At 47.8% G+C, this 57,671-nt stretch carries 50 protein-coding genes and 1 tRNA gene (1 of these 51 running past the window's edge); 25 read left to right on the top strand and 26 right to left on the bottom strand.

What is annotated here, in order from left to right:
- Positions 1-1,505: cadherin domain-containing protein (locus Q1B11_RS09330; RefSeq protein ID WP_299731144.1), on the bottom strand; the 1,505-nt coding region annotated here is incomplete at its 3' end.
- Between the two features lie 190 nt (positions 1,506-1,695).
- Positions 1,696-2,658: a type I secretion C-terminal target domain-containing protein gene (locus tag Q1B11_RS09335; protein ID WP_299731147.1), complete on the bottom strand. Its 963-nt coding sequence runs from the start codon at positions 2,656-2,658 to the stop codon at positions 1,696-1,698.
- Positions 2,659-3,342: 684 nt separating this feature from the next.
- Between Q1B11_RS09335 and Q1B11_RS09340 the strand changes: the two genes are divergently transcribed.
- The 8 genes from Q1B11_RS09340 to pnp all read left to right on the top strand — a co-directional run bounded on the left by Q1B11_RS09340 (position 3,343) and on the right by pnp (position 12,946).
- Positions 3,343-3,419, top strand: a tRNA-Met gene (locus Q1B11_RS09340).
- 131 nt (positions 3,420-3,550) lie between these two features.
- Complete coding sequence (gene rimP / locus Q1B11_RS09345; protein ID WP_299731150.1) at positions 3,551-4,009, top strand: ribosome maturation factor RimP; 459 nt, start codon at positions 3,551-3,553, stop codon at positions 4,007-4,009.
- A gap of 374 nt (positions 4,010-4,383) precedes the next feature.
- Positions 4,384-5,877, top strand: a complete 1,494-nt coding sequence (nusA, locus tag Q1B11_RS09350) for a transcription termination factor NusA (protein WP_299731152.1) — start codon at positions 4,384-4,386, stop codon at positions 5,875-5,877.
- Between the two features lie 26 nt (positions 5,878-5,903).
- Positions 5,904-8,459, top strand: coding sequence for a translation initiation factor IF-2 (gene infB, locus Q1B11_RS09355; RefSeq protein ID WP_299731155.1), 2,556 nt, complete (start codon positions 5,904-5,906; stop codon positions 8,457-8,459).
- Between the two features lie 74 nt (positions 8,460-8,533).
- On the top strand, positions 8,534-8,932 hold the full coding sequence (gene rbfA / locus Q1B11_RS09360; protein WP_299731158.1) for a 30S ribosome-binding factor RbfA: 399 nt from the start codon (positions 8,534-8,536) through the stop codon (positions 8,930-8,932).
- Positions 8,933-8,935: 3 nt separating this feature from the next.
- The gene (truB, locus tag Q1B11_RS09365) at positions 8,936-10,012 is read left to right on the top strand and encodes a tRNA pseudouridine(55) synthase TruB (protein ID WP_299731161.1); all 1,077 of its coding nucleotides are present in this window, start codon (positions 8,936-8,938) and stop codon (positions 10,010-10,012) included.
- Positions 10,013-10,148: 136 nt separating this feature from the next.
- Entirely contained in the window at positions 10,149-10,418 is a 270-nt protein-coding gene (gene rpsO / locus Q1B11_RS09370; protein WP_299731164.1) for a 30S ribosomal protein S15, read from the top strand.
- A gap of 392 nt (positions 10,419-10,810) precedes the next feature.
- Positions 10,811-12,946 carry a polyribonucleotide nucleotidyltransferase gene (pnp, locus tag Q1B11_RS09375; RefSeq protein ID WP_299731167.1) on the top strand — a complete coding sequence of 712 codons (2,136 nt, stop codon included), beginning with the start codon at positions 10,811-10,813 and terminating at the stop codon, positions 12,944-12,946.
- A 51-nt stretch (positions 12,947-12,997) separates the two neighbouring features.
- Here pnp and Q1B11_RS09380 read toward each other — a convergent pair whose 3' ends face one another.
- The 5 genes from Q1B11_RS09380 to rpsU all read right to left on the bottom strand — a co-directional run bounded on the left by Q1B11_RS09380 (position 12,998) and on the right by rpsU (position 18,924).
- Positions 12,998-13,879, bottom strand: coding sequence for a hypothetical protein (locus Q1B11_RS09380; RefSeq protein ID WP_299731170.1), 882 nt, complete (start codon positions 13,877-13,879; stop codon positions 12,998-13,000).
- A 114-nt stretch (positions 13,880-13,993) separates the two neighbouring features.
- Entirely contained in the window at positions 13,994-15,808 is a 1,815-nt protein-coding gene (gene rpoD, locus Q1B11_RS09385; protein WP_299731173.1) for an RNA polymerase sigma factor RpoD, read from the bottom strand.
- A gap of 297 nt (positions 15,809-16,105) precedes the next feature.
- Positions 16,106-18,082, bottom strand: coding sequence for a DNA primase (gene dnaG, locus Q1B11_RS09390; RefSeq protein WP_299731176.1), 1,977 nt, complete (start codon positions 18,080-18,082; stop codon positions 16,106-16,108).
- A 94-nt stretch (positions 18,083-18,176) separates the two neighbouring features.
- Positions 18,177-18,626, bottom strand: coding sequence for a GatB/YqeY domain-containing protein (locus Q1B11_RS09395; RefSeq protein WP_299731179.1), 450 nt, complete (start codon positions 18,624-18,626; stop codon positions 18,177-18,179).
- 82 nt (positions 18,627-18,708) lie between these two features.
- Positions 18,709-18,924 (bottom strand): 30S ribosomal protein S21, encoded by a 216-nt coding sequence (rpsU, locus tag Q1B11_RS09400; protein WP_067515164.1) that lies wholly within the window; start codon positions 18,922-18,924, stop codon positions 18,709-18,711.
- Positions 18,925-19,775: 851 nt separating this feature from the next.
- On the opposite strand from rpsU, the gene Q1B11_RS09405 reads away from it, so the two are divergent.
- The 3 genes from Q1B11_RS09405 to folB all read left to right on the top strand — a co-directional run bounded on the left by Q1B11_RS09405 (position 19,776) and on the right by folB (position 21,905).
- A complete protein-coding gene (locus Q1B11_RS09405) occupies positions 19,776-20,339 on the top strand; it encodes a hypothetical protein (RefSeq protein WP_299731184.1) in 564 nt (187 codons plus the stop codon).
- A gap of 126 nt (positions 20,340-20,465) precedes the next feature.
- The gene (tsaD, locus tag Q1B11_RS09410) at positions 20,466-21,500 is read left to right on the top strand and encodes a tRNA (adenosine(37)-N6)-threonylcarbamoyltransferase complex transferase subunit TsaD (RefSeq protein WP_299731187.1); all 1,035 of its coding nucleotides are present in this window, start codon (positions 20,466-20,468) and stop codon (positions 21,498-21,500) included.
- 33 nt (positions 21,501-21,533) lie between these two features.
- The gene (folB, locus tag Q1B11_RS09415; RefSeq protein WP_299731190.1) at positions 21,534-21,905 is read left to right on the top strand and encodes a dihydroneopterin aldolase; all 372 of its coding nucleotides are present in this window, start codon (positions 21,534-21,536) and stop codon (positions 21,903-21,905) included.
- A gap of 51 nt (positions 21,906-21,956) precedes the next feature.
- Here folB and Q1B11_RS09420 read toward each other — a convergent pair whose 3' ends face one another.
- Positions 21,957-23,078, bottom strand: coding sequence for a hypothetical protein (locus Q1B11_RS09420; protein WP_299731193.1), 1,122 nt, complete (start codon positions 23,076-23,078; stop codon positions 21,957-21,959).
- A gap of 300 nt (positions 23,079-23,378) precedes the next feature.
- On the opposite strand from Q1B11_RS09420, the gene Q1B11_RS09425 reads away from it, so the two are divergent.
- Positions 23,379-24,440, top strand: coding sequence for a PLP-dependent cysteine synthase family protein (locus Q1B11_RS09425; RefSeq protein WP_299731196.1), 1,062 nt, complete (start codon positions 23,379-23,381; stop codon positions 24,438-24,440).
- 140 nt (positions 24,441-24,580) lie between these two features.
- Here Q1B11_RS09425 and Q1B11_RS09430 read toward each other — a convergent pair whose 3' ends face one another.
- Positions 24,581-26,032, bottom strand: coding sequence for a hypothetical protein (locus Q1B11_RS09430; RefSeq protein WP_299731199.1), 1,452 nt, complete (start codon positions 26,030-26,032; stop codon positions 24,581-24,583).
- A 351-nt stretch (positions 26,033-26,383) separates the two neighbouring features.
- Here Q1B11_RS09430 and putA point away from each other — a divergent pair, with 351 nt between their 5' ends.
- Positions 26,384-29,566, top strand: a complete 3,183-nt coding sequence (putA, locus tag Q1B11_RS09435; RefSeq protein ID WP_299731202.1) for a bifunctional proline dehydrogenase/L-glutamate gamma-semialdehyde dehydrogenase PutA — start codon at positions 26,384-26,386, stop codon at positions 29,564-29,566.
- A gap of 109 nt (positions 29,567-29,675) precedes the next feature.
- On the opposite strand, the gene pilB is transcribed toward putA, so the two are convergent.
- From pilB to Q1B11_RS09450, 3 genes are all read right to left on the bottom strand, one after another.
- Positions 29,676-31,385: a type IV-A pilus assembly ATPase PilB gene (gene pilB, locus Q1B11_RS09440; RefSeq protein WP_299731205.1), complete on the bottom strand. Its 1,710-nt coding sequence runs from the start codon at positions 31,383-31,385 to the stop codon at positions 29,676-29,678.
- A 159-nt stretch (positions 31,386-31,544) separates the two neighbouring features.
- A complete protein-coding gene (locus Q1B11_RS09445) occupies positions 31,545-31,937 on the bottom strand; it encodes a PIN domain nuclease (RefSeq protein WP_299731208.1) in 393 nt (130 codons plus the stop codon).
- Positions 31,934-32,128: a type II toxin-antitoxin system VapB family antitoxin gene (locus Q1B11_RS09450; RefSeq protein ID WP_299731211.1), complete on the bottom strand. Its 195-nt coding sequence runs from the start codon at positions 32,126-32,128 to the stop codon at positions 31,934-31,936. Before Q1B11_RS09450 ends, Q1B11_RS09445 begins: the two co-directional genes overlap by 4 nt.
- 40 nt (positions 32,129-32,168) lie before the next feature.
- On the opposite strand from Q1B11_RS09450, the gene Q1B11_RS09455 reads away from it, so the two are divergent.
- From Q1B11_RS09455 to Q1B11_RS09465, 3 genes are all read left to right on the top strand, one after another.
- Complete coding sequence (locus Q1B11_RS09455; protein WP_299731214.1) at positions 32,169-32,615, top strand: pilin; 447 nt, start codon at positions 32,169-32,171, stop codon at positions 32,613-32,615.
- 300 nt (positions 32,616-32,915) lie between these two features.
- Complete coding sequence (locus Q1B11_RS09460) at positions 32,916-33,203, top strand: BrnT family toxin (RefSeq protein ID WP_299731217.1); 288 nt, start codon at positions 32,916-32,918, stop codon at positions 33,201-33,203.
- Positions 33,200-33,424: a BrnA antitoxin family protein gene (locus Q1B11_RS09465; protein WP_067515152.1), complete on the top strand. Its 225-nt coding sequence runs from the start codon at positions 33,200-33,202 to the stop codon at positions 33,422-33,424. Before Q1B11_RS09460 ends, Q1B11_RS09465 begins: the two co-directional genes overlap by 4 nt.
- Before the next feature lie 96 nt (positions 33,425-33,520).
- On the opposite strand, the gene Q1B11_RS09470 is transcribed toward Q1B11_RS09465, so the two are convergent.
- A complete protein-coding gene (locus Q1B11_RS09470) occupies positions 33,521-33,985 on the bottom strand; it encodes a hypothetical protein (RefSeq protein WP_299731223.1) in 465 nt (154 codons plus the stop codon).
- 235 nt (positions 33,986-34,220) lie between these two features.
- On the opposite strand from Q1B11_RS09470, the gene Q1B11_RS09475 reads away from it, so the two are divergent.
- On the top strand, positions 34,221-34,652 hold the full coding sequence (locus Q1B11_RS09475) for a prepilin-type N-terminal cleavage/methylation domain-containing protein (RefSeq protein WP_299731226.1): 432 nt from the start codon (positions 34,221-34,223) through the stop codon (positions 34,650-34,652).
- Between the two features lie 130 nt (positions 34,653-34,782).
- Here the strand turns inward: Q1B11_RS09475 and Q1B11_RS09480 are convergent, their stop codons facing one another.
- From Q1B11_RS09480 to Q1B11_RS09490, 3 genes are all read right to left on the bottom strand, one after another.
- Positions 34,783-36,483 (bottom strand): hypothetical protein, encoded by a 1,701-nt coding sequence (locus tag Q1B11_RS09480; protein WP_299731229.1) that lies wholly within the window; start codon positions 36,481-36,483, stop codon positions 34,783-34,785.
- Between the two features lie 73 nt (positions 36,484-36,556).
- On the bottom strand, positions 36,557-37,432 hold the full coding sequence (gene nadC, locus Q1B11_RS09485) for a carboxylating nicotinate-nucleotide diphosphorylase (protein ID WP_299731232.1): 876 nt from the start codon (positions 37,430-37,432) through the stop codon (positions 36,557-36,559).
- 201 nt (positions 37,433-37,633) lie between these two features.
- Positions 37,634-38,581, bottom strand: a complete 948-nt coding sequence (locus Q1B11_RS09490) for a 2-dehydropantoate 2-reductase (protein ID WP_299731235.1) — start codon at positions 38,579-38,581, stop codon at positions 37,634-37,636.
- A gap of 50 nt (positions 38,582-38,631) precedes the next feature.
- Here Q1B11_RS09490 and Q1B11_RS09495 point away from each other — a divergent pair, with 50 nt between their 5' ends.
- The 3 genes from Q1B11_RS09495 to Q1B11_RS09505 all read left to right on the top strand — a co-directional run bounded on the left by Q1B11_RS09495 (position 38,632) and on the right by Q1B11_RS09505 (position 41,085).
- A complete protein-coding gene (locus Q1B11_RS09495; RefSeq protein ID WP_299731238.1) occupies positions 38,632-38,847 on the top strand; it encodes a dodecin in 216 nt (71 codons plus the stop codon).
- Positions 38,848-38,936: 89 nt separating this feature from the next.
- Positions 38,937-39,422 carry a YajQ family cyclic di-GMP-binding protein gene (locus tag Q1B11_RS09500; protein WP_299731240.1) on the top strand — a complete coding sequence of 162 codons (486 nt, stop codon included), beginning with the start codon at positions 38,937-38,939 and terminating at the stop codon, positions 39,420-39,422.
- Positions 39,423-39,528: 106 nt separating this feature from the next.
- Complete coding sequence (locus tag Q1B11_RS09505) at positions 39,529-41,085, top strand: MFS transporter (RefSeq protein WP_299731243.1); 1,557 nt, start codon at positions 39,529-39,531, stop codon at positions 41,083-41,085.
- On the opposite strand, the gene Q1B11_RS09510 is transcribed toward Q1B11_RS09505, so the two are convergent.
- From Q1B11_RS09510 to Q1B11_RS09520, 3 genes are all read right to left on the bottom strand, one after another.
- Entirely contained in the window at positions 41,082-41,300 is a 219-nt protein-coding gene (locus Q1B11_RS09510; RefSeq protein ID WP_299731245.1) for a hypothetical protein, read from the bottom strand. The genes Q1B11_RS09505 and Q1B11_RS09510 overlap by 4 nt on opposite strands.
- A gap of 1 nt (position 41,301) precedes the next feature.
- Positions 41,302-41,619, bottom strand: coding sequence for an MGMT family protein (locus tag Q1B11_RS09515; protein ID WP_299731248.1), 318 nt, complete (start codon positions 41,617-41,619; stop codon positions 41,302-41,304).
- Between the two features lie 131 nt (positions 41,620-41,750).
- Entirely contained in the window at positions 41,751-46,493 is a 4,743-nt protein-coding gene (locus Q1B11_RS09520) for a DUF4116 domain-containing protein (protein WP_299731251.1), read from the bottom strand.
- Positions 46,494-46,940: 447 nt separating this feature from the next.
- Between Q1B11_RS09520 and Q1B11_RS09525 the strand changes: the two genes are divergently transcribed.
- A complete protein-coding gene (locus Q1B11_RS09525; RefSeq protein WP_299731254.1) occupies positions 46,941-47,912 on the top strand; it encodes a DUF481 domain-containing protein in 972 nt (323 codons plus the stop codon).
- Here the strand turns inward: Q1B11_RS09525 and Q1B11_RS09530 are convergent.
- The 7 genes from Q1B11_RS09530 to Q1B11_RS09560 all read right to left on the bottom strand — a co-directional run bounded on the left by Q1B11_RS09530 (position 47,900) and on the right by Q1B11_RS09560 (position 54,968).
- Positions 47,900-48,223, bottom strand: a complete 324-nt coding sequence (locus Q1B11_RS09530) for a hypothetical protein (protein ID WP_299731257.1) — start codon at positions 48,221-48,223, stop codon at positions 47,900-47,902. The two genes, Q1B11_RS09525 and Q1B11_RS09530, sit on opposite strands and share 13 nt — an antisense overlap.
- A gap of 59 nt (positions 48,224-48,282) precedes the next feature.
- Positions 48,283-48,771, bottom strand: a complete 489-nt coding sequence (locus Q1B11_RS09535) for a hypothetical protein (RefSeq protein ID WP_299731260.1) — start codon at positions 48,769-48,771, stop codon at positions 48,283-48,285.
- Between the two features lie 3 nt (positions 48,772-48,774).
- Positions 48,775-49,023, bottom strand: coding sequence for a GDCCVxC domain-containing (seleno)protein (locus tag Q1B11_RS09540; RefSeq protein WP_299731263.1), 249 nt, complete (start codon positions 49,021-49,023; stop codon positions 48,775-48,777).
- 207 nt (positions 49,024-49,230) lie between these two features.
- On the bottom strand, positions 49,231-51,321 hold the full coding sequence (gene pta, locus Q1B11_RS09545) for a phosphate acetyltransferase (protein ID WP_299731266.1): 2,091 nt from the start codon (positions 51,319-51,321) through the stop codon (positions 49,231-49,233).
- Positions 51,322-51,398: 77 nt separating this feature from the next.
- Complete coding sequence (locus Q1B11_RS09550; protein ID WP_299731269.1) at positions 51,399-52,589, bottom strand: acetate kinase; 1,191 nt, start codon at positions 52,587-52,589, stop codon at positions 51,399-51,401.
- 291 nt (positions 52,590-52,880) lie between these two features.
- Positions 52,881-53,300, bottom strand: a complete 420-nt coding sequence (gene hemJ / locus Q1B11_RS09555) for a protoporphyrinogen oxidase HemJ (protein ID WP_067515136.1) — start codon at positions 53,298-53,300, stop codon at positions 52,881-52,883.
- Positions 53,301-53,381: 81 nt separating this feature from the next.
- A complete protein-coding gene (locus Q1B11_RS09560; protein WP_299731277.1) occupies positions 53,382-54,968 on the bottom strand; it encodes a chloride channel protein in 1,587 nt (528 codons plus the stop codon).
- 120 nt (positions 54,969-55,088) lie between these two features.
- Between Q1B11_RS09560 and Q1B11_RS09565 the strand changes: the two genes are divergently transcribed.
- The 4 genes from Q1B11_RS09565 to Q1B11_RS09580 all read left to right on the top strand — a co-directional run.
- The gene (locus Q1B11_RS09565; protein WP_157673384.1) at positions 55,089-55,469 is read left to right on the top strand and encodes a CidA/LrgA family protein; all 381 of its coding nucleotides are present in this window, start codon (positions 55,089-55,091) and stop codon (positions 55,467-55,469) included.
- Positions 55,462-56,190 (top strand): LrgB family protein, encoded by a 729-nt coding sequence (locus Q1B11_RS09570; RefSeq protein WP_299731284.1) that lies wholly within the window; start codon positions 55,462-55,464, stop codon positions 56,188-56,190. Before Q1B11_RS09565 ends, Q1B11_RS09570 begins: the two co-directional genes overlap by 8 nt.
- 4 nt (positions 56,191-56,194) lie before the next feature.
- On the top strand, positions 56,195-56,410 hold the full coding sequence (locus Q1B11_RS09575; protein ID WP_299731287.1) for a DUF3820 family protein: 216 nt from the start codon (positions 56,195-56,197) through the stop codon (positions 56,408-56,410).
- A 126-nt stretch (positions 56,411-56,536) separates the two neighbouring features.
- Positions 56,537-57,671, top strand: partial view of a hypothetical protein gene (locus Q1B11_RS09580; protein ID WP_299731290.1) — the 5' portion only. 515 nt of this gene lie beyond the right edge of the window; 1,135 of the gene's 1,650 nt are visible here — the first part of the coding sequence; it begins with the start codon at positions 56,537-56,539; the stop codon falls past the right edge of the window.

Consider the following 57,671-nt stretch of genomic DNA (forward strand, 5'->3'; position numbering starts at 1 on the left):
AGGGTGATGACAATGTCCTGATCCACGGTCCCGCCTTCGCCGTCGGAGACGGTGACCGTGTAGGTTTGCGTTAATGTCTGGCCTTCTGCCAGATAATCGATATCCCCATCAGACACCTCAAAATCCCAATCGATGCGACCGGAGCCATCACCAGTGGTGTTGTCCCCGACAGTGACACTGAAACTGCCCAGATAGTCACTGCTGGCACTTGCAAAGGACACGCTTTGAGTATCCGAGAACTCAACGTCGGAAATGGTGAAGCTGCCGTTGTCAGAGAACGTGGAAGTCAGTTCTCCAGACGCGTTATCAAGTAGCTCCTCAAGAGTACTGTTGACTTTGGTTGCTGATTCAACGATGGGCGCAGAATTGGTACCAATGATGTTCAATGTGACGGTTGCCTCGGATTGCAGTCCTCGGCTGTCACTCATTTGGTAGTAGATTTCAATGGAGGCTCTTGCGCCAGTAAGCAGGTAATTAAAGTCATTACCAGGGTCGAAGGATAGTTGGTTATTTTGGATAGACACGGTACCAAAGCCAGTGGTGGGGGAACCACTGTTATCGATGATATAAGCTTCATCCAGGCTGAAGTTGTCGGAGGTATCGGTAATATCTTCATCTTGATCATTGGCTAAAACATCAATGATCAGCTGCCCATTTTTAGTGGTGTCTTCACTGTCATTGACTGCCACTGGAGTTTCATTGATGTCATTGACGGAGATGGTGATGTTTGCCGTTTCTTTCAGTGCGCCTGAGTCCTCAACTTCAATAACCAAGTTGTAATTTGATCGTTCTTCGTGGTTCAGGTCTCCGACCAGGTTGAGAGCACCAGTAGCTGGATCAATTTCAAACTTTCCATCTTCGTTGCCAGATATAATCCGGTAGATGATGGGAGTGCCCTCGGGATCTTTGGCGAATACCGTACCCACAGTCAAGGTGCCGTCTGTCAGGCTATTTTCGTTAATATTGAATGACTGATCCAGAATCTTTATCGTCTGGTTCAGCGCGATCGTCGCGTCGGTAGCTTCAGCGATTTCGGGGATATGGTTTTCAGGGTCGGTAGCAGTTTCTGATTGACTGAAATTTCCAGGTAGCCCTTCGTGATCGATAATGACTTCTGTAATGTATGAGTTTTCAGCAGGCTTATTATTATCAGGGCTGGGAGATTTTTTTTGAGCCTGGGGCTCGCTGTTTTCCCTATTCGAAACTTCCGGTACTGGCTCACTTTGATTTGTTGCTGTTTCAATCTCAGAGCTGGGTTGCTCGGAGGGGGGGGCAGTTAATAGAGATTGTCTTAAAACGACTTTTTGATTGTTGGTCAAATAAAGCATCTGATTATTAATCAGTTCAATCACTACGTTTGCATCGGATTGATTAATGACGGTTTCATTCAGGTGCAACGGATCGCCAACATAGGCGGTACGAATTTCCCCTTCTTCATTGGCAACCAGCACCATTCCTTCGGCTTCGCTGATATACCCAATAATGTCGCCGGCGTTTTTATCCATAATATCCATTAACAAGGCGCACGTATCAACCGATTGACCGCTTGATAAACGGTACAGATGCTTGGTTTAAAAATAGGAAGAGGCGAGCAGCGCCCACTTTTCAACTGGTACTTTCCACATAATTAATGATAGTGGTTCAATGGTTGGCCGGATTTGTCTTATGACGCTTTTGAGGAAAAAAGCGGATTGACTAGTCGTGTGTCAAATTACCATTATCCAGCAGGCTGTTGATAATTTCTGAATCGTTACCGCCGAGGCTGAAAAGGTTGGTATCTTTGAGGGTGACTGTTTTCGTGACATCGCCGCCAGCATCTGACCGAATTTCCATAATAGTGTCATCACCACTGCGTTCAAAATGGAAGTAGTCGTCAAGGTTGTTACTTTCATCAATCATGATGTCTTCTAGCTGAAGAACATCGCCTTCTGTGGTACTAAAATCATTGATGATGAGCTCGGCGGGATTATCAGACGTACCATCAGCACTGAATATAAAGGTATCTGCACCACCGTCGCCGGTGATGGTCGTATTATCATGGCTGACGAAGAATATATCGTCATCAGAGTCGCCGATGAGCGTGTCATTATGACCACTACTGCTGTAGGTTATTTCAGTTCCGGTTGCTACTTGGGGCTCTGCGGCTTGGGTAGAGTATCCATCTGTCATAGTATTTTCAGGGATGTAGCTTTCAGCCTTTAATGTGTTATCAGTATCTGCATTATTGATAGATTCTTCTTCGTAATCGATGATGACTTCTTCGAGATGAGCGTCTGCCAGAGGCTGGTTTTCATTCGGGTTGTCGGTCTCTTTTTGAGGCTGTTGGTTTCCACTTTCACCAGTCGGCTCTTGTATCTCAATTGTTGTGTTTGTTGCTTCTTGGTCAACAAGGGGTTCACTGTTATTAATTGTGAGCTCAGTAGATGCAGAGAAAAAAATGGGATTCAAGAAGACTTGCTGGCTGCTGTTCAAATAAAGCAGCTGGTTATTAATCAACTCTATTACGATATTAGTGTCAGACTGATTAACAACAGTATCATTCATGTATAGTGGATCGCCGACAGAGGCGGTACGAATTTCCCCTTCTTCATTGGCAATCAGCACCATTCCTTCAGCTTCGCTGATATACCCTACAATCTCGCCGGTATTCTCATCCATAATGTCAGTCTTATAGGTGGCCTTGTTGTTTAATTGCTTGGTAGTTGATAGGTCTATGAAAATGCAATATAAAAGCGGTTGTCGGTGCCCGTACAGTATCTGTTTTCATATTGTGGAGTACTTAAGTACCCAACCATGTGAAATCATATTTTCTGACTCATTGGTCAGCCCCTCTGACTGCGTTGCACCTCTGGTCACATAGCTTGCTATGCTCCCGCCGTTGCGCCTTGCAGAGAACCTGATCAACAAGCCAGAAATATTCGATTCCATATGGCCGGGTACTTATGTCATTGCTTAATTAATGATAGCGATACGGTGGGGCGGTATTAAAATTGAAGGCGGTATTGAAGAGGAAATGGAAAAAATAGGGAGTGATCGTCATATTTCCATTATCAATAAGAGTGTTGGCTTATTTTATATTGTGACTGTCAAGAGTTAAGATGCTCGTGTATTTGATGCGATAGCTTAAAGGGTCGTAAATGATCATGATTGAGCTTGATTGTTTTTGAGAGGGTGATGTATTGATCAAATTAAAAACCAATTAAGCAAAATAAATATCGATATTAAATGAGGCTGTGATTGATTGAGAAATGATCCAGAGACAGAGCGGGTGTTCCCTTGATTTAAAGCGCTAAATAAGGTTGTCAGCTGGCATTTGTATCAGTATACTGATAGGCACTTTGATGCGGGGTGGAGCAGCCTGGTAGCTCGTCGGGCTCATAACCCGAAGGTCGTTGGTTCGAATCCAGCCCCCGCTACCAAACCCCTGAAAACCCCCATGTGGGGTTTTTTGTTAGGTAGTGACATTGATGTGTGATGACTGTTTTGGTCATTGCACAAACTGTATGGGGCTTTATAGCCCTTTTTTTATTTTTCTTGCAGGTGTTCAGTCGTGGCAGGTAAGCAGTCGCAGCTGGAGGCACTTATTGAGCCGATTGTGGAATCGCTTGATTGCCGCCTCTGGGGTATTGAGTTTGTTTCCCGTGGTCGGAATTCTCTGCTTCGGGTCTATATTGATGCTGAAAACGGCATTTCTCTGGAAGACTGTGAAAAAGTCAGTCGTCAGGTAAGTGCGGTGATGGACGTTGAAGACCCAATCGCAGATGAGTACACGCTGGAGGTATCGTCTCCGGGGTTGGACAGACCACTGTTTCGACTTGAGCAGTACGAGATGATGACTGGCTATGTGGTCAATCTCCGGTTGCGGGTACCTTTTGAAGGGCGTAGAAAGTACCGGGGCATCATTAAAGGAATAGAAGACCAGGATGTTGTTATAGAGGCCGATGGTCATGAACTTCTGTTGCCGATCGAGACGATCGAAAAGGCACAGGTGATACCGCAGTTCGACTGAGCCCGATCCGGGCGTCAGACTAACGGTATTAGCAAGACAGTAAAGTCAGAAACTGTCGTAGTAGAAGCTGCTCAGGGTTGACGGTGGTTAACGGATATCTTGAGCGGCTTTTGTTGCTTACAGTTTTTAACGGATAATGGCAAACCGAAGTCCCTTTGCGATGGCCTCCGGGGTCGAGCGAAATCCCGGTTAGCGGCCAGGGTTACGTTGGCTGGTGGTCAAAGGGATTGAAGCTGCTGCAAGGCGGCAAGAGAGCAAACTCCGGGAATTCAGGTTCGCCAGATAATCGGGGTGAGTGAAGGCAGCCAACGTCGTAGCAGTTTTGAAACCGACGGGCATAGGCATGGACTGGTTCAGCATAGGCGAGGCAGAGTATGAGTAAAGAGATTCTGTTGGTCGTAGAGTCCGTATCCAATGAGAAGGGAGTACCGCCTGAAGTTATCTTTGAGGCGTTGGAAACCGCTCTGGCGACAGCGACCAAAAAGCGGTATGAGACCGAGGTGGATATTCGCGTAGCGATTAACCGGGCTACTGGAGAGTACGATACTTTCCGTTGCTGGACCGTGGTCGCCGATGAAGATTTTGAATTCGCAGGCATGCATCTGACTCTGGACGAAGGTAAAGAGCAAGATGAATCCCTGGAGATTGGCGGTGTGTGGGAAGAGCCGGTGGAATCCGTCGGGTTCGGCCGTATCGCAGCCCAGACCGCTAAACAGGTGATCGTACAGAAAGTGCGTGAAGCTGAGCGACTTCAAATGGTTGAACAGTACCGCGATAAAATGGGTTCTCTCATTTCCGGTACCGTGAAAAAGACAACCCGTGACAGCATTATTGTTGATCTGGGCAATAACGCAGAAGCCGTTCTGAGAAAAGATCAGACGCTGCCTCGTGAGAACTTCCGAATGGGTTCCCACGTAAGAGCGTTGCTGAATGAAATTTCTACGGAAGGTCGTGGTCCTCAGTTGATGATGTCCAGAACAGCGCCAGAGATGCTGGTTGAACTGTTCCGCATCGAAGTGCCAGAGATCTCTGAAGAAGTGATCGAAATTAGAGGTGCAGCCCGTGACCCGGGTTCCCGTGCAAAAATCGCCGTTAAAACAAACGATGGCCGAATTGACCCGGTAGGTGCTTGTGTCGGTATGCGTGGTGCACGTGTTCAGGCGGTATCTGGCGAGCTGGGCAATGAGCGTGTTGATATCGTACTTTTCGATGACAACCCGGTTCAGTACGTGATTAATGCCATGCAGCCTGCCGAAGTGGCTTCCATCATTGTTGATGAAGACAAAGGCACCATGGATATTGCGGTCAGCGAAGACAATCTGGCTCAGGCCATTGGTCGTGGCGGTCAGAACGTACGTCTTGCCAGTGAACTCACCGGCTGGACGCTGAATGTGATGACCGAAGAAGCGGCTGCTGAAAAACAGGAACAGGAAGCTGGGCGTATCGGCCAGATCTTCGTAGAGAAACTGGGTGTTGATGAAGACCTGGCAGAACTGCTGGTCTCTGAAGGCTTCACTTCTCTGGAAGAAATTGCCTATGTTCCTCAGGAAGAGATGTTGGCCATTGAAGGCTTTGACGAAGACATTATTGAGCAATTGCGGACACGGGCGAAGGATCAGCTGTTAACTCAGGCGATCGCCCAGGAAGAAAAGCTTGATGGTACACAGCCTGCAGAAGACCTTCTGACAATGGAAGGTATGAATCAGGATCTGGCCTACGAACTGGCTAGCCGCGGCGTGATCACCATGGAAGATTTGGCTGAACAGTCAATTGACGACCTTCTGGATATTGAAGGTATGGATGAAAACCTCGCCGGTGAGCTGATTATGACAGCTCGGAAACCGTGGTTTGAGGAAGCGGGTAACTGAGCGGGCCACTGAGAGGAGAAGTGTGAATGGCAGATGTAACCGTAGAGCAACTCGCAGCAGTGGTCGGTGCTCCAGTGGAGCGGTTGTTGCAGCAGATGAAAGACGCTGGACTGACAAAGTCCAACGGCAAAGAGTCTGTTTCTGATCAAGAAAAACAGCAACTGCTGGCCCACCTGAAACAAGCCCATGGTGACGCCGGAACCGGTTCTGAATCGACCAAGATTACGCTGAAGCGTAAGACTGTCAGCAAAATGAAAGTTGCTGGTGGCAGTGCTGGTAAAAACAAAGTGGTTAACGTTGAAGTACGTAAAAAGCGTACTTATGTTAAGCGCGAAGAGACGGAAGAAGCACCTAAGGCGGATGGCGCTTCCGCTCGTTCTGATAAGCCAAGAGAGGATCGCGGTCCTCGTAGAGATGATCGTGCTGCTCGTCCGGCTGGGGATCGTGGTCCTCGCCCAGCGGGTGATCGTGCTCCAAGGCCAGAAGGTGATCGCAGTGCTCGCCCAGCTGGTGACCGGGGTCCACGTCCCGCTGGTGATCGTGGTCCGCGCCCTGGTGGCGATCGTGGCCCGCGTCCGGGTGGCGCTCCATCTGCTCCATCTTTTGGTGACGCACCACCGCCACCGCCGTCCGATGATCGCAAAACGCGTAACAAGCGTGGCGGAGCGAAAGGAAAAGATCGTCGTAGCGATAATGACGATGGCCCACGTCGTGGCCGTGGTCGTAATGATCGTGATGAGCGTCGTGGTGGAAGCCGTAAGTTTACTCGCAGTATTGCGCCTGAATCCATGGCTCATGGCTTTACTAAGCCAACGGCTCCGGTGTTTAGAGAAGTCTCTATCCCGGAAACCATTACGGTTGCCGAACTGGCCAGCAAAATGGCGGTCAAAGCGGCTGACGTTATCAAAGTGATGTTCAAAATGGGCTCCATGGTAACGATCAACCAAGTGATCGACCAGGAAACCGCCAGTATTGTGGTTGAAGAAATGGGCCACAAGTTCAAGCTGACCAAAGCGGATGCGATTGAAGATACGCTGTCCCATGATCAGCTGGAAGATGTGTCTTACGAAGCGAAACCGCGTGCGCCAGTCGTAACAGTTATGGGTCACGTTGACCACGGTAAAACCTCGCTGCTCGACTATATCCGTAAGAGTCGTGTGCAGGCTGGTGAAGCCGGTGGTATTACCCAGCACATTGGTGCATACCACGTAGAAACTGATCGCGGCATGGTGTCCTTCCTGGATACACCAGGACACGCGGCGTTTACTGCCATGCGTGCCCGTGGTGCGAAAGCAACGGATATCGTTATCCTCGTTGTTGCTGCAGATGATGGCGTAATGCCTCAGACCGAAGAAGCCGTGCAGCACGCTAAAGCGGCTGGTGTGCCAATCGTGGTTGCAGTCAACAAGATGGATAAAGAAGACGCTGATCCAGATCGCGTGAAGAACGAGCTTTCTGCCCGTGACGTTATCCCTGAAGAGTGGGGTGGCGATACTCAGTTTATGCCAGTGTCCGCACTGACAGGCGAAGGTGTTGAAGCGCTGCTTGAAGCAGTTGTTCTTCAGGCTGAAGTTCTTGAGCTGACGGCTCCGGACGAAGGCCCTGCACGAGGCGTTGTTGTTGAATCCCGTCTGGATAAAGGACGTGGTCCGGTAGCTACTGTACTTGTACAGGCTGGTATGCTGAATCAGGGTGATAACATTCTGGTTGGTCAACAGTATGGTCGTGTACGTGCCATGCTGGACGAAAACGGTCAGCCAATTCAGGTAGCGGGTCCTTCCATTCCAGTAGAGATTCTGGGGCTGGACGGTACGCCGGATGCCGGTGACGAGATGATTGTGGTTCGTGATGAGCGTAAGGCTCGTGAAATCGCAATGTTCCGTCAAGGCAAGTTCCGTGAAGTTAAGCTGGCTCGTCAGCAGGCTTCCAAGATGGAGAATATCTTCTCCAGAATGGGCTCTGAAGAGAAGAAGATGCTTAACATCGTACTTAAAGCCGATGTTCGTGGTTCTCTCGAAGCGTTGACCAGCTCATTGCAGGAGCAGGGTAACGACGAAGTTGAAGTGCGCGTTATTTCCAGCGGCGTAGGTGGTATCACTGAGACCGACGCTAACCTGGCACTGGCTTCTAATGCGGTGATTGTCGGCTTTAACGTTCGTGCGGATGCTTCTGCCCGTAAGGTTATTGATGCAGAAGACGTGGATCTTCGTTACTACAGCGTCATCTATGACATCATCGATGATGTTCGTAAGGCGCTGACCGGTATGCTCGGCTCCGATACCCGTGAACAGATCGTGGGTACTGCTGAAGTACGTGAAGTGTTCCGCTCTCCGAAGTTTGGCGCTGTGGCTGGCTGTATGGTTATTGAGGGTACTGTTTACCGAAATGATCGTATCCGCGTACTGCGTGAAAACGTGGTTATCTATGAAGGCGAGCTGGAATCTCTGCGTCGCTTCAAGGATGACATGAATGAAGTTCGTAACGGCATGGAATGTGGTATCGCCGTTAAGAGCTACAACGACGTTAAGCCTGGTGACAAGATCGAGGTTTACAAAACCATTGAAGTGCAGCGTACGCTGTAACCGGTTTTCAGGCCTGAAGTAGACTACAAAAGCCCGCGGCCTCCACCGCGGGCTTTCTAATATGAGCACTCGAAATGGCAAAAGAGTACAGTCGTACCCAGCGAGTCGCTGACCAGATTCAAAAAGAGCTGGCTCAGCTGATTCAGCTGGAAATGAAAGACCCTCGTCTTGGCATGGTAACGGTCAGCATTGTTGAAGTTAGCCGGGATATGTCCTTCGCTGATATCTACGTGTCCTTCCTCGGTGTGGATGATCAGGAACAAATTGATGAGTCCCTGAAAGTTCTGAATCAGGCGTCAGGTTTTCTGCGTTCCCAGCTGGCTCGGGCAATCAAACTGAGATTTACCCCACAGCTCCGCTTCTTCTTTGATAACAGTCTGCGTCGGGGGGCTTACTTGTCCTCATTGATTGACCAGGCAGTAGCAAAAGATGGTCGCTCAGATAAAAGCAGCGACGAAGATTCCGAGGAATAAATCATGGCCAGAAGAGGTCGTCGTGTTAACCGCGGTCGTGCGGTTGACGGCATTATTGTTGTTGATAAAGTATACGGTGCTTCCTCAAATGAAGTGCTACAGCGGGTAAAACGTCTTTTTAACGCTGCAAAAGCAGGACATACCGGTAGCCTTGATCCATTGGCTACCGGTGTTCTGCCAATCTGCCTGGGTGAGGCCACCAAGTTTTCACAGTACTTGCTGGATTCCGATAAATCCTATCGAACCACCATGAAAATGGGCATTCAAACCACGACGGGTGATCGCGAAGGTGAAGTGGTTGCTGAAAGTCCGGTAGCGGTTACCCGTTCGGATGTGGAAGCCATTCTGGATCAGTTTCGGGGTGAAATTGAACAGGTGCCGAGCATGTTTTCTGCCCTGAAGCATAATGGCAGGCCATTGTACGAATACGCTCGAGAAGGCATCGAAATTGATCGTCCTTCCCGGAAAATCACGATTCATCGTCTGGAACTTCTGGATTTTGAAGGTGATGAATGTGTATTTGAAGTGGATTGCACTAAAGGCACCTACATCCGTACTCTGGTTGAAGATATCGGTGCAGCCTTGGGATGCCTCGGCCATGTTTCAGAGCTCAAGCGCCTCAAAGCGGGTCCATACACTGAGCATCAGGCTTATTCTCTGGATGAGCTGGCAAAGCTACGTGATGAAGGTCGTGAAGCGGCTCTGGATGTTGAGCAGCGTGTAGAGTTTGCTGAACTGGCGGGCCTTGCGGATGAAATTGGTCGCGACAAGCTGGAAAAGAGTCAGGCTGAGCGATTCAAAGAGTTAGGTCGAATTCGCAATAAAGCGGGCGACCGTGTTATTGATGAACTGTTGCTACCACTGGACAGTGCGGTGAGCGATTGGCCACAGGTTAAGCTCGGCGCAAACAGCAGTTTCTTTGTCGCCCAGGGAAACCCTGTTCAGGTTCCACAGGCGCCAACCAGTGGCAATGTGCGTATTTATGGTATTGCTGAAGGCGAAGAAGATCTGAGCTTTTTTGGTGTTGGTGAAATTACGGATGATGGTTTGGTGGCGCCTAAGCGTCTGATCAAATCCTGAGTTTTTTTGGACGCCCTCACAACATAGTGATAGAATTCTTCGCTTGATTTGAGGTTCGTTCAGAACCTTATGGCTGGCTGTAAATATGCACGGTCATGCCGGTTTGTTGTATTGCATATTGATTGGAGATTTAAACATGGCTTTGACTGCTGAAAAGAAAGCTGAAATCCTGAAAGATTTTGGCCGCGGCGAAAACGATTCCGGTTCCCCTGAAGTTCAGGTTGCTCTGCTGACAGCTAACATCGAAGGTCTGCAGGGTCACTTCAAGGCAAACCACAAAGATCACCACTCCCGTCGTGGTCTGATCCGCATGGTAAACCAGCGTCGTAGCCTGCTGGACTACCTGAAGCGCAAAGACGTTGAACGTTACCGTTCAGTGATCCAGCGTCTGGGTCTGCGTCGTTAATACGGCTTTTACGGGATGGCTCTTACTTAAGTGGTACGTTCCGTTATAAAATGGGAGGCTGGTGTCTTGATATCACCTTCCATAGTCAAGGCACCGCGAGCTGCATTTATGTGGCTGGCGGTGTTTTGCTATTTGTACCCTGTGATTTTTTGAGTCAATTTGGTACCAAGGCTTGCTATATCACTTTGATATAACTGGTCTGATTAATCGCACTTAGTTTTGAAGAGAGTGATTAACGAAACTCCCCAGCCTGTGATCTGTCTGCATGGGGTGCAATTCAGAAACTTTCGTTCTGGTTTAAAAGTATGGAAGTTTGTGGATTGCATCCATTCTCTATGAACAGTGAGGATGCAGGTTTGGGGCGATTTTTAAACGATATAAAGGAAAATAATGTGAGTACTGCTCCAAAAGCAATTACTAAATCGTTCCAGTTCGGTGAGCACACCGTGACTCTGGAAACCGGCCGTATTGCCCGTCAGGCATCCGGTGCTGTTCTGGCCACTATGGGTGAGTTGCAAGTTCTGGCCACGGTTGTTGGTGCGAAAAGCGCCCGTGCCGGTCAGGATTTCTTTCCATTGTCTGTGCACTATCAGGAAAAAGTCTACGCTGCTGGTAAAATTCCTGGTGGCTACCTGAAGCGTGAAGGTAAGGCCAGTGAAAAAGAAACCCTGACTTCCCGTCTGATCGACCGTCCTATTCGCCCACTGTTCCCGAAAGGTTACATGAACGAAGTTCAGGTCATCATCACCGTTATGTCTGTGGATAAGAAAAACGATCCAGACATGCTGGGCATGATCGCCACCTCCGCAGCGCTGTCTATCTCTGGTATCCCTTTCGCTGGTCCAATCGGTGCGGCTCGTGTTGGTTTCAACGAAGAAGACGGTTACATCCTTAACCCAACCTTCGAACAGTTGAAAGCTTCTGAGTTGGACATGGTGGTTGCCGGTACCAAAGATGCGGTTCTGATGGTTGAATCCGAAGCTCAGGAACTGACCGAAGACGAAATGCTGGGTGCTGTGCTGTTTGCCCATCAGGAATCTCAGTGCATCATCACTGCTATTGAAGAGTTTGCTGCTGAAGTCGCTGCTCCAGCTTGGGATTGGGCGCCTGCCGAAGAAAAGACTGCGGTTAAAGAAGCCGTTGCCTTTGGTTTCGAACAAAAGATTCGCGACGCTTATGGCATGACCGTTAAGCAAGAGCGCAGCAACAAACTGTCTGAGCTCCGTGCAGAAGCTGAAGCCCTGTTGGCTGGTGACGAAGCAGAAGGCAAGTTCAGCGCAGACGACGTTCAGGCTTACATCAGTAAGCTGGAAAAAACCGTTGTGCGTGGCAACATCATCAATGGTCAGCCACGTATCGATGGTCGCGACACTAAAACCGTTCGCCCAATCAATGTAGAAGTGGGTCTTCTGAAAAAGACTCACGGTTCTGCCCTGTTCACCCGTGGTGAAACTCAGGCTATCGTGACAACTACTCTCGGTACCGCCCGTGATGCGCAGTTTATCGACGCGCTGGAAGGTGAAAGTCGCGATCCGTTCATGCTGCACTACAACTTCCCTCCATACTCTGTTGGTGAAGCAGGTCGTATGGGGCCTCCGGGACGTCGTGAAATTGGCCATGGTCGTTTGGCTCGTCGTGGTCTTGCGGCAGTACTGCCAACAGCAGAAGCGTTCCCATACACCATTCGTGTGGTTTCCGAGATCACTGAATCTAACGGTTCCAGCTCCATGGCGTCTGTTTGTGGTTCTTCTCTGGCATTGATGGATGCAGGTGTTCCTCTGAAGGCGCCGGTTGCTGGTATCGCCATGGGTCTGGTTAAGGAAGGCGAACAGTTCGCGGTTCTGACTGACATTCTGGGTGATGAAGATCATCTGGGCGACATGGACTTTAAAGTAGCTGGTACCGCTAATGGTGTTACCGCGTTGCAGATGGATATCAAGATCGCCGGTATTACCGAAGAGATCATGGATATCGCGCTGGAACAGGCACTGCAGGCTCGTTTGCACATTCTGGCTGAGATGAACAAGGTTATTGCGGCTTCACGCACCGAGTTGTCTCCAAACGCACCGATGACCATGACCCTGAAAATCGATCAGGATAAAATCCGTGACGTTATCGGTAAAGGTGGTGCGACTATTCGTTCTATCTGTGAAGACACTGGCGCATCTGTTGATATCTCTGACGATGGCACCGTTAAGATTTACGGCGAAACCAAAGAAGCTTGTCAGGCAGCTTACGACCGCGTTTACGGTGTAACTGCTGAAGCGGAAATTGGCAAGATCTACGAAGGTACTGTTACCCGAATCGTTGAGTTCGGCGCGTTCGTAAACATCCTGCCAGGCCAAGATGGTCTGGTACACATCTCTCAGATCGCTGATCACCGTGTTGAAAATGTAGGCGACTACATCAAGATGGGACAGAAGCTGGAAGTTGTGGTGATGGATCTGGACAACCGTGGTCGTATCAAGCTTTCTCTGAAAGAAGTGCCGCGTATTAAAGAGCAGCAGGCTGCTGCTACCGCAGAATAAGCTGGTTAAATAAAAGTTAAACCAATAAGGGGGATGTTCTATCCCCCTTTTTTATCCCTGTTTTATGGAACTGAAACTCGAAATTAGATTATTCCACCCTTCTTTTGTCTCTGAAGGGGGTGTTTTTTTATAAGCGGTTGAGTCATCGTCGTAGTCTGAGTATAACCCCCCGGAAAAGCGGTTTAGCTCTTTACCTGTGAAGGAGTTGTCTCGAAGATGCTGAAATATGCATTCTGCAGCGTCACATTTATTTGGCATGTTCTGGATCTTGTGAAGGTTTTGAATAGCTTTTAAAAGATTAAAAACCTCGATAAGAGTTTCGGTTTTGTAGGGCTCGTAGCGCTGCTGAATGATGTCTACAGCGTGGAAGCAAGCATCTCTTAGATATTTATTATCTTTACCCGCACATTTTGTTGCTGCAAAAATGCAAAGTGTTTCGAAAGTTTTGCCAAGAAATCGAGACTCCTCGGTTTGTTTATATTGCTGCTCTGAAGTTGCTTCATTACTGAAGGGCGGGTTTTTTGGTAACTGTGCGGGGCCTTCTCGAAATACAGCATCTGGAATTTGATGCATCCAGGCTCCCCTTCTTCGATCACTTTTATATCCTGCTTTTATGGTGACAAGTTCCGGAGGTTGAGTTGGTGGTTTTTCTTCAGCTCTGTCTATTAGGTCTGAAATTATTGCTGAAGGTCTATCATCTTGTGATTGGTTAGGGTTGATATTGAGTGTGGGCGCAGTGCTAAGGATGTTTAGATTGCAGAGGGCTGTTGTTATGCTGGCATGCGGGTTAGAGCTTTTTGGTTGAGCAAGCTGTGCGTTGGGGTTGGTGATTTTCACAGCTGGGGCTGAAGGCTTGGCAGAACCTGCTGGTTGCTCCCTGGGTGGGGTAGTGGTTGCAAATACTGTAGTTTTAACTGGAAGTGTTGAACTCACGTTTCTATCCCGAAAGCATATGTGGTTAGCTCTAGACTCTCAAGGTGAAAAAAGATTCAAAGTTTTTAGGCATTAAAAAAGCGCCCTTAGGCGCTTTTTTAATGGTGGATGAGTTTACTCGTCCAGGAAGCTGCGAAGATGATCCGAGCGAGTCGGATGACGTAGCTTTCTTAATGCTTTCGCTTCGATCTGACGAATACGCTCACGGGTAACGTCAAACTGCTTGCCTACTTCTTCCAGCGTGTGATCGGTATTCATATCAATACCGAAACGCATGCGGAGTACTTTGGCTTCACGGGCAGTCAGTCCGGAGAGAACCATGCGAGTAGATTCTTTCAGACCTTCACCAGTGGCACGGTCGATCGGAGATTGCATGGTTGCATCTTCGATAAAATCGCCCAGATGGGAGTCTTCATCGTCACCAATCGGCGTCTCCATGGAGATAGGTTCTTTGGAGATCTTCAACACCTTGCGGATTTTGTCTTCCGGCATTTCCATGCGGATAGCTAGTTCTTCCGGTGTTGCTTCACGTCCCATTTCCTGCAACATCTGTCGTGAAATACGGTTCAATTTGTTGATCGTTTCGATCATGTGAACCGGAATACGAATGGTGCGAGCCTGGTCAGCAATGGAGCGAGTGATCGCCTGACGAATCCACCAGGTGGCGTAAGTAGAGAACTTATAACCACGACGGTATTCGAACTTATCAACAGCCTTCATCAGGCCGATGTTGCCTTCCTGAATCAGATCAAGGAACTGCAAACCACGGTTGGTGTACTTTTTGGCAATGGAGATAACCAGACGCAGGTTAGCCTCAACCATCTCTTTCTTGGCGCGACGAGCACGAGCTTCACCGAGTGACATCTTACGATTGATGTCTTTTACTTCGGTCAGCGTCAGAGTGAACTCTTTCTCGATATTCGCCAGTTTTTTCTGGGCGCGGACAATGTCTTCACGGTGTGTCAGCAGTGCTTCAGTATAACCACCGCTACCGGATGCCAGCTCTTCAGCCCAGTTCAGGTTGGTTTCGTTGCCAGGGAAGACTTTCAGGAAAATCTTGCGCGGCATTTTGGATTTACGAACACACAGCTGCATGATGGTGCGTTCGTTTGCACGAATGCGTTCCACGGCATTACGAATTCGGAAAACCAGCAGTTCAAACAGACGAGGAATCAGCTTCAGCGGCATAAATGCTTCGGCTACTTCGATCAATGCTGCCTGGCTATTGCTGCGACCATTGCCGGCAATGGCGGCATTGGCTTTTGCCAGTGCGTTTCTCAGAAGATCAAAGCGCTCTTTGGCTTCTTCCGGATCAAGGCCTGTATCGACTTCTTCCTCGTCGTCATCTTCACTATCGTCATCTTCGAGGTCATCGTCATTGACTTCGACAACGACGGGAGGAGGGATGACATCATCGCCCGGATCAATGTAACCACTGATGACGTCAGTAAGACGACCTTCTTCTTCAGTAACGCGGTCATACTCATCAATAACAATTTGAGCAGAGCCTGGGAATTGAGCCAGAGCCGACATGACTTCACGCCAGCCTTCCTCAATTCGTTTGGCAATCTGGATCTCGCCTTCACGGGTCAGCAGTTCAACCGTACCCATTTCACGCATGTACATTCGTACTGGGTCGGTCGTTCTTCCTGCTTCCTGCTCAACGGCGGCGAGAGCGGCGGCGGCTTCTTCAGCGGCGGCTTCATCGGTATCGGCTTCGGCCATTAACAGGGTGTCAGCATCGGGCGCTGTCTCAAAGACGCTGATACCCATGTCATTGATCATGCGGATAATATCTTCCACTTGATCGGGATCGGAAATATCTTCCGGCAGGTGGTCGTTTACCTCCGCGTAAGTCAGGTACCCCTGTTCCTTACCTCGGGCGATAAGCTCTTTTAACCTGGATTGTTGTTGCGAATTTGCTGACATATCAACCCTTCAACAGCGGATATTGACGAACCGGACAAAAAAACGTAAGCAGGCAATTATAGCTCATAAACTGGGTTTAGTACCACAGCGCAGCGGCCCGACTTAATAGGACGAGACACCGGAATGCATTCCATGACGCGGGTTACCTTTTCCCTGGTGTTTTCAGACCGGAGTTTGAATTAGATTTGTGGCCAATAATGCAGTTCCACGGGACACAATGACATTCAAGTATACCTAATATTCAACGGGATGCAGTTATTTTTTACTGCTTAAAAACTACTTGCCTACTAATAACGATCATTCACTTTTTTTATAATTGAGACTCTGTCGCTTACTTTCAAGTAGTTCCAGATATTTTTTTCGTGTTTCGTCGTCTAGCTGGCTTGGTTTTTTATTCTGCAGGCTGGTGTTGAGAAAGCTGCTGTGCAGATTTTTGCTCTGTACTTCAACGTTACTTTTGCGAATGGTTGCGATGGTATCGAGAAATTCCTCAGAATGCGCCGCGGTCCCGTGGTCAAGAGCAGCCAGTACTTTCAAGCGGTCGCCTTTTTCGGTGCCATACCATTGAGCAATCAGTGTGCTGGTTTTCATGGCTGGATTTTTTTTGAGCACGGTTAACAATTCGATCAATAACGAGCTATCTGAATTGTCAGGTAACTTTAGATCGCTAAGCGGTTCGGCAACTTCGCTGGCAAACTCCGGATTACAGAGCAATTGTCGTATGGCATAACCGCAGGATGACAGTTTTGTACTGTGTCGTCTGGTTGTGATGGCTGGGAATGATTGTTGTTCGAGAGAAAAATAATCATCCCGGTCTGAGCTGTAGTCCGAACTCTGAAAAGCGGCTTCGGAATAACTGTGGTCGTAGGAATAGGTGGTTTCGTAACTGCTTGTGGGTGCCAACTGAGGAGTGGGTTGGGCGGCTTTTTCTGCCTCTGCTTGAACAGAGCGTTGTTGCTCTTTGGCCTGAGCGGTTTCTTTGAAGTGTGCCTGCAGATAATGCGTATCCAGCCCCGTGTGATCCGACAGCTTTTTCAGTAACAGTTGGTGGAACAAACCTTCCGGTAGTTTGTCGATGTATGGTTGTGCCAATTTGGCAAGGCGTGCCCGTCCATCCATGGTGGTCAGATCGAGCTCAGACTCCAATTCGCGGAACAATAGATTGTCCAGGCTGATCGCCTGAGTTTTAATGCGCTCGTTAAATTGTTCCGCGCCTTCCTGTTGCACCATGCTATCCGGATCTTCGCCCTGAGGAAGAAACAAAAAGCGCGCCTGACGACCATCCTGCATATTAGGCAAAGTGGATTCCAGCGCTCGCCATGCGGCGCGTCGACCCGCATCGTCGCCATCAAAGCAAAAGACAACTTCGCTGACGACTTTGAAAAGCCGAACCATGTGATCGGGTGTTGTGGCAGTGCCCAGAGTGGCAACGGCGTTAGTGATGCCTTGTTGGGCCAGTGCGACCACATCCATGTAACCTTCAACCACAAGGATGCGGTTTAGCTTGCGGTTGGCCTGTCGGGCTTCCCATAAACCGTAAAGTTCTTTTCCTTTGTGGAAAATCGGTGATTCTGGCGAGTTCAGGTATTTGGGTTTCTCATCACCTAATACTCGGCCACCAAAAGCGATGTAGCGGCCGCGACTGTCACGGATCGGAAAAATAATGCGATCACGGAAGCGGTCATAAATCGTGTTGCGATCTTCATTTTTCACCAGCATGCCGGTGTTGATCAGTTGCAGTTCTTTTTCTGGTGAAGTGGCCAGCTCGCTTTTCAGGTTGTCCCAGCCCGGTGGGGCAAAGCCAATGGCAAAGTGTTGGCAGGTGGCTGCATTCAGACCGCGGTTTTTCAGATAGCTGGTGGCTCGTGGCGAGTGATTATGTTGCTTCAATTGCCCGGTATAGAAATCCACAGCCTTATTCATAAGGTTGTACAGTTCGGTGTGGTCAGGGCCGCGATTTTTCAGGGCGTTTTCTTCCCGTGGCACATCGAGGCCTAATTGGCCTGCCAGAGTATCCACTGCCTCCGGGAAGTCCAGATGCTCGAAATCCATAACAAAGCCAAGGGCATTACCACTGGCGCCACAGCCAAAGCAGTAATAGAACTGTTTGTCCGGACTGACGGAGAACGACGGTGTTTTTTCCTGATGGAAAGGGCAGCAGGCAGAATAGTTGCGACCGGTTTTCTTGAGTTTTACCCGATGATCGATGACATCAACGATGTCAATGCGGGTGAGCAAGTCATCAATAAAGTACTGGGGAATGCGCCCGGCCATAGAAATTGTCTGCGCCTGAAACAGGATGTGGAGAGTAAAGGATACTATCACCCGCTTGGGAGGGTGTCATGCTGGTCGTCGTCGCTTGGGCAGATTAACCCAGTCGGGATTTTACGATTTTGCTGATGGATGACATGTCTGCCCGGCCTTGAGCCTGAGGCTTAACGATAGCCATCACTTTGCCCATATCCGCCATAGAAGATGCACCAGTACTCTGGATGGCATTATCCACCAGTTCGGTGATTTCGGTGTCGGTCAGTGGGGTGGGGAGATATTCCGTAAGAATATCGAGTTCGAGTTGTTCCTGGTCGGATAAATCCGTGCGGCCAGCCGCGTTGAACTGTTCAATGGCATCGCGACGTTGCTTTACCATTTTGTCCAATACGGCCAGGGCACGTTGATCGTCTAATGATTTTTCGTCGATCTCAATACGTTTCAGCTCGGCAAGCGCCAAACGGATAGTACCCAGACGAGGTTTGTCGCGATTGCGCATGGCGTCCTTCATGGCGTCTGTCAGAGTATCTCTGACGGTGCAATCACTCATCTCATCTCTCCATATTCAATACGTAATATTAAGATCGAACGGAACAATCATTGGATTGATGTAACTGGCAAAAGCCAATCAATCAATACAGACGTTCACGACGACGCTGCTCGCGCTGTAGTTTTTTAAGATGACGCTTAACAGCAGCAGCGGCCTTACGCTTGCGAACAGTGGTAGGCTTTTCGTAGTGCTCACGACGACGCACTTCAGCCAGAACACCAGCTTTTTCACAGGAGCGCTTGAAACGGCGCAGGGCTACGTCAAACGGTTCATTCTCTTTAACTTTAACAGCAGGCATGCAGAGATCACCTTCCTTTTATAACAAGTTGTGTCCCATAAACCCCTGGGTCTGATGGACTCAGTAGCAAGTTCATGGCAGAAATACAGCCAATGCTGCGCGAATACGATCATTCGGCCGGGTGTTTACTGAACTGAATAGCGAGTTAAAAAGATTTTCAACTTGTAATTTAGTACTAATATCCACTGAATCAGGTCGGATTAATCGTAGTTTTTCAAGGGCGCGAATTTTAAAGGTTATTCTACCAAAATGCAAAAAATGCCGTTCTCAACGGTTGATTCTTGGGTGCCTGGAAAGTAATACCAATGGCGTTTTTAAATTTTGGAACGAGCAAGTTATTTTGGGCGACTAGGCAATACCCACAGGGCATAAAGGCGAAGAGACGAGTCATAGCCCTTGTGCCCTGTGGGTATTTACGCCCTGTGGGTGGTAGCTATGGCGAGGAACTTCAACGCTGATCCAGTCGGTCAAAATGACTGCGCAGCCCATAATTTAAAAACAGAATTGGTATAAGTCCAATATAGGTTGTCTGAGCGTGATTTTGAGCGTGTTATCGGGCGTCAAAAAACGGTGAACGGACACCATGTCGGAGTAAGGTTTTGGCAGAGAAAGATGAAAGCCCGCTCACTCTTTCCCATTTATCACGCTGAAATACGGCTTATCCACCACTGGGTATGCCGGTGACAAAACGGTTAAATCGCCCCCTAGTCTGACAAATGGAAGGCGTTGTTGGCAGTACAAGTACCCTCCAATTACAAGGATTAAGCCGTACCTGAAGAAGTGGAACCCAGATCATTACCTTAATTAATGATCTGGGTTTCGATGTTTATGTCGTGACCAGGGACGTTCCGATGAAGCTTGTATGGATTCCAAATACTTTTTCCGTGGTAAGGCAGTTGCTAATTTATGCGCTGCTGGTTTGCCCGATGCTCGTTCATGCCGATCAGTCTGATGCCTTGGAAACCCCAGATAACTCAGATGAGCCTTCACCACTCTTTTATAGCGATGGGTCAGCAAATGGTTACCATTACCGGGGCTGGTGGGCTGCAGGCTTGAGTGCTATCAGTGTCGGCGCTTTATTTTCTGATGATTTCAGCAGAAGTGAGAAACGACACTTTGGACTGGCAGTGTTGACCGGTGCAACCAGCCAGACGAGGCTCCGTAAGTATGGCGTTTTTGATAACTCGCGCTGGGCGAGGGTGTTTCTGGCGACTGGTTTGGGCGTGGTGCCCGGTTTAATTGATGACCTTGCGCAAAAAGAATTCAATAAAGATGACCTTGCCGCAGAAGCGTTGGGCAGCTTGGTGGGCGCCGTTGTTTCTGACCTTCTTCAGGGGCCGGTCGATGACGGCCCGCAGTATGGGGTTGCCATTGGCTTAGGAAAGGTCGGACTCGTCTTTAACTACGATTTTTAGTTTTCTCGCCATACCACGTAATCAAAACAAAAAAATCCCGTTTGCAACAGCTTCTGTTACAAACGGGATTTTTGTTTGTCCGGCAGTTATTATTACCCCCGTTAATAAATGTAAGGTTCACTACACATGGTTGTCCTCGGGATAGAAACTTCCTGCGATGAAACCGGCATCGCCCTTTACGACAGCAAAAAAGGACTGTTGGGGGATGCGCTGTTCAGTCAGATCGATATGCACGTTGATTACGGCGGCGTCGTTCCTGAACTGGCCTCCAGGGATCATATCCAGCGAGTGCTGCCATTGATTAGTGAAGTGCTTGATCAGGCGGGTCTTAAAAAAACAGACATTGAAGCAGTCGCTTACACCCGTGGCCCGGGTTTGGTAGGTGCATTAATGGTGGGCGCCTGTGTGGGCAAAGCGCTGGCCTGGGCGTGGGATGTCCCTTCCATCGGTGTGCATCATATGGAAGGCCATTTGCTGGCGCCCATGTTGGAAGATAACCCAATTGCTTTCCCATTTGTTGCCCTGCTGGTTTCTGGCGGGCACACCCAGCTGGTTCAAGTGGATGGTATTGGGCAATATCATTTACTGGGGGAGTCGGTGGATGATGCCGCTGGCGAGGCCTTTGATAAAGTCGCGGCTATGCTGGGGCTGGATTATCCCGGTGGGCCAGCGATTTCCCGACTGGCTGAGAAAGGTACAGAGGGTCGATTCCGCTTCCCAAGGCCAATGACGGACCGTCCGGGTCTGGATTTTAGTTTCAGTGGTTTAAAAACCTTCACGCTGAATACCGTTGCCAAGTGCCGGGAAGCGTCAGGTGGCGAACTGAGCGAGCAGGATCGAGCAGACATTGCCCGGGCTTTTCAGGATGCGGTCGTGGCAACCCTGACCATCAAGTGCCGCAGAGCGCTTCAGCAGACGGGCATGAAGCAGCTTATTATTGCTGGTGGTGTCAGTGCGAACACCTCTCTCAGGGTGTCGCTTGAATCCATGGTTGCTAAAGAAGGTGGCGAATTACGTTATGCTCGCCCACAATTCTGCACCGATAATGGCGCGATGATTGCCTATGCCGGCTGCCAGCGTCTGGTGGCTGGTCAGAATGATGGCCCTGAAGTAGTGCCGGTGCCGCGATGGCCTATGGATCAGCTCGAAGCCGTCAGCTGATGTAAACGATGTCTGGAATGAGGAGTATCCTGCATGGATAAAGTACGAATTGAAGCGATTGAGACGCAGGCGGTCATTGGTGTCTATGAGTTTGAGCACGATGCGCCGCAGCCATTGATATTAGATCTGGAACTAACGACCGACTTTACCCATGCCTTTGCCAGTGATGATCTGCAGGATGCTCTGGATTATGACGCGATCACCCAGCGGGTCAGAGGGTTTTGTGCCGCTTCCCGTTATCAGTTGATTGAAGCGTTGGCCGGTGGAATCATCAAACTGATGATGGAGCATTACCCTGTGGATAAAGTGGCGATCACTATTCGCAAACCTCAGGCTTTGAAAAGTGCGATGGCAACCGTGTGGTGTGAGAGAAGCCGTGAGCAAATGGCGGCGCTGGATATTTAATCCATTGAAATGATCACTCTGAGTTCAGGGTGATCAAAAAACGCAGTTATTCTAATGCTTTTTAAGAATACCGCTAATGCAATTCACTCTTGCCTGTTCTAAGGCCAGACCTAACGCCTTTCCCTTTACTGTTTCCGACATAAGATCTTTTGCTTTGATCTGAAGGCAGTGCGTTAAACATTCAAGAATAAAATCTCTTTTCAATTGCACTTCCTGAAAAGCAATGGCAAGCGCATCCAGAAAAAAATGAAAACGCTCTGGCCGCCTCAGGGCATCCGTGGCATTAAACAGCGACATCATGTCTGCTGCTTGCAAATCTATACAAAGCTGCCGGGCTTGTTGGGTGTGGTCAGTGATCAGGCGAGCCTGTTCGACAAACGCAGATGGCAAACGCAGCCGTTTGGACAAAGTCCTGAGGCTCTCGGATAAATTGTTCTGAGCATCATCAGAAATAAACAGGCAGCTAAAGCGAACCAGATCAGGTGATTTATGACCCGCCGCTTTGTTCGAGTAGGTTAATGCTTTATTAAGTTGTGAATGACAAAGCTCCGGAAGCACAATATTCAACGCCCCGCACTGCTGGAGAATAATAAAGTACTGGTCAGGGTTGTCTTCCATCAGCGCATTTCGGGTTTCCTGCCATACCCGTTCAGCGACGAGAAAGGATACTTCGCCACTGCTAACCATGGTGGTCATAAGCGCCAGTGTTTCATCAGCAATGGTAAACTTCATGGGCGCGAGGCGGGCAGCAAAGCGAGCAGTGCGAAGAATGCGCAGGGGGTCTTCAGCAAAGGCCTCGGAGACGTGACGGAGAATGCGATTTTCGAGATCTTTCTGACCACCGTACGGATCGATGATACGACCTGTTTCGTCTTCTGCCATGGCGTTAATGGTCAAGTCTCTGCGAAGCAGGTCTTCTTCAAGGGTGACATCACTGGCCGTGTGAAAAGTGAACCCGCCATAACCATGGCCGCTTTTGCGCTCGGTTCTTGCCAGAGCGTATTCTTCTTTGGTTTGAGGATGCAGAAACACCGGAAAGTCTTTGCCCACGGGTTGGAAGCCTTTTGCTTTCATGATCTCCGGCGAGGCGCCAACCACAACCCAGTCCTGATCTTTGACCGGCAAACCCAGCAGCTTATCCCGAACAGCACCACCAACCCGATAAATCTGCATAGTGAAACAGCGCCTTAAAATGAAGAAAGCAAAATTCTTTTATATCAGAATAATACCAATGTCGCTTTTAAATTATGGAGTGAGCAAGTTATTTTGGGCGACTGGGCAATACCCACAGGGCATAAAGGCGAAGAGACGAGTCATAGCCTTTACGCCCTGTGGGTGGTAGCTATGGCGAGGAACTTCAACGCAGATCCAGTCGGTCAAAATGGCTGCGCAGCCCACAATTAAAAAGCAGAATTGGTATGAGACAATAGTTGACTAATCTGTTAAATCTGGAGGTTAGCTTTTTGGAGGATAATGATGAGCAGTACACAGTGGACCCGTGAAGCCATCGGCAAAATTGATGCCGACTTCCAGAGAACGGCTGATACTCATTTGGTTAAGCTGGATTTACCACAGCTGACGGGTATTCAGTTGTACCTGAAAGATGAAAGTACCCACCCAACCGGCAGTTTAAAACACCGGCTGGCCAGATCGTTATTTCTCTACGGTATCTGCAACGGTTGGATCAACCAGGGCACTACGGTTATTGAATCCTCTTCCGGCAGCACAGCGGTTTCGGAAGCTTACTTTGCCCGGTTGTTAGGTTTGCCATTTATTGCCGTCATGCCGCGCTCCACGTCGGCTCAGAAAATACGACAGATTGAGTTTTATGGCGGCCAGTGCCATCTGGTGAACAGCTCCAGTGAAATTTACGCAGAGTCCCAGCGGTTAGCGACTGCCCTGGATGGGCATTACATGGATCAGTTTACCTATGCGGAGCGAGCAACCGATTGGCGTGGCAACAATAATATTGCTGAATCTATTTTTCGGCAGATGAGTGCCGAGCCTTGGGCAATACCTTCATGGATAGTGATGAGCGCAGGCACCGGCGGCACATCTGCCACCATTGGGCGTTATATTCGCTACCAGAAACTGGACAGTAAACTGTGTGTGGTTGATCCGGATCATTCGGTGTTCCATGACTTTTACCACAGCGGTGATGAGAATCTGGTTATCAGCAAAAGCTCCCGTATAGAAGGCATTGGTCGTCCAAGGGTTGAGCCGTCGTTTGTGCCCGGTGTGATTGATGATATGAGGCGCATTCCCGATGGCGCAGCCATTGCTACGGTGCATTGGCTGGAGCAGATACTCGGGCGAAAAGCCGGACCCAGTACAGGAACCAATTTATTTGGAGCGCTTCAGATTGCCCATGAAATGCAGCAGAAAGGGGAGCAAGGCGCTATTGTGACACTACTGTGCGACAGCGGCGACCGCTATCTGGACACATGTTACAACCCAAACTGGGTGAAAGCAGAAATTGGCGATATAGCCTTGTGGCAAGAAAAATTGAATGACTTGATTAATGCTATGAAATAATCAGTTTAAAAAAAGCATTGATATAATAAAGGCTACATGGAAAAGTAGCCTATTTTCGAGAGGGTTTTCGTTGTGTTTACATCATAGGCTTAACTTTAGAGGCATTGCTGCTGTCGTATTCACCCCTGAAGGTTGTTACTCTACATACGATCATCATCATCACTACCAATCCCTTCTTCTCCTATTAGGCTAGGTCCTGATAGTGGCTCAAGTTCTGATAGTTGACTCAAAAATACCTCATTCGCATTGCGTACTTGTTCTGCATTAAGCTCAGCCCTTCTAGTGCCGTCTTTAGCATTCTCCCTAACCAAGTCCCACAAATGGCCGTCTCTCAATTTGATCTCTGAGACCTCTTCTTGAAGATCAGCTACCATCGCTTTCATATGTTCTGTCATTCCTACACTCCGCTCTAAAGCCTCTGTCATTCCTACACTCCGCTCTAAAGCCTCTGTCAACTTAGCACTTTCTAACGTAGCCTCTGTCAACTTAGCCTGTGATTTTTCATACTGACTCCGAAGCTTTTCATTTGCATTGAGTGATTTGCTTGTAAAGCCTTCCAAATGGGCAGAACGTGATGTTAATGACTCCTGCAGCCGCTTCTGAGACGATGTCGTATCGTTTAAGCGAGCGAAAAGTCCATCTGTAGTTTTTTGAGTTGTTGAAGGAGTATTTTGAGTTGTTGAAGGATCGATAGCTCCCTCTGAAGAAGCTTGTGCTGGTGCCTCTTCAGGCTTGTCGGTTCTGGCTGAAGAGGCTGGTGCTGATGTCTCTTCAGACATGTCGGTTCTGGCTAAAGAGTCTTGTGGCGCTGCCTCTTTAGACTCGTCGGCTGCGTTTGCAGGAGCTGATGCCGATGGTTGCCCGGCTTGAGATGGTGTTTCTGATTTAGGGTTACCTTCTTGTTTCTCTGCTGACACTTCGGAATTAGTGATGAGAGAATCATACCCGTTGAAAATGGTCGCTGCCTGGTTTAGTAGATTACTAAAGCTACTACTGTCGGAAGTATTTGTTTTTTCTTCAGCTTTGCTCGAAGTTGAGTCGGTTTGTTGTTCCGGTTTTACAGAGGCAGAGTTATCTCCGTTTGTAGTTTTATAGGCTTGTCTTTCCGCTACAGGTGTATTTTCTGACTGACTAGCTGCACCTGCTTGAGATGGTGTTTCTGATTTAGGGTTACCTTCTTGTTTCTCTGCTGACACTTCGGAATAAGTGATGAGAGAATCATACCCGTTGAAAATGGTCGCTGCCTGGTTTAGTAGATTACTAAAGCTACTACTGTCGGAAGTATTTGTTTTTTCTTCAGCTTTGCTCGAAGTTGAGTCGGTTTGTTGTTCCGGTTTTACAGAGGCAGAGTTATCTCCGTTTGTAGTTTTATAGGCTTGTCTTTCCCCTACAGGTGTATTTTCTGGCTGACTAGCTGCACCTGCTTGAGATGGGTTATCTTGAGCAGCTAATTTAGGCTGTGCGCCAGGTTGCTCTTTGACGGCAGTTCCATCTGTTGTAGTGCCTTCTTTAACTAAAGATTCTTGAGCGGATTGTGGTAAAGAATTAGCAGATTGATGTTGTAATAGACATGATTGGGTAGCGCCTAGCATTGTTTAGTCCTTATTCAGGTATTATTGAATTGGGATAGACATCTCTTCATTGTTTTTTCTGAGATGACTGCAACTTCGACAAAGGACTAAACGAAGGGTTCTATACCATTAAGAAATTAGTTTTCGATGCATCAATAGTGAATTTTTTATTTGAGGCGGGTGTTCGTTTAAACGTCATGGGTTTTATAAAATAGGTTCTATGTTAGAACGATGCTTGAGCTGATATGCTCAGCACTTTGGTCAATATTGGAAATGCTTTGCTCGGCAGTGATCCTGCTGGCAAAGTGCGTGATACTTCAAGAATAAACAGAAATGAGTCTGGTGATAAGCACTCATAGAATGGAGAACCCCATGTTTCAGGCCAGAGATGCATTCTGTCAGGATTTTCTTAATCGCCCTGCGGCTCGTTTATGGCCGTCTATTTCCCCTCACTATGCCATTGATGAAACCGCCTGGCTGCAAGAGTTGGTGGCGGTGCTGGATGAATACCCAGACGATTATCATGTTATTGGCAACCGCGCTTCAGAGTTGATCGAGCAAGTTCGCGGCAGTGATGACAGTATTCATATGATTGATGCGCTGTTGTTGCAGTACAGCCTGGATACCCGTGAAGGCATTTTACTGATGTGTCTGGCGGAAGCGCTGATGCGAATTCCAGACAGTCAGACCGCCGATGCGCTGATCCGCGACAAACTGAGTGTGGCGGACTGGAAGCAGCACCTGAGCCAAAGTGATTCTCTGTTGGTGAACGCTTCCACCTGGGGATTGTTACTGACCGGTAAAGTGGTCAGCCTAGATGCTAACGAAGATAGCTCAGCCAGTAGCGTGATTGGCAAACTGGTGAATCGGCTTGGGGAGCCGGTGATTCGTCAGGCGGTGAATCAGGCCATGAAAATCATGGGGCGTCATTTTGTGCTTGGGCGAACCATTAAAGAGGCGTTGAAAAACGGTTCGAAACCTCGAAGCAAAGGTTATAGCTACTCCTTTGATATGCTCGGTGAATCCGCTCTGACCGGCGATGATGCTCGACGATATTTTGAAGAATATCTCGCGGCTATTCGTACTGTGGCAGCGGAACCTGACAATCAGAAACCGGGTCGCTGTGGTGTGTCGATCAAATTGTCTGCTTTGCATCCCCGCTATGAAGTCGCTCAGAAAGCGCGCGTAATCAAGGAACTGGTGCCGGTGGTTCTGGAACTGGTGCGCGAAGCTCGTGCCGGGAATGTAGCGATCAATATGGATGCGGAAGAGCAAGATCGCCACGAACTGTTTTTAGAAGTGTTTGAACAGGTTTACCGACATCCGGATTGCCAGGGCTGGGGCGGTTTTGGTTTGGTGATTCAGGCTTATGGCAAACGTGCGTTGCCGTCTTTATGTTGGCTGGTGGCATTGGCTCGGGAACAGGGGGATCGTATTCCGGTTCGTCTGGTAAAGGGCGCTTACTGGGACAGCGAGATTAAACTTTGCCAGCAGCAGGGGCTTTCGGGTTATCCGGTGTATACGCGAAAAGAAGGGACGGATGTCGCTTATTTAGTGTGCGCCCGTTTTTTACTGTCTGAATTGGCGAGAGGCGCTATTTATCCACAGTTCGCTACCCACAATGCGCATACCGTTGCCAGCGTATTGGTGATGGCGGAACGTGAAGGCGCGGATGATTTTGGCGCTTTTGAATTTCAGCGGCTCCACGGCATGGGCGATGCGCTTTATAACCGCGTGCTGGAAGAGCATCAAACCCCAGTGCGGATTTACGCGCCGGTGGGTAGCCACAAAGATTTGTTGCCTTATCTGGTTCGGCGGTTGTTGGAAAACGGTGCGAACTCTTCTTTTGTTCACCGGCTGGTGGATGCGAAAACCCCGGTGGCCGAACTGGTGCAACACCCGGTGGATTTATTGAGACAGAAAACCTGTTTTCATAATGACCGGATTCCTCTACCGCCGAAGATATACGGCGATGGTCGATTGAATGCTCGAGGCGTGAATATTGATGTGGAAAGCGAATGGCAACCTTTCCGGGAACAAGTTGCGCGTTTTATGTCTCACTCCTGGCAGCAGGGCGCATGGTTGAATGGCGCGTTGGTGGCTGCGTCGAATACCGCAGAAATAACCTGTCCCTATCAGCGCTCTGACAGTGTTGGCAAGATGAGCTGGGCAGATGAAAGCAGTGTCGAAACAGCGTTGAACAGTGCGGTTGCCGGTTTTGAAAAATGGAGTCGGGCGCCAGCAGAACAGAGAGCAGAGTGCCTCGAAAATCTGGCTGAGTTGCTGGAAACTCATCGGGAAGAGCTCGTAGCCTTGTGTCACCGGGAAGCGGGCAAAACCATTCACGATGCCATTGATGAAATTCGCGAGGCGGTGGATTTTTGTCGTTATTACGCCAATCAGGCACGGGAGAAGTTTGCGGAACCATTGGTGATGCCCGGGCCTACCGGAGAATCCAATGAACTTCGGTTCAGCGGGCGTGGCGTGTTTTTGTGCATCAGCCCCTGGAACTTTCCATTGGCCATTTTCCTCGGGCAAGTGACGGCGGCACTGGCGGCGGGGAATGCGGTGATTGCTAAGCCTGCAGAGCAAACCAGCCTGATTGCCGGCAGAGCGGTGGAGTTAATGTTGGCAGCGGGGATTCCCGGTGATGTGATTCAGTGTTTGCCCGGTGATGGTGCGCAGTTGGGCAGCCGTTTGGTGATGGATGAACGCATTGCCGGTGTCGCCTTCACCGGATCAACAGAAACCGCCCGCAAGATCAATCAAACCCTGGCAAACCGACACGGAGCGATTGTGCCGCTCATTGCTGAAACCGGCGGCCAGAATGCCATGATTGTGGATTCCACTGCGTTGCCGGAACAGGTGGTTCAGGATGTGATCTTATCTGCCTTTGGCAGTGCAGGGCAGCGTTGTTCTGCGTTGCGAGTGCTCTACGTGCAGGAAGATATTGCTGATCGAGTGATTGGCTTATTGCAGGGTGCCATGGCTGAGCTGGTGGTGGGAAATCCGTCATTGCACGCAACAGATATTGGGCCAGTGATTGATGAACGTGCCCGCCAAGGCTTGCAGGCGCATATTGATCGCATGAAGCAGGAAGCAACATTATTGGCAGAGTGTCGCTTACCTGAGAGCTGCAGAAATGGCAGTTTTATTGCGCCGGTAGCGTTTGAGATTGACAGCATACGTCAGCTGGAGAAAGAGCATTTTGGCCCGATTTTGCACGTGATTCGTTTCAAGGCCAGCAAGCTCTCGGCTGTGATTGACGAGATTAATGGTTCCGGTTATGGCCTGACACTGGGTATTCATAGTCGTAATGAAGTCACGGCGTCGTATATTACGGAGCGGGTAAAAACCGGTAATACTTACATCAATCGAAACCAGACGGGCGCTGTCGTTGGTGTTCAGCCATTTGGTGGGCAAGGGCTTTCGGGAACCGGGCCAAAAGCCGGTGGGCCGCACTACCTGTTGCGCTTTGCGACGGAGCAGACGTTAACCATTAACACCACGGCTGTTGGTGGGAATGCGACGTTGTTAACTCTGGGAGAAGGGTAGGTCGGTAACCCGGAGGGTTGCCGACAATCGGCATCTACAGGCCTGAGAGATGTCGGCAATTCTTACAGAATTACCGACCTACGGCTGGTATGTTTTTGAGTGGGGGAAGTTACTCCTGCGTCACACGGTTCACTTCTTCCAAACTGGTGACACCTTGCAATACTTTCAGCAGGCCAGATTGTCGAAGGTTGTTAAAGCCTTCCTTCTCGGCTTGCTTTGAGATTTGCAGAGAGTTGCCTTCTTCCATAATGATCTGCTGCATGCCCGGTGTAATAGCCACAACCTCATAAATACCCACGCGGCCTTTATAACCATTGTTGCAGTTTTCACAGCCTTTAGGACCATAGATTTCGGCCTTAGCGGCCTGCTCAACGGTAAAGCCTTCTTCCAGCAGTGTTTCAGTTGGGATTTTCATTTTAACTTTGCAGCCACTGCACAACCTTCGAGCCAACCGCTGGGCAATAATCAAGCTGACGGACGTAGCAATGTTGAACGAGGGCACACCCATGTTCTGCATACGGGTCAGGGTTTCTGCTGCGCTGTTGGTGTGCAGGGTGGACATTACCATGTGCCCGGTCTGAGCCGCTTTAATGGCAATGTTAGCGGTTTCCAGATCTCGAATCTCGCCCACCATGATGATGTCCGGGTCCTGACGAAGGAATGCCCGCAGCGCCTGACCAAAGTCCATGCCCTGTTTCGGATTCACGTTAACCTGATTGATACCTTCCAGGTTAATTTCCACCGGGTCTTCCGCTGTGGAGATGTTTCGCTCCGGCGTGTTCAGAATGTTCAGGCCGGTATAAAGCGATACGGTTTTACCAGAACCGGTGGGGCCAGTAACCAGAATCATACCCTGCGGTTGATGCAGGGCATCCATGTACATTTGCTTCTGAGCGTCTTCATAACCCAGCGCGTCGATCCCCATTTTGGCGCTGGATGGATCAAGAATACGCAGTACGATTTTTTCGCCCCACAGTGTGGGCAGGGTGTTTACCCGGAAGTCGATAGCCTTGGTTTTGGACAGCTTCATCTTGATACGGCCATCCTGAGGCTTCCGGCGCTCAGAAATGTCCATAGCAGACATAATTTTAAGACGGGAGGCAATTCGTGGGCTCAAACCAACGGGAGGGCGGGCGACTTCGTGCAGTACACCATCGGTACGAAAACGAACCCGGAAGGCTTTCTCATAAGGCTCAAAGTGAAGATCCGATGCGCCGCCTTTAATAGCGGTGAGCAGCATTTTGTTAACGAACTTAACCACAGGTGTGTCATCTTGACCACCGCCACCATCGTCCCCTGGCGCATCGTCGTCAACAGCGCTGACTTCAAGGTCTTCCAGGTTGCCAAGTTCTTCATCGTCCAGATCCGACATGGCCTGGCTGGAATCATCCAGCGTCTTGTCAATCATCTTCGTCAGCTGGCTTTCTTCAGCCAGCACCGGGTTCATGGTTAAACCCGTGTTGAAGCGGATTTCATCCAGACCGTGGTGATCTGAAGGGTCAGAAATAGCAATAAACAACATGGAGCCGCGCTTTATCAGCGGCAGCACATTGTGCTTGCGGATCAGCTTTTCCTGCACCACGTTGGTTGGGAAGTGGGCTTTATCGTACGCAGCCAGATCCATCACCGGCAAGCCAAACTCTTCCGCAACGGCCAACATCAGCCCTTTTGGGTTCACCTGTTTTTTATCAAGAAGGTATCGGAAAAGAGATTGCTGAGCCTGGGCGGCACCGGCTTCTGCCTGACGGATGGCCATTTCATCCATCAATTTATCAGCCAGCAGGCGGGCGGCCAGCCCTGTCAGAGGTTTGTTTGCCATAACCCGTGTCTGTACCCGTATCTATCCCTGAGGGGGGAGTGTTTAGAGAATGATAAGTACTATATCAGCATAAATGGCGGATAGTTAAGGGGATTTTGTGTTGTACAGCACATCTTGTTGCCCTGCTTTGAGCTGCGTAGGGTTGCCGACGAATCAGCTTCACAGCACCGTTTTAAGGTGAAGATGTTCCACAAAAGGTTGAAAATCCCGATCGGAGTGAAGCAGTGAAGCGTTGTGTTCTATGCACCAGGTGGTAATGATTACATCAATGGTTTTTCGAATGGTAATGCCTCTTTGCCTGAGCTTACGAAAGTTATCAGCGCTTGCCAGTGCAAGAGACGGAGAGCATAAAGAAAAGGTTTCCAGCTCAGTTAGCAGGCGCTTTGCCTGATCAAAATCGCTTTGTTTTCTAAACCCTTGCAGTACTTCAGTGAGAATCAAGTCACCCATTACCAGAAACTGATTGTCTAATAGCTGATTAAGGCGATCAGTTTCCGGTGTCCGCTTACCGTTGAAATAATCAATCCAAACGGAAGAGTCTACCAAAATCAATGCTGATTTCTCATATCATTCAAATCACCATCCCATTGAAGCTTGCCTCGGAGTTGGCGGATTTTCCGTTGCTTGCTCAGCTGGATTAATGCTTTCAACCCGGCCTCTACGGCTTCTTTTTTCGTGCTAAGGCCACTGCTTTTCAGCGCCTGCTCCATTAACTCATCATTGATCACGATATTGGTTCGCATGGTTTATCTTCCAGAGTGATGTGTATGAATTATTATCTATTTGTGTATTGTAGATGGATTTGTTGGGCTGGCAAATCAGGCTGAGTACCGTAGGGTTGCCGACAACAAAATTCGACAACATGCTTATCAGACTTATACGCAGAGAGCTAGATTCTCAGAGGTAGTTACTGCTACGACAGCGGTCAAAACAGCTGTAGAAATATGTGGTCAGACAGCAGCAACTGCAACTACCTTTAATGCAAACTGCATTGATGGCAGTAATGGTGTAAGCAATGTTGCTGCTAGTGGAAACGTTGCGTCAGTAGCGGCTACTGCCGGTGCAAATGCGGACGAAGTTATTGTGACAGCAACTGCTCAAAACCTTGAACCTGTTGGCACTGGAGCTGGTGCTCAACCTACATACATCATGACTGGTACGCTGGCTAATGGTCAGATTACTTGGGCTGTAACTGGTACTTGTGTTGCAGCAGGCTTGTGCAGCGACTAATTACCGGATCTCCTTCCCACGTTCCGAGCCAGGTAGGTCGGTAATCCCAACGGGATTGCCGACATTCAAACCCACCGCAAATACCAATCCCGCTTTATTTCTTCTCATTTAATATCTCCTAATCTTGCTTCTGATATTGCGTATGCAATGATTGGCGCATGGTATTGTTTCGGGTTTTGTTGTCGGCAACCCTTTGGGTTACCGACGGTGCTTTGTCGGAAAGTTCGGTATGCATTCCCACGCTGGAGCATGGGAACGAGATATCTTGACCAAAATATATTCAGTACATACAATGTATTTATGGTTAAATTTGAATGGGATAAGGCTAAAGACTTATCCAATCTAAAAAAGCATGGTATCTCTTTTGAGGAGGCAAAGAGCGTATTTTATGATGAATATGCCGTCCAATATTATGATGAAGAAAATTCAGGCTTTGAAGATAGATTTTTAATGGTTGGTCTTAGTCATGAATCAAGAGTTCTTCTTGTTTGTCATTGTGAGAGAGATTCTGGTCAATCAATTCGCATTATCTCAGCACGTAAAGCTACGAATAATGAGCGCAAATACTATGAAGGGGGGTTGTCATGAAAGATGAATATGATCTGTCCAAAATGAAGTCCCGCAAGAATCCATATGCCTCAAAACTGAAAAAACCAGTCACCATGAGGCTTGGTGAAGATGTTATAGATTATTTTAAAAAGATGGCAGAAGAAACAGGCGTACCCTATCAAAGCCTCATCAATCTTTACCTTAAAGACTGTGTGACGCAACATCGGAAAATTGATATCTCGTGGCAAGCCAGGACATAAAAAATCCAGCGGATTGCCTTCGGCAGCCGCTAAACTTGGTGGTATGGCAACCGCATTTGGGAGCAATGCATTCATAAACAAGAAGCTTTCAACACATCAATTAACCATCACCTCCCGCGCCAAAATCCGTGAAGCGTCAAACCCATTAAACAGAAACGACTCTTCACTGCTCCCTTTTTCATACTGCACTTCATACATCAAAAAGAACGCACGCCCATTCTGGCTATTGAGCCAGTCTTTATAGTTGCTATGCCACCCGATATAACGATGGCTTAGATAAGCCCCCAGCTTCTCATCCAGCAGAGGTTTATAGATGTCCTTTTTTATACCTGACGCCGTAATCCAGTGGTCCGCCGTGGATATAATCAATGAACCCTCATCGACAGACGATTCCGCTTCATTGATCGCTGAGAAATAACGCTCTACCTGTTGCTGATACAGGTATTGCATACTGGCAAAGATAACCACCACCGCGGATAGTAAGACAATCAGCAATAGCCCGCCTCGTAAAACCCAGGATTGATAACGATCCCTCACCAACACTCTATTTTCAAAGTTCATCTTCCCACCCTGAGCACCGAACCGACATTAATCTGTCTATCGGTCAATCAGCAGAAAATAAGAGGACAAAAGAGTGCTTTTATTGACGGGCGGAACAATGGGTCGACGGGCTTCTTTGTGAATTGAAGCGGAACGGATATGCCTTTCCTAGGCTTATTAAAGGGCTGCAGGCCAATGCCGACAAGGCTGCAATGGATCGCAGTGCTGTGAATAACCCAACGTTGAGGAAAAGGCTATGAAAACATGGATGTCTAGACAAAAGCAGTCGGGTTTTACCCTGATTGAATTGATGATCGTCGTGGCGATTATCGGTATTCTGGCAGCGGTTGCGATTCCGCAGTATCAGAACTACACCAAAAATGCTCAGGTTGCTGCAGCGCTTTCAGAAGCTAGCTCGTTTCGTACAGCCGTTGGAGTATGTGCAGTATCAAATGCGCTATCTTCCTGTACGGAAACTGCTATGGGGATATCTGATACCAGTAAAGTAGCGTATACAGACCCTACTGCAACTGCTGGTCCCGTAATTACAGTAACGCCGGGAGGCCCCTTAAACGCTGAAACTGTTGCTATCACCACAACAGATGGTATTAACTGGACTGTTTCAACTGCAGCAGGTACAAACATTGCCGCTACAGATGCTTATAAAAAATGGGCTGCAGGTCTTTAAGAGTTGATCTCGTTCCCACGCTTATTAGAGGGTGTCGCAAAACTCCAAATATCTCGTTCCCACGCAAAACATGGGAATCAGGGCTTTTGCGACAACCTCGCTTAGTGTGGGAACGTATACCCTTCTCCAGTCACCGACTATTCATAAATTTAATCAACCTTCTCACTTCCTCCATCTCCAGATACTCTTTCATCAAACCGTGACCTCGAAAACCTGAAGTAGCGCATTGTATTGTCTTACTTTCCGTAAACGTCAGTAACTCCTCAAGTTCCGTTATACACGTCAGCAAAAGGCTCAGCTTTTGACGTCCCAGCCCGGGGATACCAAGAGCACGAATCTGTTGCTCAAGGCCTTTTGGTTTTTTGATGGCGGCAATCAATGCTGTGCTGTCAGAATGATTCATACCGACAGCTTGTAACTGATCACTTGTTACCAGTAATAGATCAGGCAGTGATTGGGTATTTCCTGCAACTATTAATTTTTGAATGATTGAACGATCGATGGGCAAATAAAGACCTTGCTTGCCGGCGAGCCAAAGTATCCGCGCTATAAATTGTTGCTCACAATCCGGCGAATAGCTCAGACAGGTTAGAGGCGTATATTTTTCCGGGTCTGGATATTGAGGTTGCTCCCGATCTTCAGGCCGAAAAAGTACTTTTCCAAATACAGGGATGGCGCCACCTTTCAAGTGCAAACTCATCTGATCGAGAACAGCAATGTCTTTTTTCTGTAGTGTAGAAAGGCTTCCAAGAGAAATTCTGGCGATGGTCTTTCCCTGAATCTCCACTGGCTCCAGAATTAAAACCGGTGTGATTCTCCCGGTTCTGCCAATAGTGAATTCAATCTCTTTAACTTGTGTGGTGGCTGCTTTGGCGGTGAATTTCCAAGCCAGAGCCCAGTTGGGGGCATCACCAGACCATCCGGCATCTTGTCGAAATTTCAGATCATTGGCTTTGATCACGATGCCGTCCATCAGGAAGTCAGGTTGCTTCTTATTATTGTAACGTTGTCGTAGGAGTTCGATTTGTTCAAAAGTTGTGACCGGGAAAGTATTCTGTTGTAGAGCACTGAATCCAAATCGGTTCAGCTGTGTAATAGACTCGGATGCTGTTTCATAAGGGCTGTTTATCCAGTGCCAAGGGAAGAAGTCAGCATACTGTAACTGTTGTGAATCAGGCGTCTTCCGATTAACAAGGCCAGCGATGAAATGTCGAGCAGAAGCGAATGATGCAAGCATTGCGTCGGGTATTTTATCTAACCGAATAAACAATTCACCATGAAGAACAATCAATGGCTGCGAAGGGAAACGTATCTCTTTTGGGATCGCTGGTATTTCTTCAATATGCTGAAGAATATCCATACCATATTCGCCATTGCCTCGGGTCGATGCGCTGGTGAGCTTTCCATTCTTGTAAATTAATTCAACGGCAATGCCGTCGATTTTTGGTTGCACCAGTAATTGCTGATTAGGCAGGCTGTCTAAAAATTGGTGTACATCCTTTTCATCCGAAGCCTTTCTCAGGCTTCCCATTGGGCTATGGTGAAGAATCGTATATTTGTCATGGGGTTTATGAGGCTGCTTAGTTACCGGGATATTCGGAAAACAGTGTGTCCAAAATGTTAATTTCCGAGTTAGGGAATCGTATTCATCATCACTGATAACCGGGGAGTTCTGGTTAAAATAGAGATCATCGTGATAACGAATCTCTTGCACCAGCCTTTGCATATTGGCTGTCGCGGCCGCTTTGTTCCATTCAGGGCAGGGTTGTGAAAAGTGTGCAAAGACAGTGAATGGCAGCAGAAGTAATACAATAGTGGTTATTGTTTTCATACTTTGATTAAAACATGAAAACGAAAAAAACGTCATACCCATGCTGAATGAAGCATGGGTATGACGTTACCAATTAATCAATAATCCGCATGGATAAATCCACCGATTGGCAATCCTTGGTCAGCGTACCAATGGAAATAAAATCCACACCGGTTTCAGCAATAGGCAACAACGTTTGATCCGTGATGCCGCCAGACGCTTCCAGCTTTGGTGCTTTTCCAGTCAGGGTTTGATTGAGCTTCACGGTTTCATTGAGCTGTTGGAGTGGGAAATTATCCAGCATGATGATATCCGCACCGGCTTCCCGGGCGATGCGAAACTCATTCATACTTTCCACTTCAATCTCAACCGGTTTGCCGGGGGCGATGTCTCTGGCTTTAACAATCGCCTGGGCAATGCCGCCACAGGCTGCGATGTGGTTCTCTTTGATCAGGAACGCATCAAACAGACCAATGCGATGATTAAAACAGCCGCCAGCGGCAACGGCGTATTTCTGAGCAACTCGCAGCCCGGGCAGGGTTTTTCGGGTATCGAGTAGTTTAACTTGGGTGTTCTTCACCAGATTTGCATAGTGCCGGCAACGGGTAGCGGTGCCAGAGAGCGTCTGGAGAAAGTTCATGGCATTGCGTTCGCCGGTTAACAGGCTGCGGGCTTTGCCTTTCAGGGTGAGCAAGGTTTGATTGGGCTCAACCTGTTCGCCTTCTTCTACCTGCCATTCCAGCTGAACATCCGGGTCAACCTGACGGAATACTTCGTCCACCCATGGGCGACCACAAATGATCGCACGATCCCGGCAGATGATTCTGGCTTCGGCCATTTGGGATTCCGGAATCAGCGAGGCGGTGATATCCCCTGAGCCAATGTCTTCAGCAAGGGTCTGTTGGACATTGCTGTCGATAGCCCCTGGAAGAAGCGTGAGCAATGTATCGGGCAAGGTAAATGAAGTCATGGTACTGCCGGCTTTTATTCAAATTTCGGGGGATTATATACCCAAAGGATTTTAAGTTGCTACGCGGCGGCAAGTAAGTGAAGCCCCGTGAGCCTACATCGAGTAGGTGATCGGGGTGAGCGCGCGCAGCCAACAAAGTAGCAACTTGAAAGGCGATGGGTATAAAGAGAATGCAGAGATTCTTGTAGATCGAAGAGCCTGCTATTCAATGTTTTTCTCTCGCAGCTGTTGTAGCAGCGATTGGTGAGCAGGTAACGGCAGGTTCAATACCCTGGCTCTGTTGATAAGGAAGCCGTTGATAAATGGTAGCTCCGTTATTCGTCCAAGCCGGGCATCCTGACAGGTTGAGGAGATATTGTTAGCGGTTGCCTGGCAAACGTTGAAGACCTGCTCTTTGAGGTGTGGGTTCTTCATTCCCGATTGTTGCAGAATCAGCGCTGTTTCTTCTATCAGTTGTTCAAGCTGCTGTTGACGTTCTGTGCCATCCAGAAGTTCACCATTACGGCAGCTGAACAAGGCTGTTAAACCATTGATGCAACAATTGATAGCAAGCTTGTGCCAGAGTTTTTCCTCTATGTGCTCACAGGTGTCTACTGAAAGGGGGAAGTTGTTTAGCAGCTCATCAAAAGTATCTGGGGGTGATGTTGTCATTGGGCCAATCCAGTTACGTCCTTTGCCGGCGTGAACAACATGAAAAGGCGCTTCCAAATAAGCACCATCGGTGCTGCTACCCGCCCAGATAGTGTACTCAGGAAAAGTCTTGGCAATGGCCTGTTGGCTGCCCATGCCATTTTGCAGCAGAAGAATTTTGCACGTATTCGCTAAATGCGGTCGGAGAGATTCTAAAGCGGGCAAAGCGTCCTGTGCTTTCGTGCAAACAATCAATCGGGAAATCGGGTATTTAAGATGGGCTGGCGTTGTCGTATTCACTTGAAAATGATGTGTCTCACCTTCAGCAGAAAGTGTTAACGCTTGCTGATGTTGTTCACTCTTCAGCCGATGCTCTCTGAGAATTAGAGCAACGGGCAGCCCTTTGCGGCAAAGTGATGCAGCCCATAAGCAGCCAATGCTGCCGGCGCCTAGAATGTACCAAGTTTCCTGAGGCAAAGCGTTCATAATCAACGGAATAAAAAGGGCGAAGTTTATCATTTGCTGCCTATACTCAGATAGCTTTTCCATAAACGATAAGGAGAGACACCATGAGTCACACTTATAAACTCACCGAGCTGGTCGGCAGCTCCACCGTCAGCAGTGACGATGCTATTCAAAACGCTATTGCTGCCGCTGGCATGAGTGTTGAACATATGGGCTGGTTTGAAGTAGTAGAAACCCGTGGCCATATTGAAGATGGAAAGATTGCCCATTGGCAGGTAACGGTGAAGATTGGTTTTCGCATGAAAGGCCGTGATCAATAAGTCGTCTTGTTAATTATTGCCTTCTGCAACACTTTCTCGGATACAATAGGGGGCATTATTTTTTAAAACCCTCAGGAGAGTTTTGCACTATGCCTTCATTTGACATCGTCTCTGAAGTGGATATGCATGAATTGACCAACGCGGTTGATCAGGCCAATCGTGAATTGACCACTCGTTTTGATTTTCGTGGTGTTGATGCCAGCTATGAAAAAAGCGGTGAAAAGACCATCGTTATGACCACCGATGCGGACTTTCAGCTGGCTCAGATGGTCGAAATGCTGAAAACCAAAATGGTGAAACGAGGCATTGATGTTAAATGTCTTGAAGTAAAGGATCACTACGGTTCTGGTAAACAGGTTAAGCAGGACGTTGAAGTGCGTCAGGGGCTGGATAAAGATCTGGCCAAGAAAATTGTCAAACTGATTAAAGATGAAAAGCTGAAAGTTCAGGCCGCCATTCAAGGTGAGCAGGTGCGGGTAACCGGTAAGAAGCGGGATGACCTGCAAACTGTGATTGCTTTCCTGCGGGAACAAGATCTGGATATGGCGTTGCAGTTTAATAACTTCAGAGATTGAGGCTTCAGCGCGACATGTAGGTCGGTAATCCCATTGGGATTGCCGACGCTTATTTATCATTGTAAAACCTACGCAATAAATCAAAAAAGCTTTCGGAGAAAACGGAATGGGGCTGTCAGCCAATACATCGAAGAGCTGGGGCGACGCCTGTCGGAGCTTTTTAAACCCGAAAGTCATCGCGCTTCTTTTTCTCGGCTTTTCTGCCGGTCTTCCTATTCTATTGATTTTCAGCAGCCTTTCTCTCTGGCTTCGCGAAGCGGGAGTAGAGCGCAGTGCTGTGACCTTTTTCAGCTGGGCAGCGCTGGGCTATTCGTTCAAATTTGTCTGGGCGCCGTTGGTTGATCGCATTCCACTCCCGGTTTTAAACCATTGGTTAGGTCGTCGTCGTTCATGGTTACTCGTATCTCAGCTGGCCATCGTTGGAGCTTTGCTGTTTATGGCAGCTAATAACCCGGTGGATGGCCTTTTCTGGGTGGCAGCCGGTGCTGTGATGTTGGGGTTTTCTTCGGCAACACAGGATATTGTGATTGATGCCTACCGGATTGAAGCGGCGGACGACGAGCTTCAGGCAATGATGTCATCTGCCTATATTGCCGGATACCGTATTGGCATGATTGTGGCGGGTGCCGGTGCTTTGGCATTGGCGAGTTGGTTTACAGTCACGGATGGTGTTTACGACTACCAGGCCTGGGCATGGGCTTATCGCTGTATGGCGGGCTTTATGTTGGTTGGCCTTATTACGACCTTAGTGATTGATGAGCCAGTCAACAATGAGCGCGCTGCGGAGTCCCATCGCAGTGTGGTGGATTATTTGCGCTTCCTCTTGTTGTTTATCATCTCTGCGGCTGCCTTTGTCACTGCGTTCACTCAGCTTGCAAGCCCTCTGAACAGTTTGAGAGAAATCTTCATTGAACAGGATATCGCCTCGTCGCTGGCAGGATTTGCGACGGGCTCATTACGGTTATTATCCAGCGTATTTATGGCTGGGCTGACAGCCTGGTTTCTTACCAGAATGCAATTAGCGCCAAAAGCCATGGTGCGGGAAACCTATATAGCCCCTTTTGCTGACTTCTTTGAACGTTATGGCAAGGTGGCTTTCTATATACTGCTGTTGGTGGGCACCTACCGGATTGCCGATGTGGTGATGGGTACCATCGCCAATGTTTTCTACGACGATATGGGCTACACAAAAGCGCAGATTGCCACCATCACCAAAACCTTCGGTCTGGTTATGACCATTGCTGGTGGTTTCCTTGGCGGCGTGATGGCGGTTCGCTATGGTGTGCTGAGAATTCTCTGGGTAAGTGCATTGCTGGCGGCGTTATCAAACCTGCTGTTTGCTGTGTTAGCCAACCTTGAGCCATCAAGCCTTTCTCTCAGCCTTGTGATTGCTGCAGATAACCTCAGTGGTGGCATGTCTGGAGCCGCGTTTATTGCGTTTCTCTCGGGCCTTACCAGCCGGGCATTCACCGCCATGCAGTATGCCATTTTCAGCTCACTGATGACGCTGATGCCAAAACTGCTGGCAGGCTATTCCGGCACCTTTGTCGATGCGGTGGATTATCCGATGTTCTTTATCGGTTCAGCGATGCTTGGTTTGCCTGTACTTTGGCTGGTGTCGTACGTTGGGCGGCTGATGGAATCAGTGGAGCCCAAGAATTAATGGGTTCCATTGGCAGGTTTTTCTGAGGCATTCATCACTTCAGTGATTAGTTTCTGTTGCCAATACTCACGACTGCCGTCGTCGGGGAGTTTGTTCAACGTATCCCTGAAAATCATAATCATGGCCTGAAGGATACTTTCTTCGGAGTAATTCAGGTTTTCAAGTTGGCGGATGATCTCAACTGCCAGAGCAATGTCTTCCGGAGCGCCTTCCATGTTAATCCTCTCCATGCCATCGATAGGCTTTCAGGTTAACCTTTCCGGATAAAAACGTCACACCTTCCTTTTCCAGTCGGGTTTTCTGTTCGTTATAGCGGCTGCTACCCTCTGGAAAAGAAATCTCGCCTTTGCCATTGATGACTCGGTGCCATGGCAGGTCACTGCCAGCAGGCAGTTGTTTCAGAATATTGCCCACAACCCGGGCATAACCACGAGCGCCAGCCATATCCGCCAACTGACCATAAGTGACCACATGGCCTTCAGGGATTCGGCTTAGTAGGTACCAGATCTCTGTGGGAGTGAATGGGGTAGTCAACGTGAAATCTCCAATACAGATACAACGTGTTCAGTTGGAGCTTAACGCAGTAGAAAATAATTTACACGGGCGTAAATAATACCCGTGAGAAATTATGCTTGAAGGGGGCAATTCATCAATTGAGGTGTATTCTAATGTTTAAAATCTGGAAAATGCGTTCTTAAATATCCTAAGAGCTGCTTGTTTTCCTGCACATTCAACTCAGCAATGTGAAATGCTTCAGGATTAATACGCATCATCTTTACAATGGATTCAGCGCTACCACGTAACTTATAATCTGCAGTTTTATAAGCTTCCGAGTTTATTTTCATCATTTTCAGTACGAATGACTCATCATTGCGTAGATTGTAGTGAGCAATTTCATAAGCCTCTGGATGCTCATACATGAGCGACAGTATGAATGTGCCGTCATTTGTTAAAGGATAGCTAGCCTTCTTGTAAGCGGTAGGGTGTTCAGCCAGTAGTGAACGAATAAAATCTGAATTTGCACATAATTCACGGCCAGAAATTTGATAAGCTTCAGGATCTATTTCCATCATAGAGCGGATGAATGCTTCATTGTTACGCAGTTCGTCACCCGCTTTTTTATAGGCCTCAGGCCGTTTTTTTATTAGTTGCCTGATAAAGTTTTCATCGTTACATATATCGCCGTTTGCAAGTTTATATGCGTCTGGATTAATGTCCATTAGTTGTAAAATAAACGATTTATCATCACAGAGTGGGTAATTTGTCAGATGATACGCATCAGGGTTAGCTCTTGTCATGTTAATGATAAAGTCTTTATCTTGCATTAATTCTGTACTGCATATTCTATAGGTATCTGGAACAAGTTTGATCAGTTTTAATAAAAATGTTTTGTTGTTTCTTAGCTTATTCCCACAAATTATGTAGGCATCAGGGTTTATGGTTATTAGCGCAAAGATTATATCTTCATCATCTCTGAGCTCATCGCCAAGAATATAATAGAGTTCAGGATGTTGGTTAATGATGCTTAATATGATGCTTTTGTTATTACGTATCTTGTCTCCAATGTAACAGGAATTAGAGGTGTCTATTTCAATTGCTGTCCGGACTATATCTGGATTGTTTCTGCATTTTTCACCAGCAGACTTTAAGATTTGAAAATAGCCACGATAGTTTTTCATTGCAGTCATAACCACATCTTGATCATCCTTTAGCTTATCACTGACACCTTCGATGTTCTGAGCTTTACCCTCAACTGCCAGAAGGGCAATATTTTTATTATTTCTTAGCTCTTTGCTAATATAATGAAAAGCCCAAGGGTGATTTTTTATTGCAATCGTAGCAATCTCTTTATCGTTTTGTAGTTCTTTACTGGCATATTCAAGTGAACCACCATGGAAGCTAACAGCCGCCATGACAATCTCTTTATCGTTTTGTAGTTCTTTACTGGCATATTTAAGTGAATCACCATGGGAGCTAACAGCCGCTATGACAATCTCTTTATCGTTTTGTAGCTCTTTGCTGGCATATTTAAGGTCATATCCATAGGAGGTTACTGCTGACAAATTAAATTGGAAATCACCTTTATCATCTTCACTAGCATAATACAGACAAGTTATGGGTTCTTTAACAATATCTTTAGCAATCGCATGCAAGGTATCTTTGGGAAGGTGTCTGACGAAATTTGCACTCAATAGTATGCTAGCCAAGCATACCTCCTTTTTTATCAATTCTGCTTCTTCGGAGTTGATTGAGTTTAAATGTTTTTTGAATATGGTTAAGAAAGATTCTTGATGGTGTGTTTCAGGTTCAAGTTGAAAAGGAAAGTCTTGAAATATTTTCAAGATAATTCGGTCTTTTTTGGGGAGCTTTTTGGATAAGTTAATTCTTTCGTTTTCGTCGATGTGCTTGCTTTTTGCGCAATGGTAAAGGCCTATGTTGAATAGACTGTCTTCTATATGTGTGGTTTCTATTTTTTTGATATTTTTTATGTTTCTGATTAAATCTTCTTTTTTCCATTCAAGAAAATGTGATAAATTAAATGTGTCGTGTAATTTCTCAAGTATTGGGATTGAAGAGATTGTTTCTATAAAGCTGCTTATTATTTCATTGTGTGATCTAAAATTGTTGCATTCAATTTCCAATTTTTCAGAGACGGGGTTGAATTCTACAATCAATTCACTGGAGTTTTTATCAATATTCAGTTTTTTTAGTAGATAGGCAAAAAACCATAAGCGTTTTGATCTGGCATCCGGGCCTGGTATATATGAAAGATCTTCTGCTATTGATAAACGTAACTGTCTACCTTTAGTCCCTTCTGCCTTCTCATAAACTCCTATTGTTGATAAATGAGTACCATTTTGTGAAGTAATGATACAGGCTCCGGGAAGCTGGGTAACAGTGCTATCAATGTATTTGAAGCTTTTGGCAATAATGGCTCTGCATTCGTCATTTAAAAACTGACTGTCCTCAGCGTTTGAAAATCTGATCCATTTTGTTCTGTTTGTTTTTTGAATGGTTCCAAGGCCTGAATTGATGGCAACAGGCTGCAGTGCAGACACAAATCGTTTATGAAGAAAGAGAATCATCTCATGGGCAGTCTTTACATCTTCAGGTGTAGCAGGGTTATGTTGACGCTGTATGACTTTTTTCAGTTCTGAGCAGTTCTTCAGCCAGTCTTTGAAATTGACTGGCTGGTTTGGAATCTCGTGAGCGTCTGTTAACCCCTCTGATAGTTTATGAACCAGCTCTGAACAGGTTTTTCTGATAGTGACCATTGATGCTTTCAGTAACTCCAGCTCATTATTGTACTCCCTTAGTTGAGCATTTTCCTTATCTCCAGCTAACTGTAGAAAAGCTTCATAGCCTTGAAGAAACAGTTCAACCTCGTAATAGAAATGATTCACTTCTTCTTTTAACTGATTCAGGATATGAGATCGTTCAGGGCACATGCTGAGCGCTTTACTTTGTTCCGGGCCAAGTACCGACTGAAACAGTCGACCAGGCTCGAAGTAAGCGAGTAGCTTATCATTCTGTTGATTTAACCAATGGAATCCCTGATCTGGTTGTTTGAAGGTGACTGTGGATTTTATGTAAGACTTTGACTGACTCAAGGCTGCAGCATAGTCTGGAACCAAAGACGTTCTATTTGCTTTCCAGACTTCGGTTTGATCACCCGGTAGTAGATAAGCCCCTTTTTCTTTATTAAAGAGGCCGGCAACTAATGTCAGGTCAGACCCATCCGGTACCTTAAACTGATCTCCGGCTAGCAGGCAGGGGATGCCTGCCTGTCTTAGCGTAATGGCAACGTGGTCGTTGGTTCCGCCATCTTTTAAAATGAAACCACCCACACGTTTGAGTACGTCTGGTTCGATCATCCATTCGGCTGCACATTCGGCATGAATGATGGCACTTTTCGGAATGGATAGCGGGTCAATTTTCTCGCTCAATAATACACCTGGACCACTGCAACAGCCCTCACTGACCAGTATGCCATCAATATGCGAAGGTGGAGGTGGGGCAGCATTAAAGCAGCTACCTCCTGCCAGACGTGTTACGGGGCGAACCTGAACGATGTGCAGTTTTCTCTGCATATCAGCGGCAAACTCAACATCGACCGGGCAGCACAGCATATTTTCGAGGGTTTCAATATGTTTTTGTATTTCCTGAAGGAGTGCTGGCGGTAGCTTTTCTTTGTCTTTGTCAGTATTGGTGTTGATCACCGGATCTTCTGAACAGCCTTGCTCTGTCCGGTTAAGCACGAAATACTGGGGGATGTTACCTTCAATCCACTGTGCGTTATCAGTCTGACCGCTTCGGGAAAGTTTATATTGATGGGGAGTAACGCCAAACTTGCCATCAACAACCCCTTTGGGCTGCCCGAGAGTGTATTCCAATTGAATGGTATCATCCTGTAACGATGAATGACTGATAATGGCGCCACCAAAACTGCACTTTATGCAGGACTGAATCACCATGGCCATGGGCTGAGGAACGTCCTCTGGAAGGCAGGCTTCAGGGCGATAACCAGAAGCCATAACCCTGAGGCAGGTTTTTAAAATATCGCCTTTCAGATGAACGTGAGAATCGTATTTACCGGCCTGGGCATCACCGTAGCCATCTTCTTTGATACCGGAACTTCTGACAATAAACGCAGTATCAGGTTGCGACTCTTGTAGTTGTGAAAAGAGGTTTCTGATTTCCTGGCTGCCCGGCAAAGCGGATACTTCATTGTAGAACTCTTCACTGCTGATACATTCTCCTAATTGGGTAATCAGCTCACTGCGTTTCTTTCTTGGAAGCAAGAGAATGGTTTCTTTGATGTCACTAATGCTGATTGGCTGGCTGCTCATTAGCAGGTGACCTGAAAAGAAGATACTTAATAAATGAGTGCTTAATGGATGGTGTTCAATGGCAGAAAATAACTGTTGATTAATCGCTTTGAATGGAGGCACGGGAAGCCCCGCTTGTTGCATTATTGTAAGAAACCAGCCTTTGCCGCCAAGATTTTCTCTGCATAGGGTTTCGCTTTGAGGCGGACTTATCAGGAAATTTTGTGTTGATGGAAATTGAGTTTCAGGTAGCTTTACCCCTACTTTTTCCGGTTTAGTAAAAAGGGGATCACTGGTGTTTGTAATAACGTTGGTTAATCGCTTGCCAAGATCCTTTTTTTTTGATGCTGAAAGTGCATCAGCCATTACATTATGTATAAGCTTTTCTGCAAATCTGGCTGCATTAGAATTTTTTCGGTCATTGTGGCTTTCTTCTGTCGAGATGGGCTCTGCTGTCCGGGCGTTATATTTTGCAACTGGCGCTTTTGCAGAGTTCAAAACATGTTCAGGCTTTTCTGATAAAGTATTTGTAGTTAACTGAAGTGTTTTTTGAAATATCTGACCCGTAATATTGTCCATGTCATTTCCTTAAATTTCTTATGATATTAAGTTATTGGGCTGGATGCGGTTAAATATTCTTAATATCAATAAGTTACTCTTGATTTTTTATTCGGTTTTTCTGGATTATACGTCTGTTCAGCTACAGCTAATTTTTAAGACAATATTAAGACAATAGCTTTATTATTTAGTTCCAACTGGCCTTGTTCTGCTCCACAAGCAGGCTGGCAGATGTTTTTTTGCTAAGTAGTTGGCCATTTGGAATCGAATATTTTTGGCTTATTGACCAGGTTCTCTGCAAGGCGCAACGACGGGAGCATAGCGAGCTATGTGACCAGAGTTGCAATGCAGTCAGAGAGCCTGATCAATGAGTCAGAAAATATGACTTCAGGTGGTTAACTACTTATGAGGCGACATGGTATGAGGTGTAGAAGTCGCTTGATTTTCAGACTTTTGTGGTTAGCTCTGATGGTTGTAAGCAGTGCAAAAGCCGACACGGTATGGATGAACAATGGTGATGTGCTCTCCGGCGAAATTACAAAGCTGGAGGCCGGAAAGCTCAGCCTGAAAACCAAGTATGTAGGCACCGTTTTGCTTGACTTAAAATACGTCACTTCGATGGGTGCTGATCGACAATTATGGGTGAGTTTGATCGGTGAAAAACAGGCTAGCCTTCGAAGCTTGAAAGGTTTGACGCCGGGAGTGATCGTTATCGATGGTGATGGTCGTGAACGATCCTTTTCCAGTGTGTGGCCAGTAGCGGGTATTCATGTCGCAAAACCGGCACTGGCGGATAGCTGGCAGTTGAAAGGCAATCTGGTTGCGTCATTAGACAGTAAGTCCGGCAATGATGAGAAATCCCTGGTGGGTGTCGAAGGGCAGGTTCATATTGATGATCAGTGGAATAAGAATGCCGTCTACTGGGATTTAGATCTGGAAAACGACGAAGGTGTGAAAAGCTCAGAATGGAAACTTGGCTACTCATACAGTCGCTATCTGACCGAACACTGGTTTGTTCAGGGTGCGGCTGAGCAGGAGTACGATTCTGAAGAAGATTTACAAACCCGAACGTCTCTTGGTGGCACGCTGGGTTATCGGTTTTGGGAAACGTCCCAGAAAACACTGAGAACCAGTGGTGGTATCAGCCGCCTCTGGGAAGATTATCAGTCCTCTCCTTCCCAGAAAGACTATGCCTTGACCTGGGGGTTTAACTATCGCACGCCGTTGTTTCGACGCTGGGATTACTTTGCGAATAGCCGAACCTTTTTTCGCTTGAATCAGTCCACGGTACTGGTCAATGTCACTCAGGGGATTAAGGTGGGCTTAACAGAGCATATCACCTGGAATCTGACGCATATGTTGGATTACGACAGTGATCCGGCTGAAGAATCAAAAAAGGTAGATAACCGGGTGAAGATGGGCGTGGGCTACCAGTGGTAAGGACCGGTGCGCTTCATATTGGTGCAGATGGGTAAACGACCACGTCGTATCATAAACGGGCGGCTTTTGAGGAGGTAGCGACGGAAAGGGAAGTCGTCCATATCGTTATCAAGGGAAAAGTCGGTCAGATCTGGTGATAGGTCAGGTGAAAGATCCGGTGAAAACAGCGGTGTATTATCGTTTTTCTCTGCCTGAAAAGTGCGCATGGTGTTTTCCAGCCAATTTGCAGCTCGATAGAGCAGGGAGTTTCGGCTAAGGGTATCCGGGTCTTGGTTGTCCAGAGAGTAAATCAGGGTTTTTCTGACTTTCATTACCTTCATCACGCCTGTTAATAAACACATAATTTATTAACGGCACTGTAAGGTATTGATTAAGAAGAACCCGATGACTTGCGCTCTCGCAGACGCTCGCGCATGGGTTTGTAGTTTGCCAGCTCAAAGCGATACCAGCCAATTTGCGGGTCTGGTTCAGCGCCCATCAAATGGCAATAGAATCGAAGGAGTTTTTGGGAGGAAAGGGCGCTGTCTTTTAAAGCAGGAAGTGCATTTGGCTTGCCTCGCATGAATTTGATTTCAGGGATGTCGTAGATCAGTCGCTCAGAAAACCAAATGAACGGTTCAAAACTGTTTTTCAGACCTTTGGCGGAATCATCCAGACGACGGTATATCACCATGATGATCGTATCGCCTTCTACTCGGTAGACAATTTCAAACCCGTTATATTCAAAACTGGCGCCCAGAAGAAGCGAGGTGCTGCCCATATAATAGGCGGATACTTCGTACCCAAAATCCCGTAAGAACCGAGTGACTGGATCGTCTTCAGGATAGGGTTTCTTCTCTCTGGGTTCCGTTTTTTTCATTCACTAACCAGCACTTTGAGCGGTGACAGCCATCGGTGAGTAAGCTTTTTTATCTCTTTGAGAAGTAGGGCACTGTTGGTTGCCATGGGAACAAAAGACACAACAGTCGCCCTGTTGAGGGGTGATCAGTTTTTGGCAATTTCTGCACTCATAAAGATAGACACAGGCATCCTGAGGCATGGTTTCGATCGCATGATGCATGCAGTCAGGGCAGGTGATGATGGATGTTGAAGGTGAATTGTTTGTACTCATTTACAGTCTCCTGGTGCTTCCTTGCACCGTTCATTTTCTTTTCATGTTGGGCATAGGAAAGAGTTATCGGCCTCCTTACGGAATCTTTATTGCATGAATTAAGCCAGTGTGAATAAAAGATTAAAGAAGTTGTGTGACAGTTTACTGACAGCATAAAAAAACCGGACGTTAAAGTCCGGTTTTTAGGTTTTGCAGAACGGGTATAAATTAATCGTTTTCAGCCTGAATTGCTGTCAGAGCGATGGTGTAAACAATGTCGTCAACCAGCGCGCCGCGGGAAAGGTCGTTTACAGGCTTGTTCAGACCCTGCAGCATTGGACCAACACTGATCACGTCGGCACTGCGCTGGACCGCTTTGTAAGTAGTGTTGCCAGTGTTCAGATCCGGGAAGATAAACACAGTGGCTCGGCCGGCAACCGTACTGCCTGGCGCTTTGCTCAGAGCTACGGATTCGACAGAAGCGGCGTCGTACTGCAGAGGTCCGTCGATCACCAAGTCAGGACGTTTAGCTCTAACAATCTCAGTGGCTTCACGAACTCTTTCTACATCGGCGCCAATACCGGAAGAACCTGTGCTGTAGCTGATCATGGCAACACGCGGCTCGATACCAAAGGCAACGGCAGAATCAGCACTCTGAATGGCAATATTAGCCAGCTGTTCAGCATCCGGATTTGGGTTTACGGCGCAATCACCGTATACCAGAACCTGATCAGGCAGCAGCATGAAGAAGATGGACGACACAAGGCCGCCAGCTTCTGGCTTGGTTTTAACCAGCTGGAATGCAGGGCGGATGGTGTTGGCGGTGGTATGAACGGCGCCAGATACAAGTCCATCGACTTCTTTCATAGCCAACATCATGGTGCCGAGCACCACAGTGTCTTCCAGCTGAGCTTCTGCCATGGGGGCAGTCAGGCCTTTGCCTTTACGCAGTTCAACCATCGGCTCAACATAACGACCACGAACACTTTCTGGCTCCATGATCACCAAACCGTCTGGCAGCGTGATGCCATTGTCTTTCGCAACCTGTTCGATCACGGTGCGTTGTCCCAACAGAATGCACTGGGCAATACCACGCTCCTGACAGATCACAGCCGCCTGAATAGTCCGTGGTTCGTCACCTTCCGGCAGCACAATACGCTTGTTGGCTTTCTGTGCTCGTCTTACTAACTGATAGCGGAATGCTGGTGGAGACAGGCGACGCTCGGCCAGAGAAGAACACTGCTGCTTAAACCACTTGGTGTTCAGATTGGCTGCAATCGTGTCCATGACGGTTTCAACACGAGCGGTGTCGTCAATGGGCAGTTCGTCATGGCGACGATCCAGCAATGTCGCTGTTTTGTAGGAATCACTTTCAGTGATCATCACTGGCAGGCCTGTGTTGATGGCTTTGCTGCACAGTTCCATGATCGCATCAGAAGGACGAATACCACTGGTCAGCAACAGGCCCGCCAACGGCACACCATTCAGAGCGGCCATGCAGGTGGCAAGAATAATGTCATCACGATCACCCGGAGTAATCAGCAGATTGCCCGGCTTCAAGTGGTGAATCATGTTGGTCGGTGTTCTGGCACTCAGCGTGTAGGACGTCACACGACGGGTTTCAATTTCACCGGCGTGCATCACTTCTGCTTTTAAGTGCTGGGCGATATCCAGCGTTCTTGGGGATGCCAGATTAGTATCGAAAGGAATGTAACCAAGGGGCTGGAAAGACTTGCGGGCAAATTCTGGTAAGCTCTGGAAATGCCCTTCGGTATTCATGCGCTCAGCCACTTCAGGCGGAACTTTATTCAGAACATAACCAATGACATTAGGGTTTTTGATGCCACCAAAGCTATCAGCGGCAATTTCCAGTTTGTCGGCCAAATCGGCCATGGAATCGCTGCCAGGCTCGGACACCAGAATGATTTCAGCATTGATGGTTTTGGCGATATTGCTGTTCAGGCGGTTGGCGTATGGCATGTCACGGGTTGGCACCAGACCTTCCACCACCATAACGTCGCAATCTTCAGACGCTTGCTGGAACAGGGCAACGATTTCTTCCATCAGGACATCGCCCTTGTTGTCACCCAGCAGGTCTTCTGCTCGATGGGAAGAAATGGGTGTTGGTGGTTCGTGGTCCATGATGCGCTGAACCAGTTTGGTGGAGCGTTCCGGCCCGGTATCGCCAACATGGATTTGAGCGATTGGCTTAAAGAATTTGACTCGCAGGCCCAGACTGTCGAGGGCACGAACCAGTCCTAGAGTAACGGAAGTCAGGCCAGCACCGTAGCGGGTGGGAGCCAGAAAAAATGTGCGCATTAGAAAATCCTTCTCATAAAAGAACAGGAGGTTAAAATAACCTCCTGTTCTTTTAGATCATCAAACTACAGAAAAGTTTAGTCGGCAATCAGCGTTTCAGTATCGCGGGCAATCATCAGTTCTTCGTTAGTAGCGACAACCATAGCAACGGTAGCGCCTTCTTTAGTGATGACGCCGCTCTTGCCACGGAAAGTCTCTTCGTTGGCTTTCTCGTCGATATCGAAACCAAAAATAGACAGACGATTCAAAACGTTCTTACGGATGACGCTGGAGTTTTCACCGATACCACCGGTGAACACCAGCGCGTCGATGCGACCCATTTCAGCAGCGAAGCCAGCCAGTTTCTTGGCCAGAACGTTGCAAAAAACGTCCAGAGTCAGCTGAGCACGTTCGTTGCCTTCAGCAGCAGCGTCTTCGATCACGCGGCAGTCGTTGTCCATTTCGGACAGACCCAGCAGGCCGGACTTCTTGTTCAGGATATCAGTGATTTCATCCAGAGAGTAACCCAGCTGCTTGTTCAGGAAGCTGAATACGTTCGGGTCGATGTCGCCGGAACGAGTACCCATGACCAGACCTTCCAGAGGCGTCAGACCCATAGTGGTGTCAACGGATTTGCCGTTCTTGATAGCACAGGCGCTGGCGCCGTTGCCCAGGTGAGCAACCAGAATTGCGCTGTTGTCGTAATCCAGACCCAGCATATCAGCAGCGGTTTTGCTCACATAGCGGTAGCTGGTACCGTGCATGCCGTAACGACGCAGGCCGTGCTCTTTGTACAGGCTGTAAGGCACAGCGTACAGGTAGCTTTCAGCAGGCATGGTCTGGTGGAAAGCGGTGTCAAAAACAGCAGATTGTGGCAGACCCGGGAAGTACTTCATGCACGCCTTGATGCCCAGAATGTGAGCCGGGTTGTGCAGAGGTGCCAGATGGCTGCAGTCTTCGATGCCTTGCAGTACTTCGTCGGTGATCAGGGTAGAAGCGGTGAACTTCTCACCACCGTGAACGACACGATGACCAACGGCTTCAATAGAATCCATCAGGTTGTTGTCACGCAGAACGCCAACCAGTGCTTCGATGGCGCCTTCATGACCGGCAGCACCGAGTTGCAGAGTCTGCTTCTCACCATTGATTTTCCAAGTGATAAAAGCTTCATTGCCCACGAGGCGCTCGGCGATGCCGTTGATGCTTTCCTCTTCGGTTTTCGGGTTGATAACTGCAAACTTCAGAGAAGAACTGCCACAGTTAATAACCAGAACGCTGTCTTTGCTCATAGAAATGCTTTCCAGTGAATTCAGTGAAAAAGGTGTACTAATGAAATTGACCGCGCAGTTCACGATAAATTCCTGATGAATGGAATTATCAAACCCGCCATGTGCTACGGCCTGAACCGAACGCTATGAAGCGTCACGGCATTAAATAAAGAAACGGTATGGAAACCATTATAACCATTGACCTGCGTCATTGGACTGCGTATTGATGCGTATATGCAGTATAGAGATGAGGTTGTTTGTTAACCAGTGTGAATAAAAAGGCGCACTATCAGTACGCCTCATGCCCATTCGTCAGAAGGGTTTTACGACAACAAGAACGACAATACCCACCAGGAATAAAACAGGAATTTCATTGAATACCCGGAAAAATTTATGGCTGTGCGTGCTGGTGCCATTGGCCAACTGTTTCATGTATCGGGCACACATATGGTGATAGCCCATAGTCAATACAACCAGCGTTAGCTTTGCGTGCATCCAGCCGGCGCTCATATAACCGGGAATATAATGCAGCAGCCAGAACCCAAGAACCAATGTGGCAATCATTGAGGGGGTGGCGATTCCCCGCATTAATTTTCGTTCCATGATAATGAAGCGGTCTTTGCTCACCTGATCTTCGCTCATGGCGTGATAGACAAAGAGCCGTGGCAAATAGAACAACGCAGCAAACCAGCAGACCACGGCAATAATGTGAAACGCTTTAATCCATAGCATAGAGGTGCCTTATTTATACGTTATTGATGAGCAGAGAGTAGCGAATATAGCTTCATTTGAATAGCGACTTACAGCCGTTACTTACAATAGCTGCCTGATGCTTTTACGAGTAATGACACCACAGGGTTTAGTTTTGTCTTCTGCTTTTTGTTTGATGACCAACAACTGGTTAACTTTGTAATCATCCATCATCTTCAGCGCTTCATGGGCGGTTGATTGAATATCAATGCTGTGCGCTGGCGGATTGCTCAAAACATCACTGCTGCGATTATCTACCATCAAGCTGGCAACACCGACCCGATTCAACAACTGTGCCATGGGTGATACTCGGATATTCAGTCCTTTTACCTGGAACTGCATGGCAAAAATCCCCTGCTGGCCGCAGAGTTGGCTGGAAGTCAGACAGGCAATCACGATGGATAACATCGCGGGCAAAATAATCTCAGAGCTTTGTGTCATTTCCAGCACGGTAACCAATGCCGCCAGCGGTGCCTGCAAAACGGCGGCCATCATAGCAATCATGCCGATGACGGTATGAAAGGTAATTTGCGCGGTTGAAATATTGAAAAACTGGCTGGTAATCATCGTCATACAAGCACCGGTGGCTGCGCCCATCATCAATGAAGGGCCAATGACCCCGCCGGGTACCCCAAGCCCGACGACAACTGCCGTAATGACCAGCTTCGCCAGTAATAAAATAACTAAAAAACTGATGGTGAACGTTTCACCATGAAGCAGTGACTGAATGGTGTCATAGCCAACACCCATGGTGGATGGAATCAGTACACCCATAATCCCCATCAGTAAGCCTGCACAAAGCAGAGGTATCGTTAAACGTTGCTGTTTTTTCTTAATGGCAAACAGATTTACCCGAATAAACAAGGCCGCGAGTAAACCAATAATAAGGGCGGTAATAACGGTCAGAAGAAGCTCCTCCATGGAGGCCAGAGGGATAACCGGAATCTGAAAGGCGGTGGTGGAACCATACACCGTCTGGGTGACCACCGATGCCATCACGGCAGACGCCATGATCGGAATAAAGCTCTCCAGAGTGTATTCCTTCATCACCACTTCCATGGCAAAAATAACACCGGCCATGGGCGTGTTAAACAAGGCGGCAATGGCAGCAGCGGCACCGCATCCGGCAAGGACGCCGAGAGTATTGGCCGGTAACCGCAAAATTTGCCCGAGATAACTGCCTACGCCCGCACCAATATGAACCGCCGGCCCTTCTCGACCCACAGAAAAACCACTGATCAGGGCGATGAATCCCCCGAAAAATTGAATGATCGTATTGCGAATCGGTAGCCAGCCCCGGCTCAGGGTCAGCCTTTCGATCACATGAGCAATACCGAAAGAACGCTGGTCCCCGGGGCATCGCTTAATCAGCAGACTTAACAGCACGGCACCAGCGATCGGCGCTAAAAAACGCAAATGAGCAGGAAGGGATTCATAACCACTTTCCACGGAAGAGATGGTTGAAAATATCTGCTCTGGTATCAGAGAACGCTGAGAAAAAGCACCGGCCAGATAAAGCATCTGTTCAAAAACAGCGAGCAAGCCACCCGCCAAAAGGCCGGTGAACAACGCTATCAGCGTGAGCTGCGGTAATGCTTCTGATTGTGCCAGACGCATTCTGAGCTTGTGTATGGAAGGCTTAGTAGGCATGGACGGCTGATGCTGAAAACTAATAGGTCAATAGACAGGCGTAGTCTATCGAATTATGGGAAACAGTGCTGCACTTGATGTAAAATGCCCAGCTACCTTATTAACCTCTCAGTAAACGCTATGCCTTCAGGAATTCTGCCGGGAATTGTTACCTTGTTGTTCTTCACGGTTGCCGGAGAAATTGTCAACGATCTGTTCGATTTGCCAGTGCCCGGATCTGTCATCGGTTTGATTCTGCTCGTCGTTTATCTACAGGTGTCGGCTAACGAAAGCGAAGGGTTGGATAAAGTGAGTCAGTTCTGTATTCGTTATCTGGCGGTGCTGTTTATCCCCGGTTGTGTGGGTATCTTCTTTTTAAGTGACCTTCTTCTACAACAATGGTTGCCTATTACCCTTGCCATGCTGGTGGCAACGCCGGTCTCACTGGTGCTGACGGCGTTATTGATGCAATGGTTGTTGAAGCGTTTTGAGAAAGCGTCTGAGGGCGAACATCATGGATGAGTTGTTCATCGCTGCTCATGGTCTGGCTTTTCGACAACTGAATAACCCGGTAACGATTCTGCTGATTAACCTGGGTGCGTATCTTCTGGCAGAAAAGTTCTTTATTCGTATGGGGCGAAAAGGTTGGTTCCATCCGCTTTTCAGCACCAGCCTGATTATCTTTCTGCTGCTTCGATTTACGCCGTTAGATTTTACGGCCTACAACGAGCACAGTGATTTACTGAAAATGCTGTTGGCGCCCTTCACCGTAGCGTTGGCCATACCGCTTTCACGACAGTTGAATACATTAAGGCAATTGGCGGGGCCTTTGGTGATTTCACTGGTTCTGGGCGGATTAATGGCCGTCACGCTGGGCATGGGTATGGCGCTGTTGTCTGGCGGTACAAAAGACGTTGTGGTGTCCATCTCGACCAAAGCGGTCACCACAGCGGTGGCTCTGGTGATGGGAGAACATTATGGCGCTATTATTCCGCTGGTGGCCGCAGTGGTGATTATTTCCGGTGTATTCGGTGGCATTGTCGGGCCGGCGTTATGCAAAATGGCTGGGGTAACGGATCCAAGAGCCGTTGGTTTTGCCATGGGAGTGAATGCTCATGCCGGTGGTACCGCAAGAGCCTTTGAGCTGGATATCACCATGGGTGTGTACGCCAGCCTTGGCATGTGTCTTTGTGCGATCTATATGCCTATCCTGGTGCCGTGGCTGATTAAATGGATGATTTAACAGTATGTTTGAAAAAGAAGACCTGATTAAAGTCGCAAATCACACCATGCCCTTTGGGAAATACAGTGGTCGCCGGCTGATCGATTTGCCAGAGCCTTATTTACTCTGGTTTTCCGGGGAGGGAATGCCTCAGGGAGAGCTTGGGCGTTTGTTGGAACTTACCCTGGAAATCAAGATTAATGGGCTTGAAGATTTGATTAATCCTTTGAAAGGTACTTAGCTTTAGTGCCTTTAAGTACAAATGAACCATTTTGATGTTGCTGAGTCTAAAACTCACCGCTGCAAGGCTTTCTTGGCCAACTACTTGTTGGCAGTTGAGTATCACAATATCAAAATAGGTTATTAAATGGACTTACTCCCATCTTCCCTTCGCCAACTTATTCTTACAAATCTAAATTTGACTAATGCGACGGATGTTAAATCGGGTGACCGTTACAGCGTAGTGCGTGTTACCCCAAAAATCCGTGCAAAGATACTCGGTGGTGTTGACTGGAAAGAATTACAAAATATAGACCGGCGCGAAATACGTGTGGTGAGTAATATTCCTCATGGAGCTCATGGTCTCTTCAACATAAATACAGATAATCAGCATCAGTTGAGTCAGGATCACTGGGTTGTGGAGCCAATTGAGCTGTCCAGATCTTTATTGACCTATGAAATGCCTGAGGACTGCAAACAGATAAATTATTGCATTCAGCCTGTTGAGAGTGCTGAGTCCGTACACTTTCAAGTGAAACTGCCAAAAATTTCCAGCGTCGAAGACGGCACAGAGTTCGTGGTAAGTAATCAATCGAACCATTTTACGCAATGCATCCCTTCTGAACGCAGGCTTAAAATTGATGGAGAGTGTGATTGGCTCAGCCCCGGGCAGGCTGTGCTTTTGCGCAAGGAAAATGGAAGGTGGAGAGCTTATCAAAAAGTGGAAGAACGCGTCGTTGATGATATTGCAATAAACCCATTGGTGCGAGAGTCAGGTCCTGTTGTATGTGCAAAGGGAGGCGTTCTTAACTTTGAAAACGATGGTGAGTACTTTCTCACTAAACCGATGATTGAGCAGACATTGGCGGATAGACTTAAAAAGCTAAATAATCCCTTCCATTATCACTACTGCTTGTCACTTGAAGATTTAGGGCAGGCTATTCAAGCTGCAATGCCCGAGCATTGTTACTTTATTTATGAAAATACGGAAAGCAATCATGTTGTTGCCGGCTTCGTACGCCATTCAGAAAATGACATGCTGTGCTATCTCCATGAAACGCTCGGCATCGAAAGTGAATACACAACACCTTTTGCAGCAGCGGTTCGTCAGAAAATTCAGAGCCTGTTTCCTGAAAAAAATCTGCGGATGATTGTGCCAAAAGAAAGAGTGCAAAAAGACTTTGTCAGTTGTGGCGTCATGGCAATAAAAGCACTCTTGTTTTTTGCCAAGCAGGCAGATCAATTATTTTTGATATTGAACCAAATGGATAAGGCAAACCGAG

The organism is uncultured Endozoicomonas sp., assembly GCF_947495845.1.
Classification (GTDB): Bacteria; Pseudomonadota; Gammaproteobacteria; order Pseudomonadales; family Endozoicomonadaceae; genus Endozoicomonas.

What these genes read in the sequence shown, in the direction of transcription:
- Q1B11_RS09335 (WP_299731147.1), bottom strand. Translation starts at nt 2,658, where the DNA reads ATGGATGAGAATACCGGCGAGATTGTAGGGTATATCAGCGAAGCTGAA.
- nusA (WP_299731152.1), top strand. Translation starts at nt 4,384, where the DNA reads ATGAGTAAAGAGATTCTGTTGGTCGTAGAGTCCGTATCCAATGAGAAG.
- infB (WP_299731155.1), top strand. Translation starts at nt 5,904, where the DNA reads ATGGCAGATGTAACCGTAGAGCAACTCGCAGCAGTGGTCGGTGCTCCA.
- rbfA (WP_299731158.1), top strand. Translation starts at nt 8,534, where the DNA reads ATGGCAAAAGAGTACAGTCGTACCCAGCGAGTCGCTGACCAGATTCAA.
- truB (WP_299731161.1), top strand. Translation starts at nt 8,936, where the DNA reads ATGGCCAGAAGAGGTCGTCGTGTTAACCGCGGTCGTGCGGTTGACGGC.
- rpsO (WP_299731164.1), top strand. Translation starts at nt 10,149, where the DNA reads ATGGCTTTGACTGCTGAAAAGAAAGCTGAAATCCTGAAAGATTTTGGC.
- rpoD (WP_299731173.1), bottom strand. Translation starts at nt 15,808, where the DNA reads ATGTCAGCAAATTCGCAACAACAATCCAGGTTAAAAGAGCTTATCGCC.
- dnaG (WP_299731176.1), bottom strand. Translation starts at nt 18,082, where the DNA reads ATGGCCGGGCGCATTCCCCAGTACTTTATTGATGACTTGCTCACCCGC.
- Q1B11_RS09395 (WP_299731179.1), bottom strand. Translation starts at nt 18,626, where the DNA reads ATGAGTGATTGCACCGTCAGAGATACTCTGACAGACGCCATGAAGGAC.
- rpsU (WP_067515164.1), bottom strand. Translation starts at nt 18,924, where the DNA reads ATGCCTGCTGTTAAAGTTAAAGAGAATGAACCGTTTGACGTAGCCCTG.
- Q1B11_RS09405 (WP_299731184.1), top strand. Translation starts at nt 19,776, where the DNA reads ATGAAGCTTGTATGGATTCCAAATACTTTTTCCGTGGTAAGGCAGTTG.
- tsaD (WP_299731187.1), top strand. Translation starts at nt 20,466, where the DNA reads ATGGTTGTCCTCGGGATAGAAACTTCCTGCGATGAAACCGGCATCGCC.
- folB (WP_299731190.1), top strand. Translation starts at nt 21,534, where the DNA reads ATGGATAAAGTACGAATTGAAGCGATTGAGACGCAGGCGGTCATTGGT.
- Q1B11_RS09420 (WP_299731193.1), bottom strand. Translation starts at nt 23,078, where the DNA reads ATGCAGATTTATCGGGTTGGTGGTGCTGTTCGGGATAAGCTGCTGGGT.
- Q1B11_RS09425 (WP_299731196.1), top strand. Translation starts at nt 23,379, where the DNA reads ATGATGAGCAGTACACAGTGGACCCGTGAAGCCATCGGCAAAATTGAT.
- Q1B11_RS09430 (WP_299731199.1), bottom strand. Translation starts at nt 26,032, where the DNA reads ATGCTAGGCGCTACCCAATCATGTCTATTACAACATCAATCTGCTAAT.
- putA (WP_299731202.1), top strand. Translation starts at nt 26,384, where the DNA reads ATGTTTCAGGCCAGAGATGCATTCTGTCAGGATTTTCTTAATCGCCCT.
- pilB (WP_299731205.1), bottom strand. Translation starts at nt 31,385, where the DNA reads ATGGCAAACAAACCTCTGACAGGGCTGGCCGCCCGCCTGCTGGCTGAT.
- Q1B11_RS09450 (WP_299731211.1), bottom strand. Translation starts at nt 32,128, where the DNA reads ATGCGAACCAATATCGTGATCAATGATGAGTTAATGGAGCAGGCGCTG.
- Q1B11_RS09460 (WP_299731217.1), top strand. Translation starts at nt 32,916, where the DNA reads ATGGTTAAATTTGAATGGGATAAGGCTAAAGACTTATCCAATCTAAAA.
- Q1B11_RS09465 (WP_067515152.1), top strand. Translation starts at nt 33,200, where the DNA reads ATGAAAGATGAATATGATCTGTCCAAAATGAAGTCCCGCAAGAATCCA.
- Q1B11_RS09470 (WP_299731223.1), bottom strand. Translation starts at nt 33,985, where the DNA reads ATGAACTTTGAAAATAGAGTGTTGGTGAGGGATCGTTATCAATCCTGG.
- Q1B11_RS09475 (WP_299731226.1), top strand. Translation starts at nt 34,221, where the DNA reads ATGAAAACATGGATGTCTAGACAAAAGCAGTCGGGTTTTACCCTGATT.
- Q1B11_RS09480 (WP_299731229.1), bottom strand. Translation starts at nt 36,483, where the DNA reads ATGAAAACAATAACCACTATTGTATTACTTCTGCTGCCATTCACTGTC.
- nadC (WP_299731232.1), bottom strand. Translation starts at nt 37,432, where the DNA reads ATGACTTCATTTACCTTGCCCGATACATTGCTCACGCTTCTTCCAGGG.
- Q1B11_RS09490 (WP_299731235.1), bottom strand. Translation starts at nt 38,581, where the DNA reads ATGATAAACTTCGCCCTTTTTATTCCGTTGATTATGAACGCTTTGCCT.
- Q1B11_RS09495 (WP_299731238.1), top strand. Translation starts at nt 38,632, where the DNA reads ATGAGTCACACTTATAAACTCACCGAGCTGGTCGGCAGCTCCACCGTC.
- Q1B11_RS09500 (WP_299731240.1), top strand. Translation starts at nt 38,937, where the DNA reads ATGCCTTCATTTGACATCGTCTCTGAAGTGGATATGCATGAATTGACC.
- Q1B11_RS09505 (WP_299731243.1), top strand. Translation starts at nt 39,529, where the DNA reads ATGGGGCTGTCAGCCAATACATCGAAGAGCTGGGGCGACGCCTGTCGG.
- Q1B11_RS09510 (WP_299731245.1), bottom strand. Translation starts at nt 41,300, where the DNA reads ATGGAAGGCGCTCCGGAAGACATTGCTCTGGCAGTTGAGATCATCCGC.
- Q1B11_RS09520 (WP_299731251.1), bottom strand. Translation starts at nt 46,493, where the DNA reads ATGGACAATATTACGGGTCAGATATTTCAAAAAACACTTCAGTTAACT.
- Q1B11_RS09525 (WP_299731254.1), top strand. Translation starts at nt 46,941, where the DNA reads ATGGTTGTAAGCAGTGCAAAAGCCGACACGGTATGGATGAACAATGGT.
- Q1B11_RS09530 (WP_299731257.1), bottom strand. Translation starts at nt 48,223, where the DNA reads ATGAAAGTCAGAAAAACCCTGATTTACTCTCTGGACAACCAAGACCCG.
- Q1B11_RS09535 (WP_299731260.1), bottom strand. Translation starts at nt 48,771, where the DNA reads ATGAAAAAAACGGAACCCAGAGAGAAGAAACCCTATCCTGAAGACGAT.
- Q1B11_RS09540 (WP_299731263.1), bottom strand. Translation starts at nt 49,023, where the DNA reads ATGAGTACAAACAATTCACCTTCAACATCCATCATCACCTGCCCTGAC.
- pta (WP_299731266.1), bottom strand. Translation starts at nt 51,321, where the DNA reads ATGCGCACATTTTTTCTGGCTCCCACCCGCTACGGTGCTGGCCTGACT.
- Q1B11_RS09550 (WP_299731269.1), bottom strand. Translation starts at nt 52,589, where the DNA reads ATGAGCAAAGACAGCGTTCTGGTTATTAACTGTGGCAGTTCTTCTCTG.
- hemJ (WP_067515136.1), bottom strand. Translation starts at nt 53,300, where the DNA reads ATGCTATGGATTAAAGCGTTTCACATTATTGCCGTGGTCTGCTGGTTT.
- Q1B11_RS09560 (WP_299731277.1), bottom strand. Translation starts at nt 54,968, where the DNA reads ATGCCTACTAAGCCTTCCATACACAAGCTCAGAATGCGTCTGGCACAA.
- Q1B11_RS09565 (WP_157673384.1), top strand. Translation starts at nt 55,089, where the DNA reads ATGCCTTCAGGAATTCTGCCGGGAATTGTTACCTTGTTGTTCTTCACG.
- Q1B11_RS09570 (WP_299731284.1), top strand. Translation starts at nt 55,462, where the DNA reads ATGGATGAGTTGTTCATCGCTGCTCATGGTCTGGCTTTTCGACAACTG.
- Q1B11_RS09575 (WP_299731287.1), top strand. Translation starts at nt 56,195, where the DNA reads ATGTTTGAAAAAGAAGACCTGATTAAAGTCGCAAATCACACCATGCCC.